Genomic DNA, 56256 nt, shown 5'->3' with positions numbered 1-56256 from the left:
TGGGCGCTCTCGCTTATGGCTCCATGCTACTGTTTTCCCTGCTAGCTGCCTGGCGCTACGTGCGCAGAAAACAAGGTAGCGTGGCCCAGCTCGCGCTGGCCGATACCTGCGTCGCAGCCATGCTGCTGTTCCTGATGATGCTGGTCTATAACCGCGCGCTGATGGATGAACCCACCGCCCAGCTGCTCCTGATGATGTGCATGGGGACGATAGTCCAGTTATGCCGTTTCGGCTCGTCCCAACGCTAGGGAACTGTGTCATTTCTGAGCGACATTGTTACAAAACTTTTGTCTCTCAGAAACGAATTTGTGAAATGCGTGATGTAGACTTTCCTTGTTGTAGCGGATCATATCGCGGTTAACTTATTGATTCGCAAACGAAATTGTTTGGAGAGTATCACATGAAATTCGTTAAATATTCCCTGTTTCCCTATGCCGTCTTTGCGGCGCTGACCACGTTCGCGACAGCAAGTCGTGCCGACTGGGCGATTTCCCCCAACATCGAAGCGGTGCGCCCCGCGCCGGACAAAATGCAATTGCAGCCACAGAACCCGCCCGGGTTTTCCTGGTCGCGTTATCCGATTGCCACTTCGGCCACCTGGTACCTGGTGATCATCCAGCCGCCAGGCACCGCCTCGCCAAGCAAATATGTAGTGCCGCGCAATTGGCTGTTGCCGACCCACGCTTTCCCCACTGCCGGTATCTATACCTGGAAGGTCGCACCCTTTGCGCGTACCCAGGCGATGAACGATGCCGACGCTGCGGCGCGTGCCAAGGCCAAGGCCGCCGGCTCCAATCTGGCCCAGATCGAAGCGGCGGCCGAAGCGGCCGTGGTGCCGCTGGCCGAACCGGTTGCCAAGGACTGGTCGACGGTTCGCAGCTTTACCATCGACAGCAGCGCCATCAAGTTCGAGGTCTACGACAATGCGACCCTGCGCGACAATGTGCTGCGGCATGGACGTTCGCGCATGCTGTCGCCGACTTTCCTGCCTTACCTGAAGTGGCCCTCGGCAATGGTCACCGAGCGCGGCGACCAGGTGCGGCGCCTGATCGAAACCGTGCAGTCGCGCATGACGATGGCGCCGGTCAAGGATAGCGATTGGCCGCTGATCAGCAGCGGCACCATGACCACCGCCTTGAGCAACCAGAATTCGGACATCCGCAATCGCATCAACCGCACCTCGCACCAGGTGGAGGCCGCGGCCCTGCTGTACCGCTTGAAGCAAGGCGAAGCAATCGCGACCGCTTACCTCAACGAAGCCATCAAGCGTGGCGATGAACTGGCCGCCCTGAGCCCGACCGGGCCGACCAGCTATGCCAACCAGGATCAGGCCACCCGCACCATTGCACTGTCGCTGTCGAAGGCGCTGGACATGCTGTGGAATAATCTCGACGCCACGCGCAAGGCAACCTGGCAGTCCAATATTGCGCGCCGTACCACGGACATCTACAATGACCTGGCCGGCAGCAATGGCCGCATGGACCAGTACCCGTATGATGCGCACGGCGGCAATACGCTGGGCTTCCTGGCGCTGATCGCGGCGCTGAACCTGGGTGACGTGCCGGCGGCCCAGACCTGGTTCGACTTTGCGGTGCGCACCTATGTGCACCAGGTTTACACCTGGAGCGGCCCGGAAGGCGGCTATGCCAACGGCACCGCATACGGCCAAGCCGCAGCCGACTTTTCGGTGCAGATCTGGGACCCGCTGAGCCAGGCGCTGGGCGTGTCGATTTACCGCAAGCCCTGGTCGGATGGCTTCCTGCGCTTCATGGCGCACTTCGTTCCGCCTGGCACACCGAACCATGTGTTCGGCGACGGCCATGAGGACGTGCCCAACACTTACCTGCTGAAGGCGTTTGCCTCGCGTTTCAATACGCCGGCCGCTAAGTGGTACTACAACAGCATGAGCGGGGTGGAAGATCCGCTGACCCTGCTGCAGGCGCCGTCGCCGCTGCCTGTCACTACCGTCGCGAGCGCGGTGCCGCCGCCCAACGGCGCGTTCTATCCGAGCGTGGGCTGGGCCGCCATGCATAGCTCGCTGGCGGACACGAAACGCACTTCCTTGTATTTCAAGGCCAGTCCCTATGGTTCGTACAACCACAGCCATGGCGACCAGAACTCGATTGTGCTCAACAGCGGCGGCAAGCGCTTGCTGATCGAGGCCGGTTATTACGATTGGTACGGCTCGCCATTGTGGAGCAGCTGGTACCGTGCGACCAAATCGCATAACGCGGTCACCTACGACAATGGCATTGGGCAGCGGATCGATGGCAATACCGTGAACCTGGGCCGCAACGGCAAGATCACCGGCTTCTCGACCACCTCCGCCATGGATTATGTGGAGGGCGATGCCACCCCGGCGTTCGAAGGTGCGCTGTCGCTGAACCGGCGCAAGGTGTGGTACTTCCGCAGCCAGGATGCGGCCGTGGTGATGGATACGCTGACCGCGCCCGTGGCCCATACCTGGGACTGGAATTTCCATGCAGCGGTGGCGATCACGGCCAATACGGACGGCACCGCAACCATCGTCAATGGCGACCGTTCGCTGTGCGTGCGATCGATCACGCCGGGAGCGAGCCTGGTCAAGCGCGACGGACCGGCGCCGCGCACCGGCATCGAGGACCATGCAGCATTCACGCGTCCCGCCGCACTCAAGGGCGAGTTTGTGGTGCTGCTGGATGTGGGCTGCAAAAAGCCGGTGGTCAAGCTGACCACGGGCACCACCAGCCGCGTGCTGACGGTGGGCAGCCAGACCATCACACTGCCGCTGCCTTGAGCCGCCAGGGGGACTGAGCCATGCTATGACAGCACCATACTCGGGTTCCCAAACGCGGCGTAATATCGCCGCCTTCCTGGTCGGCAAAGTGCCGACCGCCGTGCTGACAGCCAGCGTGCTCGGGCTGTCGGCACGCGTCTTGCCGGCTGCCGAATTCGGTCACTATGTGGTTGGCATGGCGCTGGTGGAACTCGTCCTCGGATTATCGAGTTTCGGCCTCGACTGGGTCCTGTTGCGCTTCCTTCCCGAATATCGCTTGCGCGGCAGCCGCCATGCGCTGGCGCGCCTGGTGGTTGGCGTCGCAGCTTGCCGCTTGCTGCTGCTGGTGCTGGTGGCGGGCGGCTTATTGTCGGCGCGCGGCCTGGGCTGGCTGCCTGCCAGCTTCCCGCCCGAACTGGCAGGTGTGGTGGCTGTCCTGCTGGTGGTGGAGGGCGTGATGCGTATCCTGCGCGACAACACGCTGGAAGCCCTGGCCCTGCAAACGCGCATGCAAATCGTCACGGTGCTGCGCGGCACCGTGATTGCCTGCGCCTTGCTGGCAATGGACGGCGGCACGGCACGCGCATTGCTGCTGGCGGAGCTCTTGGCCAGCGGGGCAGCGCTGCTGCTGGCGGCCGGATTTTTCGCTGATGCGGTGCGTAAGCTACCGGCAGCGGCGCAGGCGGGATGGCAGCAGCCGAGCCGCGCACAGATGCGTGCGGTGGCCCTGCACAACTATGCCAGCGGCATCGTGGAATACCTGTATTCGCCATCCTGCCTGATCCTGCTGCTTGCGCGCAGCCAGGCGCCGGAAGCCATGGCGGGTCTGGGGTTTGTCCTGCGCTTGACCGACATCATCCGCAACTACATGCCCGGCATGGTCATTTTCTCGGTAGTGCGCTCGCGCATGATCGGCGCCTACGCGGGCAATCGCGACTACGGCGAATTGCAGCGCTGGGCGCATTTCGTCTTCAAGATCAGCGCACTGAGCCTGTTGCCGGTGCTGGCGGTGGCGGCTGTGTACGGCGACCTGGTGCTGCAACTGGCCAGCGGCGGGCGCTTCGGTGAGTACCGCTTACTGTTTGCGGTGCTGTGCGGCTGGTTGGCGTTGCGCCTGCATCGGCTGATCCTCAATGTGGTGTGCAATGCGGTTGGCTTGATGGGCATGTGGGCACTGGCTTCCTTGTGTTCCTTGCTGGTGCTGCCTTTGCTGGCCTGGCTCGGCGCCGCGGCGCTGGGCCTGTGGCTGGTGCCGGCAGCCTTGCTTGGCAACGAGTTGATCGTGAACGGATTGGTAGTGGCCGGCATGCGGCGGCGTGGCTTCGCGTGGCCGCTGGGAGTGCGCTGGTGGGCACGCGCGCTGTTGGCGATCGGCGCGGCGGCCGTTGTGGCGTGGCTGTTGCCCGGGCAAGGCGTGCTTGCCGCCGCTATCGGAACTCTGCTGCTGTGCGCCGTTTTTGCTGTAGCGCTGTTATTGTCGGGTGCGATTGATGAGAAAGATCGACAGCTTATCAACCGAGTGCTGGGACGCCAACTACTGCGCGAGGTTTCATGAAAGTGCTTGCCATCTATCCCGGATTGAATCCCACCTTCGACGAGGTGGCGTACGTGCTGCCGCCGCTGGTGGCGAAAGGCGTGGCGGTGGAGGTGGTGACATCGCGCGTGTCCGCGCTCAAGAGTTCGGAACCGGGCCAGGCATACGAGAATTTCCAGGGCGTGCGGATCCACCGCATCTTTCCCAGCCTGCGTGCGCTGTCGCACGAAGCGGAACGTTACCTGCCGCAAGTGCGTGAAATCGCGGACGCCTTCAAGCCCGATGTATTGCTGGTGAATTCCTTCCACAGCTTGCCGCTGCTGGAGATGCTGCGGCCACTGTATCCGGTGCCGGTGCTGCTGCGCGTGGAGTCGGCCGATCCGGTGCAGCTGCTGCGGCGGCGCTATTACGGCGGCGTGCCGGCCATCGGCCGCGTGGCCGGGCGCATGCGCTGGTGGCAGGTGTGCGGGCAGGTGGATGCGCTGATGAGCAACGATCCGGCCGACTTGCCGCAGTTGGCGACGCTTGGCCTGCGCGGGCGGCGCGCCTATTACGCCGCGCATTGCGCGCAGCGGCCGGCGGAGTGGCGGCCGGCGCGCGAACGGCGGCGTGGTGAGATGATTTATGTCGGCTCGCTGATCCGCCACAAGAATTGCGAGCGCTGGCTGGAGACCGTGCCGGCCATCCTCGAACACACGCCGGTGGAACGCTTCGTGATCATCGGGCGCGGGCCGTATGCCCACATTGTGAAGAAATTGCAGGCGCGCCTTGGCGACCGCGTTGAACATGTGGAAGGGGTGACCCGGATCGAGGCGCTGCAACGCCTGTCGTCGGCCTGGTTCGCTTACACGGAAAGCAATTCCGGCTGGGGCTTCCTGTGCGATGCGTGGTCGACGCGCACGCCGGTGCTCTGCCCGCAATCGACGTTCAGCATCGTGCCCGGCTGGACCGGCATGATGCCGCAGGACGTGCCGGCCATGCTGGCCAGCATCAATCGCCTGTACGACGATGCGGAGTACTACAGCACCCTGCAGGACGGCGGCGCCTTGCGCTATGCGTCGGAGCACACGGCCGACGTGGTGAGCCGCCAGTACCTGCAGATCCTGCGCGAAGTGGTGGCGGAGGGGAGGCGGCCATGATCCATGTGCTGCTTCCGCAAGCCAGCAGTTACCGCGACATCACCGAGTACCTGCGCGAGCGCGGTGCACGGGTCACGGTGATTGGGGCGGGTAGCCCGGGAATGAGTGGAAAATTCGCCATCGTGCTGTCCATGTTTTCCCCAAAGCTGTTGCGCTGCGTCGGCCTGTGGACGGAAAAAGACCGCTTGCTGGTCGTCGGCTGGCAGGCTTTGCCGGTGCTGGCGCTGATCAAGGTGCATCTGCTGCCGCGGCCGGAGCGCCTGCTGGTAATGAGCTGCTTCGTTCACGGCAAGCGGGCGCGCCGCCTGGCCGACCGCGTGCTGCGTGCACTGCGGGTGCCGGGCCTGGGTTTCATCGCCTTCTCGCCCGGCGAGGCGCGCAACCTTGTGCAGAATGTCGGCATGGCGGCGCAGGATGTGCATTGTCATCTATGGCGGCAGGAGCTCGACGGCCGCGCCTCGCAACAGGACGATGATGGCAGCATTTTCGCCGGCGGCTTTTCCAATCGCGATTACGACCTGCTGCTGGAGGCGGCGGAACCGCTGCCGGCGCCACTGGTCATCGTGGCGTCCCAGCGCAACCAGATCCGCCAGCCGGCGCGTGACAGCACGCGCATCCTGCGCGATCTGCCGGAGGCTGAATTCGAAGGCCTGCTGGCCCGCAGCAGCGTAGTGGCGATGCCGCTGCGCGGACTCGGCGAAGCGTGCGGGCAAAGCGTTCTGCTGCGTGTGCTGCGGCATGGAAAGCCGCTGGTGGCGACCCGCCACGAAGCGATCGAAGCCTATCTCGGCGAAGACTATCCAGGCTTCGTGCCGCACAATGATGTAGCGGCGATGCGCCAGGCGCTGGCGCGTGCGCTTGAACAGCCGGCGCGCCGCGAGGAGCTGGCACAGCGCGTGCGGCTGGCGGCGGGAAGGCTGGAAGGGCGCGGCGAACCGGGCGCTGAAATCGAGCAGTTCTTGCTAGGATGAAGCATGGTTCGCCAAGTACGCATCTTGCAGTTGGTGCCGGAACCGTTGCCGACTTTTCGTGCCGACGTGGCGACCCTGTTTGGAAAATACCTGCCGCGCCATGGCGTGCAATGCCACCTGGTTGGCAAAGGCAGCGCGGCGCCGGCCGATAACCAAGGCTTCGCCTCTTCACGGCGGGCACGAGCCGGTGCGCGCTGGAAAGCGGAGCTGTCTTTCCTCTGGCTGTGCCTGCGCGCCTTGCTCGGCGCCAACCGCCGCACCTACGATGCTGTGCAGGTGCGCGACATGGTCAGCATTGGCTTGCTGGCATGGCTGGTGGCGCGCATGAAGGGATTGCCGATGATGTACTGGCTGTCATACCTGATGAGCGAAGGACGCATCGAGCGCGCGCAAGACGAACTGGCGCGGCTGCCGCGGAAGCACGGCTGGCGCAGGCTGAGGGCGCGCCTGGTCCTGGCAAAAGGGCGCACCGAACGCTGGCTGCTGTACCGCGTGCTGTTGCCGCGTGCCGACCATGTGTTCGTGCAAAGCGAAGCGATGGCAAGCCTGGTGGCGCGGCATGGCGTGCCGGCTGGGCGCATCAGCGCGGTGCCGATGGGGGTCGACATGGAGGCGGTGACACGGTCGGAAGGGCGGCCGCCGGCACGGCCCTGGAACGGTTGGGAACAGCGGCCGGTGGTGGCCTACCTTGGCACGCTGGACCGGGCACGCGGCCTGGAGCGCGTGCTCGATGCGCTGCAGCTGGTGCGGCGTGAACTGCCGGATGCCAGCCTGCTCCTGATCGGCAGCTCGCCGCAGCCGGGCGACGTGCCGCGATTGCTCGCCGCGGCGCGCGAGCGGGGACTGGAGAATGCGGTACAGGTCACCGGTTGGCTGGCGCCGGCGCAAGCCTGGGAATACCTGCTGGGGGCGCAAGCGGCCATCTCGTACGTGCCGCGCGGCGCGCTGTACGACGTCAGCTCGCCGACCAAGTTGCTGGAGTACCTGGCGCTGGGCATGCCCTGTGTCGGCAACGACATTCCGGACCAGGCAGCGGTGCTGGCGGCAAGCGACGCCGGCTGGCTGGCGGCGAGCACGCCGCAGGCCATGGCCGAAGGCTTGCTGGCCATCTTGCGCGATCCGCAGGCGGCGCGCGTGCGTGCGGCGGCGGGCCCGGCCTACATCGAAGCAGCGCGCAGCTACCGTGTGCTGGGAGAAGCGGTGGCGCAGCGCTATCAGAACCTGGTGGGAGGCGATCATGCTGGCCGAATTGCGTAAAGAGTTCCTGTACGGCGGCCGCGCCCTGGTGCGCGACAATGCGTTGAGCCAGCGCCTGGTGCAGCGCCTGCGGCGGCACGAGTTGATGGACGATTACGCGCTGAAGGTGCTGGGCGACCGGCTGCTGCACCGCAGCCTGCAGGCCGCCATCGACAAGCTGCCGTACTACGCGCATATGACCACCGATTTCTCGCCAGTCGAGGCGCGCCACGTCTTGCGCGAGCTGTTCCCGATTGTCGACAAGACGACCTTGCTGGAGCATCCACTGGCGCTGTATCCGAATGGTGGCTCCAAGCGCCCGTGGCAGGCGATGGGGAAGACCAGCGGGACCACGGGTACGCCGCTGGTGATCATCCGCAGCCTGCAGTCGGTGCAGATGGAGCAGGCCTTCATCAAGCGCCACTGGACCTGGGCCGGCTATGTCGACGGCATGCCGCGCGCCACGCTGCGCGGCGACATGGTGGCGGGACTGGACCAGCAGCGCCCGCCGTTCTGGTTCGAGAACCGCTACAACCGGCAGCTGTTGCTCTCTTCCCGCCACCTGACCGATCAATGCGTCGATCCGATCATCCAGAAGCTGCGCGATTTTGCGCCGGTCATGATGCAGGCATATCCGTCCACCGCCTATACGCTGGCGCAGCACCTGGAACGGCGCGGCATGAGCTTGGCTATCCCGCACCTGTTCACGGCCTCCGAGCCGCTGTACCCGCACCAGCAGGAGCTGATTCGCGAGCGCCTGGCGGGAAAGATCATGGACATGTACGGCATGGCGGAGCGGGTGGCCTTTGCGACGCAATGCGAGTACGGCTCGATGCACATCAATCCTGATTATTCGCACGTCGAGATCCTCGACGAGCATGGCGAGCCAACCGACGGCTATGGCCATGTGGTTGGCACCACCCTGCATAACCTGGCGATGCCGCTGGTGCGCTACCGCTTGAGCGACCGCACGCGCTGGAAGCATGGGCACTGCCTGTGCGGCCGGCCGTTTCCGATGATCGAGCCGGTCACGGGCAAGCTGGAAGACCGCATCACCGGAGGCGATGGTTCCGAAATCAGTCCTTCCGTGCTGACCTTTGCATTCAAGGGCGTCGAGCACGTGCGCAAGTCGCAGGTGGCGCAGGTGGGGCCCGGCGCGTGGGAATTGCGCCTGGTGCCGGATGTCCGGTTCTCGCAGGCCGACCAGGACAAGCTGCTGCACAACATTCGCCACCTGGTCGATGCGACGGTGCAGGTGAAGATCGTGCTGTGCGACGACCTGCCGAATACGGCGGCGGGCAAGTTCCGCTGGGTGGTCAATGAATGGAAGGATGGACGCCGCTCATGAAAACCATTGTGATGCTCGGGACCGGGATGGACACCATGGGTGGCATCGCGTCCGTGGTCAGGGTCTATCAGCAAGCCGGCATGCTGCGGCGCTTCGGTGTGCGCTACCTGGCCACGCATTGCGATGGCAGTACTTGGCGCAAGCTGCGCGTGATGCTGGCTGCCTACGCGGCATTCGCCGCGATGCTGATGCGCGGGCAGGTCGGGCTGGTGCATGTGCACCTGGCTTCCCGAGCAAGCTTCTGGCGCAAGTCCGGCTTTTTCCTGCTGGCGTTCGCGGCGCGCGTGCCGGCGATCCTGCACTTGCATGGCGCGGAGTTTGCGGTGTTCTATGGCGAGGAGTGCGGCCCCTGGCGCCAGCGCTTCGTGCGCTTCATTTTCGACCGCAGCACGAGGGTGGTGGTGCTGTCCGAGGCCTGGCGATGCTGGGTGGAGGGCATGTCGCGCAATCCGCATGTCGAGGCGATATACAACCCGGTGCTGCTGCCGGCCGCCAGTTCGTGGGAGCAGCGGCGGCGCGGTGCCGTGCTGTCCCTGGGGCGGCTGGGGCGGCGCAAGGGCAGTTACGACCTGCTGCAGGCTGTAGCACGGGTGGCGCCGCAGGTGGCGGCGCTGGAATTACGGCTGGGCGGTGATGGCGAACTCGATGCGGTACGCGAGTGTGCGGCGCAACTGGGCATTGCCGGCCACATCAATTTGCTTGGCTGGGTCGGCGCGGAAAGCCGCCAGCAGCAACTGGCGCTGGCGTCATTGTATGCGCTGCCCTCGTACAACGAGGGCTTGCCAATGAGCGTGCTGGAAGCGATGGCGGCCGGCTTGCCGGTGCTGGCCACGCCGGTCGGCGGCATTCCGGAGGCGGTGGCCGATGGTGTGGAGGGCTTCCTGGTTGAACCGGGCGATGTCGATGCGCTGGCTGCGCGGCTGGTGCAGTTGCTGGAAGACGATGCGCTGGCGAGGCGCATGGGGGAGGCGGCGCGGCGCAAGGTGGAATCCACCTTCAGCAGCGACGCCGTGTTGCCGCGGGTTGAGCGGCTGTATCGCGAATTGGGATTCTTGCCGCAATGACTGCACTGGCCTGGAAAATCAACCGCCTCAAACTGATGGGGCCTGCCGAAGTGCTGTGGCGCGTGCGCCAGCTGGCGCGCCGCAAAGCTGCCGCGATGGGACTCGGGCTGGCGAGCTATCCGCCGGTGCCGGCGCTGGACCGCTTTGGCGCCGCCTTTGTCGCCACGCCAGAAGAGGTCGACGCCGCTGCGCTGTGCATGGAGGCGGATGCGCTGCTGGCGGGGCGCTGGAATGTGTTTGCGCTGCAAGGCGCGCCGTTGGGCTTTCCGCCGCAATGGAACCGTGATCCGCGCCGCGGGACCACGGCACCGATGGCGCCTGGCCCGTCAATCGATTACCGCGACGCTTCGCTGGTGGGCGATATCAAGTACCTGTGGGAGCCGAGCCGGCACCTGGAACTGGTGACGCTGGCGCAGGCCTGGCGCTGTTCCGGTGAGCGCAAATACCGGGACGGCGCGCGCACGCTGCTCATTTCCTGGCTCGATCAATGTCCCTATCCACAAGGCGTGCACTGGGCCAGTTCACTGGAACTTGGCGTGCGCCTGTTGAACTGGTCGGCCGCCTGGCAGCTGCTGGCCGGCAGCCTTGACGACGATTGGCGCCATCGCTGGCTCAACGCGGTCTACAAGCATTGCCACTTCATCAGCCACCATCTGTCGCGTCACTCGTCGGCCAATAATCATCTGCTCGGCGAGTATATGGGCTTGTACCTCGCCAGCCTGCAATGGCCTTGCTGGCCGGAGAGCGCGCGCTGGCGCGCCACGGCTGAACGTGGCCTGGTCGAGCAGGGCTTGCAGCAGAACTGGGAAGATGGCGTCAACAAGGAGCAAGCGATTTACTATCACCACGAGGTGATGGACATGATGCTGCTATGCCAGCTTGCGGCTCGGGCCAACGGCGCCAGCTTCCCGGCCGAATGGCTGGCGCGCCTGGAGCGTATGGCGGAATTTCTTGCGGCCGTGATGGACGTGGGCGGCAATGTGCCGATGACCGGCGATGCCGACGATGCCCGCATGCTGCGCCTCGATGCATCGGCTGCGCCCCCGTACCGGTCCCTGCTGGCCAGCGCCGCGCTGCTGTTCGAGCGCGCCGACTTCAAGGCCAAGGCCGGCGCGCTGGATGATCGCAACCGCTGGCTGTTCGCGCAGGCCGATACGCGCTGGGCGGCGTTGCCGCCGCCGGCGGCCGGCGAACGGGAGACGCCGCGCACCGCTTTTCCGCAGGGTGGCTACTACCTGCTCGGAAGAGACTTCGGCACGCCGCAGGAAGTGCGCATCGTGGTCGATTGCGGCCCGCTAGGCTATCTCTCGCTGGCGGCGCACGGACATGCCGATGCGCTGGCATTCACGCTCTCGATGGGTGGCCAGGAAATGCTGGTCGATCCGGGCACCTATGCCTATCACACGCATCGCCAGTGGCGCGATTACTTCCGCAGCACCGCCGCGCACAACACGGTGCAGCTTGATGGCTTGGATCAGTCGGAAATTGGCGGCAACTTCATGTGGCTGCGCAAGGCCACTGCTGTCGCGTTGTCGCATGAATCGACTCATTTCTTTGAGGGAAAACAAGACGGTTATATGCGCTTGCGCGATCCTGTCATGCATCGCCGCATCATTCGTTTCGATTCCAAACGGAACGCGGTGATTGTTGAAGATATCCTAGAATGTTCTGGTGAGCACGAGGTAGCCCTGCACTGGCATTTTGCAGAAGGCTGCCATGCCGAAAAGGTTGGGCAAGCTTTGCATATCGCCAAGCGCGATAAGGGTTTGCACATGTCATGCCATTTCGGGAATGGGTCGCAACTCCATTGCGCCAGCACGGCGCCAATCGCGGGATGGATCTCGCGCAGCTTTGACAGCAAAGCTGGCATCACGACAGCAGCGTGGCGCGGAACGATACGCGGCAGCAGCACCATCGTGACCGAAATTACCTTACTGGAAGGAGCGTCATCGTGAAGATCAGTATCTTTGGCATGGGCTACGTAGGTGCAGTTTCGGCAGGCTGCCTGGCGGCAGAAGGCCATACGGTGATCGGGGTCGATCCGAACCGCACCAAGGTTGGGCTGATCAACGAGGGACGTACGCCGATCATTGAAAAGGATATCGGCGAGATGATTGCAGGCGCGGTTCGCGAGCAGCGCTTGCGCGCCACCGACAGCGTGCGCGATGCGGTGATGTCGAGCGAAATTTCGCTGGTATGCGTCGGCACGCCATCGCAAATGAACGGCAACCTTGACCTGAGCGCGGTGCGCAAGGTGTGCGAACAGATCGGCCATGCGCTGCGCGAGAAGGAGTCTTTCCACGTGGTGGTGGCGCGCAGCACCATGCTGCCGGGCTCCATGCGCTCGCTGGTGATTCCAACGCTGGAGGAGGCGTCTGGGAAGCGCGCGGGCATCGATTTCGGCGTGTGCAGCAATCCTGAATTCCTGCGTGAAGGCACGGCGGTGCATGACTACCACCATCCGCCGAAGACGGTGATCGGCGAGACCGACGAACGCTCCGGCGATCTGCTGCTGCAACTGTATGCCGACATGGATGCGCCGGTGGTTCGCACCGACGTCGAAACGGCGGAAATGGTGAAGTACACCGACAATACCTGGCACGCGCTGAAGGTCGATTTCGCCAACGAGATCGGGAATATCTGCAAGGCGGTCGGCATCGACGGCCACGAGGTGATGGAGATCTTCTGCAAGGACACCAAGCTCAATCTCTCGCCTTACTATATGAAGCCGGGCTTTGCCTTCGGCGGCTCCTGCCTGCCGAAGGACGTGCGCGCGCTGATCTACAAGGCGCGCCAGCTCGACCTGGAACTGCCGCTGCTGAATGCCATCCTGCCGTCCAACCACAAGCAGGTGGAAAAGGGCTTGAAGATGGTGATGGATAAGCCGGGCAAGAAAGTCGGCATCCTCGGTTTCTCTTTCAAGGCCGGTACCGACGACCTGCGCGAATCGCCGCTGGTGGACGTGATCGAGCACCTGATCGGCAAAGGCTATGACCTGCGCCTGTACGACAAGAATGTGAAGCTGGCGGCACTGACAGGGGCCAACCAGGACTACATCATGAATATCATTCCCCACATCTCGCGCCTGATGGTCGACTCGATGGATGCGGTGCTGGCCTTTGCGGATACGGTGGTGATCGGCAACGGTGCACCGGAATTCCATGCTGTGCCGGACAGGCTGCGGCCCGGGCAGCACCTGGTGGACCTGGTGCGTGTCTCAGGAAAGCAGAGCGAAGGGGCATACGATGGCATCTGCTGGTAATCGCGCGGAGCAGCGCAGTGTCCTGATCATCGTCGAAAACCTGCCATCGCCGTTTGACCGGCGCGTATGGCAGGAGGCGACCACCTTGCATGCCAACGGCTACCAGGTGGCGATCATCTGCCCGACCGGCAAGGGCTATGAGGCGCGCTACGAGGAACTGGATGGCATCCACATCTATCGCTACAAGCTGCCGATGGAGGCCGAGGGCGCATTGGGCTATGCCATCGAATATTCGGCGGCGCTGTTCCATAGTTCGCGGTTGGCGTGGAAGGTGCTGTTGCGCCATGGTTTCGACGTGATTCATGCCTGCAATCCGCCCGACCTGCTGTTCCTGGTGGGCGGTTTCTTCAAGTTCGTGCTGGGCAAGCGCTTCCTGTTCGACCACCACGACATCAACCCTGAACTGTATGAAGCCAAATTCGGCCGGCGCGACTTTTTCTACAAACTGATGGTATGGCTGGAGCGGCTGTCGTTCCGCACCGCCGACGTGTCGATCGCCACCAACGATTCGTACAAGCGGATAGCCATCGGACGCGGTGGCATGGATCCGGACAAGGTGTATGTGGTGCGCAGCGGGCCAAAGTTGGACCGGCTGCGCGTGCTGCCGCCGGTGGCGGCGCTGAAGCAGGGCAGGCGTTTCCTGGTTGGCTATGTCGGCGTGATGGGGGCGCAGGAAGGCATCGACCTGCTGCTGCAAAGCGTGCGCGTGCTGGTGCACGAGATGGGGCGGCGCGACGTGCATTTCGGCCTGGTGGGCGGCGGCACTTCGCTCGAGGAGATGAAGGCGCTGGCGCGCGACCTGGGCGTGGCGGACTACGTAACGTTCACCGGGCGCGTGCCCGACCAGCAGTTGCTGGAAATGCTGAACACAGCCGACGTGTGCGTGAATCCGGACGTTGCGAACGAGATGAACGACAAGTCCACCATGAACAAGATCATGGAATACATGGCCCTGGGCAAACCGATCGTGCAGTTCGACCTGACCGAGGGCCGGGTATCGGCGCAGGAAGCTTCGCTGTACGCGGCAAAGAACGACCCGGTCGACATGGCAGTGAAGATTGTGGAGTTGCTGGACGATCCGGAGCGGCGCGCCCGCATGGGTACCTATGGGCGCAACCGCGTGGTCAACGAGCTCGAATGGGAGTATGAGGCGCCCAAGCTGCTGGCGGCTTATGAGCGCCTGTACTCGGCCCCCGAGCTGATTCTAGAAAAGGACAACCCATGAAAGCGATGATTCTGGCGGCCGGCAAGGGCACGCGGGTGCGCCCTTTGACCTATGAACTGCCCAAGCCGATGATCCCGATTCTTGGCAAGCCTGTGATGGCCTACCTGGTTGAACACCTGCAGCGGCATGGTGTCAGCGAAATCATGGTCAATGTCAGCTACCTGCACGAAAAGATTGAAGAGTATTTCGGTGAAGGCCACCAGTTTGGCGTGCAGATCGGCTATTCCTTTGAAGGCTACACCAACGACCAGGGCGAGGTGGTGCCGCAGCCGATCGGTTCCGCCGGCGGCATCAAGAAGATCCAGGAGTTCGGCGGTTTCTTCGACGAGACCGTGGCGGTGCTGTGCGGCGATGCGCTGATCGACCTGGATTTGAAATCGGCGCTGTACGAGCATCGGCGCAAGGGCGCGCTGGCAACTGTCATTACGCGCGAAGTGCCGTGGGATAAGGTGAGCAGCTACGGCGTGGTGGTCAGCGACCAGGAAGGCCGGGTGCTCGAGTTCCAGGAAAAGCCCTCGCGCGCGCAGGCCAAATCGAATTGCGCAAGCACCGGCATCTATTTGTTCGAGCCGGAGGTGATTGAGCTGATTCCATCCGGCCAGGAGTTCGATATCGGCTCCGAATTGTTCCCCCTGCTGGCGCAGCGCGGCCTGCCGTTCTACTGCCAGACGCGCAAATTCGACTGGATCGATATCGGCAGCGTCAAGGATTACTGGGAAGTGCTGCAAGGGGTGCTGACCGGCGGCGTGGCGCACATGTCGGTGCCCGGCGTGCAGGTGGAGGAGGGGGTGTGGGTCGGCCTCAACACCAGCATCGACTGGAATGGCACCCGCATCGTCGGGCCGGTATATATCGGCTCCGGCTGCCGCATCGAGGCCGGCGCCACCATCATCGGGCCGACCTGGATTGGGCACGGCAGCCACATCAGCAGTGGCGCAAGGGTAGTGCGCAGCGTATTGTTCGAATATACTCGAGTCTTACCAGACGTTACGCTCGACGAATTGATCGTGTTCAAAGAGTATAGTGTCGACCGCGCTGGCGAAATGCAGCATATTTCGCAAGCAGAAGGCGGCGGTTGGGCGAATGCGCGCGATCGCCGTGTGACCCGGCGTGCCGCGTATAATGTTGCAAAAGAGACAACTATACTATGAAAATTTATCCCGTCATCCTGTCCGGCGGCGCCGGTACCCGGCTGTGGCCCTTGTCGCGTGCGGCACTGCCGAAGCAGTTGCTGCCGCTGGTTTCGGACCGGACGATGTTGCAGGAAACCGTGCTGCGCCTGGGAGGCCGCAACGGCATGATGGCGCCGCTGGTGGTATGCGGCAATGAGCACCGCTTCCTGGTGGCTGAACAGATGCGCGAAATCGGCGTTAGCCCGCTCGGCATCCTGCTGGAACCGGTAGGCCGCAATACCGCACCGGCGGTGGCGGCCGCCGCGCATTACCTGAAGGCGATCGATCCGCAGGCGGTCATGCTGGTGCTACCGGCCGACCATGTGATCAAGGACGTGGACGCTTTTTATGCCGCGATCCAACGCGCTGCCGGCCAAGTGGAGGACGGGGCCCTGGCCACCTTCGGCATCGTGCCGACTGCGCCGGAAACCGGCTACGGCTATATCCAGAGCGGCGAGCCATTGCCGGCCGAGGGCTGCTTCAAGGTCGCCAAGTTCGTCGAGAAACCGAACCGCGAGACGGCACAGGGATTTATCGAGGCCGGAAACTTCTTCTGGAACAGCGGCATGTTCCTGTTCCGCGCCGACGCCTTCCTGACAGAGCTGGCGCAATTCCAGCCCGACATGGCCAGGTTGAGCGAAGAGGCGGTCAGCAAAGGCTATCGCGACCTGGATTTCTGCCGCCTCGATGAAGCAGCCTTCACGGCCTGCCCATCCGACTCCATCGACTATGCGGTGATGGAACATACCAAACAGGCTGTCGTGGCGCCGGCATCGATCGGCTGGAACGATGTCGGTTCCTGGTCGGCGCTGGTCGACGTGCTGCAGTCCGACGCCAATGGCAATGTGACGCGCGGCGACGTGTACACCGATAACGCGAATAACTGCCTGGTACGCGCCGAGGGCCGCATCGTGGCGGCGATCGGGGTGCAGGACCTGGTGATCGTGGAAACCTCCGATGCAGTGCTGGTGGCGCACAAGGACCACGTACAGCGCGTGAAGCAGGTGGTGGACCACCTGAAGGCCAACGGCCGCACCGAGCACCTGCACCATACCAAGGTGTACCGCCCTTGGGGCTCTTACGAGGGCATCGACATGGGCGACCGTTTCCAGGTCAAGCGCATTATCGTCAACCCGGGCGGCAAGTTGTCGCTGCAGATGCACCATCATCGCGCCGAGCACTGGGTGGTGGTGTCGGGCACGGCGCGCGTGACCTGCGGCGACAAGGTGACCCTGCTGACCGAGAACGAATCGACCTATATCCCGATCGGCATGAGCCATCGCCTGGAGAATCCAGGCAAGCTGCCGCTGCACCTGATCGAAGTGCAGTCGGGCAGCTACCTCGGCGAGGACGATATCGTTCGCTTCGAGGACGTCTACCATCGCGGCTAAACGCTGCGCCTTTGCCGCGCTCCTGCTGTTTGCAGCCGGGGCGCGCGCCCAGCTCCAGCCGGCCCAGCTTGGGCTGGTCGTCAACGATGCCGATCCCGCCAGCGTGGCGCTGGGCGCTTACTACGCGCAATTGCGCGGCATCGCGCCGGCGCATATCGCCCACGTCAGCATTCCCGGCAAGCCGCATCGCCTCGATGCCGATGCGTTCGCGCGCTTGAAAAACCAGATTGACAGCCAGCTTCCCACGGACACGCGCGCTGTGCTGTTTGCCTGGACGGCGCCTTATGCGGTCGAATGCAATAGCCTGACTTCGGCCTATACGCTGGGCTTCGATGCCGCGCAATGCGAACGCAGTTGCGCGCCAGGGCGCAAGAATCCCTACTTCAATGGCCAGGCACTGCCGGCCGGCATGCGCTTGTCGATGCTGTTGCCGGCCGAGCCGCTGGACGTGGCGCGCGCCGTGGCGGAACGCGGCAAGGCGGCCGGCTTCAGCGTGCCGCAGGCCGGCGCCTATTTTCTGCAGACCAGCGAAGCCGCGCGCAATACCAGGGCGCGCTTCTTTCCGCCCAGCGGCACGGTCCCGGCGCGCAAGCTGACCGTTCATACGTTGCGGCAGGATGTGCTGGAAGGGGCGCAGGACATCATGATTTACCAGACCGGCCTGGCACGTGTCGGCAAGCTCGAGACGCTGCGCTTCCTGCCCGGCGCACTGACCGACCACCTGACGTCCTACGGCGGCGACTTGCTGGGCAGCGGGCAAATGAGCAGCCTGCGCTGGCTGGAGGCAGGCGCGACCGCCAGTTACGGCACGGTCAGCGAGCCCTGCAATCATTGGCAGAAGTTCCCCCATCCGCAAATCCTGTTGCAGCATTACCTCAGCGGCGCCACCGCCATCGAAGCCTATTGGCGCAGCGTCGCCTGGCCCGCGCAAGGCCTGTTCATAGGAGAACCGCTGGCGCGGCCATACCCCCGTTAGTCCGTTCGGACTAGTCCAGTGTCACCAATTAGTCATATCAAACAGTTAATATGCAAAAGGACAATAAAAAATTCCTTTTGCTAGATACTCTGGGGGTACACATTTTCATGGAAAAACGCATTTCTTTGCGCGCTACCGCGCTGGCCGCCCTGTTGGCCTGCCAGCCGGTGTTCGCGGCCGACGTGGTGATCAGCCAGATGTACGGCGCGGGCGGCAACAACGGCGCTACCCTGCGCTACGATTACGTTGAACTGTTTAACCGCAGCAGCAGCGCGGTGGCCGTGGGCGGCTGGACCATCCAGTATGCGTCGGCCAGCGGCACCAGCTGGGGCAGGGCGGAACTGCCGGCCGGCACCAGCATCGACGCGGGTAAATACTTCCTGGTCAAGCTGGCCAGCAGCAATACCGCAGTGGGCACCGACATCGCTGCCGACTTTTTCAACGGCGGCGTGAACATGAGCGGCGCCTCGGGCAAGGTGGCGCTGGTCAACAACAATACGGCGCTTAGCGGCGCCCAGCCAAGCAGCGCTTCGATCCAGGACCTGGTCGGCTATGGTTCGGCCAATTTCTCCGAGACCGCGACTGCGCCGGGGATGAGTGCAACTACCAGCCTGCTGCGCGCCAATAACGGCTGTACCGACACCAACAACAACGCCGGCGACTTCACTGCTGTCGTGCCGCAATTCCGCACTGCCGCTTCGCCGGCCAATATGTGCGACAACGGCCCGGCGCCGCAGCCCATCGTTCCAATCTGCCCGGCCGGCGCCACGCTGGCCTTCGGCGCCGGCGGCAGTATCGCGCTGTCGGCTTCGGACGCTGACGGCATCGTCAACGGCGCGCTGATCACGTCCGCTGCCGTGCCGGGCCTGAGCCTGGGCAGCCTGACGCCGGCGGCCGGCATCGGCGCCAATGCCAGCGTGTCGCTGGTGGCATCGCCATCGACTGCAATCGGCCTCTATCCGGTGGCCGTCAAGTTCACCAATGACCAGGGCCAGGATGCCAGCTGCACCGTCAGCGTTACCGTTGAAATGGGTGCGGGTTCCGTGGTGCCGGTGCACCAGGTGCAGGGCTCGGGTGCAACCAGCCCTTACAGCGGCGCAAAACTGAGCACCGAAGGCGTGGTGACCGCCAAGGTCGGCAGCGGCTTCTTCATCCAGGACCTGGCCGGCGACGGCGATCCCAATACCTCGGACGGTATGTTCGTCTACATGGGGGCGGCGCCGGTGACGGCTTCCGTGGGCGACCTGGTGCGCGTGGCAGGCACCGTGACCGAGTACAAGCCAAGCGGGGCGACCCGTTCCTATACCGAGCTGTCGAACGTGACCAGCGTCGTCACGCAGAGCGGCGGCCACAGCATCACGCCGACCAATATCGACCTGCTCGGCACCAGCCTGGCCAATGTGGAAGGCATGCTGGTACGCTTCCCGGGCAAGCTGACGGTCAATGGCACCGAATCGCTGGGCAGCCGCGGCGAGCTGGCGCTGGCCGATGGCCGCCGCGAAGTGCCGACCAACCGTTACCCGGCACGCAGTCCGGAAGCAATTGCCATGGCAGCCGCCAATGCAGCCAATATGATCACGCTGGATGACGGCCTGTTCGTCACGCCGAACAGCGTGCCGTATATCGGCCAGGACGGTACTGTGCGCAGCGGCGACACGGTCAGCGGCCTGACCGGCGTGGTCGATTTCGGCGCGCTCGGCAGCGGTGGCGCGGGCTTCAAGCTGCAGCCGACCGAAACCCCGGTGTTCTCGCGCGAGAACCCGCGCAGCATCGCCCCCGAACTGGCGGCGGGCAACGTCAAGGTGGCCAGCGCCAATGTGCTGAACTTCTTCACCACCTTCGTCGACGGCACCGACGTGCTGGGCCAAACCGGCCAGGGCTGCACCCTGGGTTCCGGCACCAGCAAGAGCAACTGCCGCGGCGCCGACAATATGACCGAGTTCGTGCGCCAGCGTAACAAGATCGTGGCAGAGCTGAAGGCGATCGACGCCGACGTGGTAGGCTTGATGGAGATCCAGAATAACGGCGACTATGCGGCCAGCTACCTGGTCGACAGCCTGAATGCAGCCTACGGCAAGGTGGAATATGCCTACGTGCCGAAGCCGGCAGCGACCGGCACCGATGCGGTCCGCGTGGCGATGATTTACAAGCCTGCCAAGCTGGTACTGGTAGGCGGCGCGCTGTCCGATGCCAACGCCATTTACGAGCGTCCTCCGATGGCGCAGGCCTTCAAGGCTGCCAACGGCGCGAAATTCAGCCTGGTGGTCAACCACCTGCGCGCCAAGCGCTGCAGCAACCCGACCGGCGGCAACGTCGACCAGGGCGACGGCCAGGGCTGCTACAACCAGTTGCGCCTGGAGCAGGCGCAGCAGTTGGCTGACAGCTTCGTGCCGCAAGTGGTGGCGGCGGCCGGCGACGACGACGTACTGCTGATCGGCGACTTCAATGCCCACGGCATGGAAGACCCGATCCTGTTCCTGGGCTCGGAAGAGCGCCAGGTCCGCTTCGAAAACCAGCTGGAGCGCTTCGTGCGTCCGAATGGAATCCCGCATTCCTATGTGTTCGGTGCGGAAAGCGGTTACCTGGACCAGGCCCTGGCCAGCGCTTCGCTGAGCCAGCAAGTGGCGGGCGCCGTGCTGTGGAATATCAATGCCGACGAGCCGGAAGTGCTGGACTACAACCTGGATGGCAGGAACGCTGCGGCCCAGGCCCTGTACAACGCGCTGCCTTACCGCGCTTCCGACCATGATCCGGTGGTGATCAGCCTGAACCTACCGGCCTCGTATACGGACGTCACTGGCGGCGTGCAGGTCCAGCGCTCCGGCCTGGTGCAGGGCCGCTTCAGCAGCATCGGCACCGCCACCGCCTGGCTGACCAACACCAGCGGCGCCGACCTGGCTGCGCCAGTGCACTATGTGCTGCAAGGCCTGCCGGCGAACGTGACCCTGGCCAATGCCACCGGCTATGTCAACGGCATGCCTTACATCACCGCGGCGCCTTCGCTGGCTGCCGGTGCCCAGGCTACCGTCCAACTGCAATTCAATAATCCGAGCCGTGTGGCGGTCAACTACACGCCAAAAGTCTACAACGGCAGCTTCTAAGGACAGCAACCATGCATAACAAACTGATTACCCGTTTCCTGCGCATCCTGGCGCTGTTGCTGGCATTTGGCGCCAGCAGCCACGCCATGGCCGATGTGATGCGCCTGGTGACCCTGGACACGGCGGTCTACGGCGCCGGCCGCCCAGGCTACCTGGACTTCACCTTCAACGGCGTGGATGGCGCGCCAGCTGCGACCGCGACCATGTCGCAACTGCACGGCTTCGACCTCGATCCGGTCAATTTCCTGCTGGGAGGCGATGCTGCCGCAGTGCCTGGCGGCTTTGCGATGCTGAATTCGAGCAACCTGAATGACGTCGCTTACCAGGGCGTGTTTGGCGGCGTGTTCAGTTTCCTGCTGACGATTTCGGGCGACTCTTCGGCGCTGCTGAACTCGAATTTCGGCGTGCTGGCGTATGACATCGACGGCAACCAGATCAAGGGCAAGATCCTGGACCTGATGTTTGTCTCGGCAGCGGACGGCAGCGCCGACCTGCAAATCCTCAGCGTCAATGATGCGGTGGCCAGTGTCACCGCTCCGGCCGCAGTGCCGGAGCCGGCGTCGCTGGCGCTGGCGGCACTTGGCTTGCTGATGTTGGCCTTCGCGCGCCGGCGCCGCGTCTAAGCACTGCGGTTGCACAAACGCCACAGGCACCTTGGGAGTTTAGGCTCCCAAGGTGCCTTTTCATTTGGATGGCACAGAGTGAACGGGGGGATTTATTTCGGCAGAATATTAATACTTAATTAAAATTGTATTAGCGTGCAGGACTTGGCATGATTCATAGTTTTCCGTATAACGACCTGCGTTTTTTGCCATGTCCTTCAACATTCTCGTCATCGACAGCGACCCTGCTGTGCAGCAACTGCTGGCCCACAACCTGGGCCAGGCGGGCTACGCCGTGCAATGCCACGGCGACGCGATGACCGCGCAGGCAGCGCTGCAGGGAACACTGCCGGAAGCCGTGCTGCTGGAGTGGGACTTGCCGGGCCAGTCCGGCCTGTCGCTGATCCGCCAATTGCATGCGGCACCGCGTACCAGCGAGTTGCCGATCCTGATGCTGAGCGCGCGCTGCGCCGAGCAGGACAAGGTGCTGGCGCTGGAAAGCGGCGCCGACGATTTCATCTGCAAGCCGTTCGGCCCGCGTGAAACCATCGCGCGCCTGCATGCGGTCCTGCGGCGCCGGCGCCCGGCCGGCATGCCGGGCGCACTGCAACTGGCCGGCTTGCGCCTCGATCCGCATACCCTGAGCGTGACGGCAGGCGAGCGCCAGCTGAACCTGGGGCGGGTGGAATTCCGTTTGCTGAACTACCTGATGCACCACCCGGGCCGGGTCCACAGCCGCGCGCAATTGCTGGACCAGGTGTGGGGCAGCCATGTCTACCTTGATGAGCGCACGGTCGATGCCCATGTGGGCCGGCTGCGCCATGCCCTGCAGCCAAGTGGGCTGCACGATGCGATCCAGACCGTGCGTGGCAGCGGCTACCGCTTTCTCGCGGAAGCGACCGCCCAATGCTGAGCCCTGACGCCCGCGAGCAGGAATACCTGTTGCATGCCATCGAGGGCGCGCACGGCATCGGCACGCAGCGCGAATTGTTCCTGTGGAGCCAGGGGGCATTGCAGGCGCTGTTGCCGCACGGCGTGCTGCTCAGCATCCAGCTTGACGAACAGGGCAGGGCGCGCCAGGTGGAATGCCTGCACAGTACCGTGCTGGCGCCGTCCGCGCGCGCCTTGCTATGCGATCCGGCGCAGGGCCCAGCGCCAGCCTGGCTGCGCCAATGGCAGCAGGGCGGCAGGCAGCCGCTGGCGCTGCAAGCGGGCGCGATGGGCCATGGCCTGATGCATGGCAGCGGCGCGCTGGCGATGGGCGGCAGCGCCTTCGTGCTGCTGGGCTTGCCCGGCGAGCCTGGCGTGCGCGAAAGCTGGCTGTTGCAGCTGCTGCTGCCTTACCTGCACCTGGCGCAGCAACGCGTCGCCAGCGCGGCGCAGGCGCCGGCCCTGGCGCCAGCCGTTTCACCGCGCCAGGCCGAAATCCTCGAGTGGCTGCGGGAAGGCAAGAGCAACCAGGAAATCGGCCGCCAGCTCGGCATCAGCGCACTGACCGTCAAGAACCACCTGCAGCGCCTGTACCGCCAGCTCGGCGTCAACAATCGCGCGCACGCCGTGGCGCGCAGTGCGGTCCAGCCGCACGGTTGACCTGCCGGCGCGGGAGCGCGATGATGGCGCCATTCCCTCCTGGAGCATGATCATGAACCGAATTGCCCTCCTGCTGGCCTGCCTGGCCGCCAGCGCCTGCAGCCATGCCACGCCTGGCGCATCCAAGACCCTGGCCGAATTGCGCGCGCTGGGGCAGGCTGCGGCGTGCACCTCCGACCAGCAATGCAAGACCGTGCCATTGGGCGCCAAGTCGTGCGGCGGGCCGGAATCGTATATGGCGTATTCGACCGCCCGGGTCGGCCCCGAGAAGGCGGGCGCGCTGGCGGAGCGCTACCGCAAGGAGCGCGAAGCAGAGAACCAGGCGAGCGGCCTGGTCAGCGATTGCCGCTTCCTGATGGATCCCGGCGCGCAATGCCGCGCCGGCACCTGCCAGCTGGGCGGCAAGAACGGCGCGCTGGCGGAATAAAAAAAACGCCGCGACCAGCGCGGCGTTTCAAGGAGCAGTGGGCGCTTAGTTGCGCACCACTTCAGCATTACGTTGCTGGGTTTTCTCAGGCACCGGTACGGTGGTGTCGACTTCCAGCAGGGTGGTCGAAACATTGCCGCCCGGTGCGGTGAACACCACTGCGCCCAGGTGCTTGGCGTTGGCCAGGCCGGACCAGGAGGCGCTGATGGTCGAGGTGGCGCCGGTGAATACCATGGATGGCAGGCCCAGTTTCAGGTTGCCGCCCATTTCATCCTTGGCCACGGTCCACGAGGACAGCGTGTAGTTCGCGCTGCCGCCCATCGGCGCGTAGCCGATCACGCACACCTTGTAATTGCCGGCTGCCGGCTGGTTCAGCGTCACCACCTCGTTCGAGGTTGCGCCGCCGCTGGTGCCAACCTGGGTGCCGGCACCGTTCAATACCAGCAGGTCCAGGTCGTCGTGGTCGCCAGCCTGGTGGCCGGAGGTATCCACATCGAACAGCGAGAAGCGCGCCACCAGTGCGTTGGCAGGCACGGTCACGCTGTGCACATTGACGCCAGCGCTGCCGCCGGCCCGGCAAGCCGCCACGCCACCGTCGGCGGAAGCGTCGGTGCCGATGGTTGCTGCGCTGCGGGTCGCCGCTTTCAGGCCGCCCTTCATTGCAGCCAATGGGCCGGTGAAGCCGGCGCCGATGGTGAACGAAGAGCTGCCGTTGGCTGCCTCGTTATACAGCTTGGATGGCACCGAGATCATGGCTGGGCGGGCGGAGAGCGGGCTGCGCACTACATGGCCTGCGCCATCGTTCCAGGTCAGGCTGCCGTAGGCCCAGGTGTTGGCCGGCGCGCTGACATTGGTCAGGTTGACGGTGAACGTGGCTTTGGCGCCTGGCGCCAGCGTCAGGCTGGCCGGGCTGACCGCCACGGTGAAGCCTGGCAGGGTGGCGTTGGCGGTGTAGGTTGCTTCCTGGCTGCCGACGTTGGTCACGGTACGGGTCATGGTCAGCTTGCCCAGCACGGCGGAGGCGGTCAGCGATGCCAGGTTCAGGTTGTACGGCTGGATGCTGCCGTACGGCGCGCAGAAGCTGGCCGACAGGGTGCCCGGGATGCCGCACATGAAGCGGACCCAGTCGACCGGGCCGGAGTCATACACCAGGCCTGGATCGACCGCCTTGTTCGGACGCACATGGCCCGCGCCCTGGCCCCATGGCAGGGTACCGGCCGCCATGCCCGGCTGGCCGTCGGCGAAGGTGTCGTAGGCGGTGGTCATCAGCGCCGACTTGATGGCCGCCGGCGACCAGTCCGGGTGGGCCTGGCGCATCAGCGCGCCGAGGCCGGCCACGTGCGGGCTCGACATCGAGGTGCCCTGGTAGCTGGCCCAGTTGGCGTACGGCGTCAGGGTGCCGTTGGCGATGGCGTCGCGCTCGGCCGGGGTGTTGTAGTCGGCGGTCACGCCGGCCAGGATGTCCACGCCGGGCGCGGTCAGGTCAGGCTTGAGGATGTTGGCGTTGTGCTTGTTCGGGCCGCGCGAGGAGAAGCTGGCCATTTGCGGTGCCGGCACGGCGCTGGTGGTCAGCACCGACTTGCCCATATTGCTGGCGCCGTCCGGATGCGCTGCGATCCAGGTGCGGGCGGCGGAACCGTCGGCAAAGTTCAGGTGCACGGTCGGAATGCTGTGCGGGTCGGCTGCCGGCGCCTGTGCGGCGGAGGCGTCCATCAGGATCATGCCGACGCCGCCGGCTTCCTTGACGGCACGCGACTTGTCGACACGGGCGCTGTTGCCGCGTTCGCACAGCAGGACCTTGCCGTTGGCCTTGGCCGGGTCGAGCGCTGCGTCCGCGCCGCCGCCGTAGGTGGCGCGGTCGGTTTCGGTGTAGCACAGGCGGGCGGCGGCCTTGTCGGCGGTGCTCAGCTGGGCGTACGGCTTGAGGGCGGCATCGCGCGCCAGGATGGTTGGGGTATCCGGCAGCACCGACTGGTTGTAGGAAGCGCCGCTGTAGCTGGCGCCGCCCACCAGGTTGACGGTGGCGACGCTGGCCCGGTTGTGGGTCGAAGCAGCGACGGTGGTCAGCCAAGGCGACAGGTGGGCCACGGCATTGGTCGGGCCGGAGTTGCCGGCCGAAGCGGCGACGAACACGCCGGCGGCGGCCGCGTTGAAGAAGGCCATTTCGACCGGGTCGGTGACGCTGGTCTGCGAGCCGCTGATCGAGTAGTTCAGCACGTGCACGCCGTCGGCCACAGCCTGGTCGATCGCCGCCACGCTGTCGGAATTGAAGCAGGAATTACGGGTGCCGGTGCCGTCGGTGGCGGTGGCATCAGGATAGGTCCAGCACACCTTGTAGGCGGCGATGCGGGCACGCGGCGCCATGCCGGACATGCTGCCGATCGGGATGCCGGACAGGGTGCCGATCGCGCCGGAGTTGCCGCCGGCGGTGGTCGCGGTGTGGTCGCCGTGGCCGCCATGGCCGGTGGCGCCGGCCAGCGAGTCGCGCGGCGAGACGAAGTCGGTCCAGTGCAGCGGACGGCCGCTGGCCAGGAAGCCGGCGTTGAAGTAGCGCGCGCCGACCAGCTTGTTGTTGCAATGGTTGGCGGTGAAGCCTTCGCCGGTGGTGCAGGCGCCGTTCCAGTTGGACGGGGTGTCATACACCAGGGTGCCGCCGACGTCGAAAGTAGGCTTGCCCTGGTTGTCGACGCGGTCGGCGTAGGAAGTGTGCTCAGGCCAGATGCCGCCGTCGACAATGCCGATCACCACGTTCTCGCCGGCCTTGTCGGTGCCGCCCAGCTTGGCCCACAGGCCGTCGCCCGGGGTGTCCAGGCCGAGGAATTTCGGGGTGTAGTTGGTGTCCAGGCTGCGGGCTTCGTCGGCGCTGATATTGGCCACGGCGCTGGATTTCTTCAGGGCGCGCACTTCGGCGTCGGTCAGGCGGGCGGCGAAGCCGTTCAGCACCAGCTTGTACTTATGGACGATCTGCGCGTCCGGCACGATGGCGGTGGCGCTGCTTTGCTGCTGGTCGAGGTAGGCGATGTAGTCCTGCACGTTCTGTGCGCTGACGTCGAGGCGGTTGCCGGCTGCCGGCTTGGTGGCAGCCAGGCCGCTGACGCCGCCGGTATAGTTGGCGACCGGCGCGTCGGCCAGTTGCACGATGTAGGAGTGGCGCGCTTCTTCAGCGCCGGCTTGCACGGCAAGGCCGGACAGCATGGCCAGCACGGCCAGGGTCAGTGGTCGCAGTTTCATGTAGTTATCCTTGTAATCCGATTATTGGGCGCGACGACGGCGCATGGCGGCCAGACCGGCCAGGCCAGCCAGCAGCAGCGGGGCGGAGCCTGGCAGCGGCAGTGCGACGTCGAGGTCGTCGATGGCGAACTGGGCGGCGTACGGCGCCCAGTCGGCCATGTTCTGGCAGCCGCCGTTGCCGTCGAACAGGCAGGCGCTGATGTTCAGGTTGGTCAGGTGCAGGGCAGCGAATTCGGCGTCCAGCTTCCAGGTCGAGAACATGAAGTGGCCGTTGCCATCCTGGCCGGCGAAGTCGGCGCTGCGGGTGACGCTGCTGCCGTCCGCGGTGGTGGCCTTCAGCACCAGTTGGCCATAGCTGCCGTCCGGCTGGCCGCCGACCGGGGCAAAGAAGGAAAAGCGCAGGGAATTCAGGGAATAGAAGCCACCGCCGCGCTGGACGTCGACCGAGCCGTCATTCCAGCCGGCGTAATACTTGCTGGTGTTGCCGGCGGGGCAGTCGATAATCGCGCCGCAGCTATTCGGATTGCTGCCGTCAAGAATGGTGCCGCCCAGGCCGTCGGTGATGCCGAGCGACTGGACATAAGCCGAGATCTGGGCGGTAAAGTTGAGGCCACCATCGAGGAATTTTTCGCCATGATTATAGACCATGGGCGCTTGCGAATCCAGGTTGGCGACGCCCGCGTGGGCCGGTGCGGCCAGCATGGCAGCAACGCCGACCAGCGCACAGCCGGCCAGTTGTTTAATGCGAGTGAAATGTACATTCATGATGCGTTCCCTTGCTTTTTAGTGATCCGAAAACGGCGAAACCTGTGTTGCACAGGTTGCAATGAAATATAACAATGACACGATTGGAAGTGGATAAAATTTCAATGATGTTAATTTAATTTTCTTACGGAAAAAGCAAATAAAGTTTGGCGAGTCCTATGGAGAAATTGACGTGCCGGTAGGAATTATCTTGTGAAAATTTTGCGACACTTTTAATAACATTTCCGGGCAAAATGTCTCAGCTGAGACAAGGGCGCTGCACACCGCAGAAAAAATTGTCGAAACCTAAACCCGCGTGGTAGCCTTCGCTGTTCCATTCAAGGCGGAGGTAGTACGGATGTTTGCAGCACGGATCCATGGCAAGACCAGCAAAGGCTTCACCCTGCTCGAGCTGCTGGTCGTGATTGTCATCATCGGCCTGCTGGCCGCGTACGTCGGCCCGAAATACTTCTCGCAGCTGGGTAAATCCGAAGTCACGATCGCCAAGGCGCAGATCGAGGCTTTCGACAAAGCGCTCGACACCTACCGGCTGGACGTCGGCCGCTATCCGAGCACCGAAGAAGGCCTGGCCTCCTTGCTGGCTGCGCCGGCCACCGCGGGCGCCAAGTGGAACGGTCCTTACCTGAAAAAAGGCGTGCCGCCAGATCCGTGGGGCCGTCCATACCAGTACAAGGCGCCCGGCGCCAAGGCTGAATACGACATCATCTCCCTCGGCAAGGATGGCCAGCCGGGCGGCGAAGGCGAGAACGCCGATATCGGCGCCCAATAAGCACAGCGCGGCCTGAGCGATGCAGTTCGATGTACGCACCTTGTCGCCGGACATGGCGATCGGCCAGTTGGTGATCGATGGCCGCGACGAAGCCGACGCACGGCGCCAGGTGGAAGCCCGCGGCCTGTTCGTCAGCGCCATCACGCCGCGCAGCGCCGGCCTGCGTGCCGGCAAGGCCAAGGCCTTGTCGCTGGTCCTGTTCAGCCAGGAGCTGCTGGCGCTGCTGAACGCCGGCCTGGGCGTGGTGGAAGCGCTGGAAGCATTGCTGGAAAAGGAAGCGGCACCGGCCACGCGCGGCGTGCTCGAGCGCATGCTGGCCGGCTTGCGCGAGGGCCAGCGTTTTTCGACGGTGCTGGCCGACCAGCCGCAGTTGTTCCCGCCGCTGTACGTGGGCATCGTCAAGGCGGCCGAAGGCACCAGCGACCTGCCGCGCTCCCTCGAACGTTTCATCGACTACCAGCAGCGGGTCGACCTGGTGCGCGCCAAGCTGGTGAGCGCGGCCATCTACCCCTGCATCCTGTTGCTGGTGGGCGGCGGCGTGTCGCTGTTCCTGATTGCTTATGTGGTGCCGCGCTTTGCGGAGGTGTACCAGGGCGCGGGGCGCAACCTGCCGTGGATGTCGCAAGTCATGCTGAGCTGGGGCCAGTTCGCAGCCGCGCATACCTTGCCGCTGGTGGCCGGGCTTGCCGCTGCGATCGGCGGCGCCGTGTTCGGCGTACGCCACCTGGTGCGCAGCGGCAGCATGGCGCGCCTGCTGGTACGCTTGCCGGGCGTGGGCGAGCGTGTGAAGATCTATGAGCTGTCGCGCCTGTACCTGACGCTGGGCATGCTGAGCGAGGGCGGCATCACCATCCTGAATGCGGTGGACACCGTGCAGGCCATGGTGTCGGCCAATGTAAAGGAAGGCCTGCAGGGCGCGCGCGCCATGATCGAGGCGGGCTTGCCGTTGTCGTCGTCCTTCGAAGCCAACGGACTGACCACGCCCATTTCGCTGCGCATGCTGCGCGTGGGCGAGCGCACTGGCGAAATGGGGGCGATGCTGACCCAGTCGGCGGCTTTCTACGATGGCGAGATCGGGCGCTGGATCGACCGCTTCACCCGCACGTTCGAACCGCTGCTGATGGCCTGTATCGGCCTGGTGGTGGGCGCTATCGTGGTGCTTCTGTATATGCCGATTTTTGACCTGGCTGGAGAAATGGCATGACGCTGCCGGTGCTTGACGCTAACCTGCTGGCGAAGGCGCGTGCGCAGTGCGCGCTGTCCAAGCGCAGCCTGGTGGAGGAGCTGGAGGACTTGTCCGGCATCGAACCGCGCATGGCGGTGCGGGCGCTGGCCCAGCCTTTCGGCCTGGCCGTGCTGGAAACGGCCGACATGCTGGCTTTCGCGCCGGCCTTCGACCTGCTGCCGCTGTCGCAGGCGATGGCGCGCCATTGCGTGCTGCTGCGCTCCCACGATGGGGCGGCAGTGGGCGTGATCGCCGACCCGTTCGACCTTGATTTGCAGACCTGGCTGGCGACCCAGGCGCGCTGCTCGGCATCGGCGCCGCTGCAATTGCGGCTGGCGCTGCAGGCCGATATCCAGGCCTACCTGTCGAAGCAGGAGGAATCGGCGCGCGCGGTCGATACCCTGGTGTCGGGCGGGGAGGGCACGCGGCGCGACGGCAAGACGGCGGCGGTGCTGTCGTTTGCCTCGGTGTCGGAGGGCGCCAGCCCGGCCGTGAGGCTGGTCAATTCGACCCTGTACGATGCCTTGAAGGCCGGCGCCTCCGATATCCACCTGGAGTCGACCGCCGGCGGCCTGGCCGTCAAATACCGGGTGGACGGGGTGCTGGACCACGCCACCGCCGTCAACGGCATCGACGTGGCGGAGCAGATCATTTCGCGCCTGAAGGTGCTGGCCGAGCTGGACATCGCGGAACGCCGCGTGCCGCAGGACGGCAGCTTCCGCGTCGAGTCGATGGGGCGAGAGATCGACTTGCGGGTATCGATCATGCCTTCCATTCACGGCGAAGACGCGGTGATCCGTATCCTGGACAAGCGCGCCATGATCGAGTCCTATGGCGCGCTGACGCTGGAGGCGCTGGGCTTCGACGATTCTTCCCTGTCGACCTTGCGCTCGCTGGCGCAGGAGGCATACGGCATGCTGCTGGTGACCGGGCCGACCGGCTCCGGCAAGACCACCACGCTGTATGCTGCGCTGACCGAAATCCACAACGGCCGCGAGAAGATCATCACCATTGAAGATCCGGTGGAATACCAGTTGCCTGGCATCCTGCAGATCCCGGTCAACGAGAAAAAGGGCCTGACCTTTGCCAAGGGCCTGCGCTCGATCCTGCGCCATGACCCGGACAAGATCATGGTGGGTGAAATCCGCGACCGCGAGACGGCGGAAATCGCGGTGCAGTCGGCACTGACGGGCCACCTGGTGCTGACCACCGTCCACGCCAACAACGTGTTCGACGTGTTCGGGCGCTTTACCCACATGGGGATCGACCCGTATGCCTTCGTGTCGGCGCTGAACGGCATCTGGGCGCAGCGCCTGGTGCGCATCAACTGCCCGCATTGCGCGGTGGAGGTGACGCCGTCCGACGAGGAGCTGGCCAGCGTGGGCCTGTCGCGCAGCGACGTCTACGAATACAACTTCAAGGAAGGCAAGGGCTGCGGCGATTGCCGCGGCACCGGCTACAAGGGGCGCCGCTCGATTGCCGAGATCCTGACCCTGAACGACGAAATCCGTGAACTGATCGTGGAAAAGCGGCCGATCCGCCAGGTCAAGGCCGCCGCCTATGCCAACGGCACGCGCAGCCTGCGCCACGCCGCGCTGGACGTGGTGCGGCGCGGCGATACCACATTGGCAGAAATCAAGCGGGTGACCTTGCATGCTTAAGAATTTCACGCAATCGCTGCGCATTGAAGTCACGCCGCAAGCCTTGCGCCTGCTGCGCGTGCGGCGCTGGGGTTCGGCCGCGCCGGAACTCCTGGCGCAGCAGTCCCTGGCGGCAGCGACCGCGGGTGCGGCCGGCGTTGCCGCTGCCTTGCCGGGCGCCCTGGCCGCGCTGCTCGCAGGCCAGGATGCCGGCGGCGTGGCAGCCAATTTTGTGCTGTCCGACGGGCTGGTGCGCCTGTGGCAAGTGACGCCACCGGTGCAGGCGGCCCGCCTGGCCGACCTGGAAGGCGCCGCAGCGCTGCGTTTCTACACGCTGTTTGGCGAAACGCCGGCCGCCTGGCACGTCAGCGCGGACTGGAGTGCCGCCGCACCGTTTATGGCCGCTGCGGTTCCGCGCCTGCTGAAGGCTGCAATTGAGACCGCCGCGGTCCAGCATGGGTTGACCGTCACCGCCATCGTGCCCCATTTCGTGGCGGCCTGGAACCGCCATGCCGGCGCATTGAAGAACGACGCCTGGTTCGGCGTCGCGCAAGACGGGGTGCTGGCGCTTGCCGCCTGCGAAGGCGGCAAGCTGCGCGCCGTGCGCCACGTCGCCATTCCGCACGGCGCCGACCATTACTGGCTGACGCAGGCCGCACAACGCGAGGCGCTGCTGCTTGGCCTGCGGCCGCCGGCCCTGATTCAGTTGAGCGGCGAAGTGCCGGCAGCACTGGCCAAGCCGGCCAGTAGCGACAAGCATATCGCTACTGCGGCACTGGGAGCCGCAGCATGAGGCCGATGCAGATCGATTTTGCCACTGCGGGCTGGCGCGCTACGCTGTATCGCGTGCATCCGGCCATCCTGCTGGCGGGCGTGCTAGGCGTGGCTTTGCTGGCGGCCGGCGCGAGCTTTGGCGTGCAAGCGGCAAAGCAGCAAGCGGCGCGCGAAGAAAGCCTGCGCGCCCAGCAGCGCAAGCAAGCCTTCGCAGTGCGGGCGCCGGAGCGCAAGCCGGAAACGGTGATTCCGGAAGCGCAGGCGGTGGCCGTCAATGCAGCCATCCTGCAACTGAATTTGCCCTGGCGCGACCTTCAGGATGCCGTCGCCGCGGCCAATACGCCTGCCGTGGCGCTGCTGGCGCTGGACCCGGACCCGCGCAAGCACACGCTGAAGATCACGGCCGAAGCCAAGAACAGCGACGATATGGTTGGCTACATCGAACAGTTGAAACAGCAGGAATTCTTCGCCGGCGCCGCCCTGCTGCGCCACGAGATCAACGACCAGGACCCGAATCGCCCGCTGCGCTTCCAGGTGGAAGTGCAATGGAGGGCGCGATGAACCTTGCCGCCCTGATGCTGCGCGTGCGCCTGGCTGCGATGCGCCTTGGCGTTGCCGGCTGCGCCGCGCTGGCGCTGCTGCTTGCCGGTGCCGTGGCGCTGGCATGGTCGCTCAAGGCGCGCCAACTGGCATATGAGCCTTTGCCGCCCGCGCCGCCGCAACTGGTGCAGGCCGCGCCGCCCCCGACTGCCAATGAGAACCTGGCCCATTTCTATGCCTCGCTGGGAGAAAAACGCCAGGCCGAGCAGCAGATCAAGCAGCTGTTCGACATCGCTGCCAAGACCGGGCTGGCGCTGGACCAGGGCGACTACAAGTTCAGCCTGGACAAGGCCAGCGGCGTGGCCGCCTACCAGGTGACGTTGCCGGTGAAGGGCGCTTACCAGAATATCTGGCAGTTCAGCATGCAGGCGTTGTCGGCGATCCCGTTCGCGGCGCTGGACGATATCGCGTTCCGCCGCGAAACCATTACCGAGCCGGTGGTCGAAGCGCGGATGCGCTTTACGCTATACCTGAAGGAAAAGCCATGAAGCCGCGCCATTTGTTGATGGGCGCTGCACTGGCGGGCGCCGCTGCGCTGGTGCTGTTTGGCGACAAGGCTCCCAACGAGGCGGTGGCGGAAGCGGTCGAACGCAAGCCGGCGCGCACACCGGCCGCCAGTGCGCCGCCCGCAGCGAAAGCGGCGAATTCGGCGCCGGGGGAGGCAGCGATCCTGCGCCTGGTGCCGCGCGACGAATTGATCGGTGAAGTGGGCGAAGGCTCGTTCAAGAGCAAGGATGGGGTATTCGGCGGCCAGAACTGGAATCCGCCAGCGCCGCCGCCAACGGCAGCGGAGCTGAATCCGGCACCGCCGCCACCTCCCACTGCGCCGCCGCTGCCGTTCCAGTTCCTGGGCAAGGCGGCTGCCGATGGGCAGTGGGAAGTCTATCTTGGCCGCGGCGAGCAGACCTTTGTTGTGAAAAAAGGCATGCAGATCGACGGCATGTACCGGGTGGATGCCATCGCGCCGCCAAACCTGACGATTACCTACCTGCCGATGAACCAGGTGCAGCAGTTAAATATTGGAGTAATTGAGTGAAGCCAAGTCTGAGAACGCTGTCGCTGTCCGTGCTGGTGCTGGCGCTGTCCGGCTGCGCGGCCGAAATGGCCTACCGCGATGGCCGTAACCTGGTGGAAAAGGACCAGGTGGAAGCAGGGCTGCTGAAATACCAGGAAGCAGTCGACCGCGATCCTGGCAACGCTGTCTACCGGTCCGCCTACATTAATGCGCGCGACCGCACCACCGCCCGGCTGCTGGCGCAGGCCGAGCAACTGACCGGCGAAGGCAAGTACGCGCTGGCGGCGCAGGATTACCAGCGCGTGCTGGCGTTCAATCCACAGAATGAGCGCGCACGCGGCGGCTTGCGGGCGCTGGAGATGGCCGATCGCCACGACAAGCTGCTGGCGCAAGCGCGTGCATCGCTGGAGCAGAAGGAGTTCGAAGCGGCCAAGAACCGCGTCGGCACCGTGCTGACGGAAAAACCGGACCATGCGGCCGGGCGCGCCATGATGCGCGAGATCAACGAGCAGGCGCCGCAGCCGCCGGCCGAATCGGGCCTGTCCAAGGCCTACAAGACCCCGATCACGATCGAGTTCCGCGAGGCGCCGCTGAAGCAGGTATTCGACATCATTTCGCGCCGTTCGGGCCTGAACTTCATCTTTGACAAGGACGTCAAGAGCGACGCCCGCACCACCATCATGCTGAAGAACAGCACGGTGGAATCGGCGATCTACTTCCTGCTGATGACGAACCAGCTGGAGCAGCAGGTGATGGATAGCAACACAATCCTGATCTACCCGAACACGGCGGCCAAGCTGAAGGAGTACCAGGAAACGGTGGTGCGCACTTTCTACCTGTCCAATGCCGAAGCGAAGACCGTCGCCAACACGCTGAAAACCATCCTGAAGACGCGCGACGTGGTGGCTGATGAAAAGCTCAACCTGGTGATCCTGCGCGACAGCGCCGACGCGGTGAAGCTGGCCGAAAAGATCATTGCCACGCAAGACCAGGCCGAGCCGGAAGTGATGCTGGACGTGGAGATCCTGGAGATCAAGCGCAGCAGCCTGATGAAGCTGGGCGTGGATTGGCCGAACACGGTGGGCCTGTCGGTGCTGAATGGTGCGGGCGACGGAACAAAGCTGAAGTTGCGCGACCTCGATTTCATCAATCGCGACACCATCGGTGTGTCGGCGCTTGCTACGACCATCAATGTCAAGAAGACCGACGGCGACACCAACCTGCTGGCCAGCCCGCGCATCCGCGTGCGCAACAAGGAAAAGGCCAAGGTCGTGATCGGCGAGAAGGTACCGGTGATTACCACCACCATTTCGCCGGGCTCGGGCGGCTTTGCGTCGGAGTCGGTGAGCTATGTCGACGTCGGCCTGACACTGAATGCGGAGCCAACCATCTACCTGAACAACGAAGTGGGCATCCGCATTGCGCTGGAAGTGTCGAACCTGATCGACCGGGTGACCACCGCCAGCGGTACTACCGCCTACCAGATCGGCACGCGCCAGGCCTCCACCTTCCTGCAGCTGAAGGACGGCGAGAACCAGGTGCTGGCGGGCCTGATCAACAGTGAAGAGCGCAGCACGGGCAACCGCGTGCCGGGCCTGGGCGACATGCCGATCCTGGGCCGCCTGTTCGGCAGCCAGACCGACGACAAGCAGAAAACCGAGATCGTGCTGTCGATTACTCCGCACCTGGTGCGCAACCTGCAGCGCCCTGAAATCACGGCGGCCGAATTCTCGGCCGGCACCGAAGCCAACTTCCGCCGCAAACCGGATGTGACGCCGCGCCAGAATGTCGTGCTGCCGGGCGCCCGTCCTGCCGGCACCCCGGATGCCGCAACCGCCGCAACTGCCGTTACCGCCGCCGTGCCGACGCCCGGCGCCGCGCCGGCACCTTCCGGCGAAACGTCCGCACCGCAGAAACTGCCGCTGTCGGGTACCCAGCCCGGCCCTGCATCAAGCGTGACTAAGCCGCTGCCTGCGCCAGCACCCGCGCCGGCCAACACTGTACAACCGCCTGCCAGCACGGAGCGTAAAGAGTAAGCATGCGCGCGCGCGGATTCACCCTGATCGAACTGCTGGTGACGCTGGCCATCCTTGGCCTGCTCGCCGCGCTGGCGATCCCGGTCGGCCAGACCGTGGTCCAGCGCCGCAACGAGCAGGAGCTGCGCAGCGCGCTGCACGTGGTGCGCAAGGCACTGGACGACTACAAGACCGCCTACGATGAAGGGCGCATCGCCAAGTCCATTACCGGCAACGGTTACCCGCGCACGCTGGAGGTGTTGGTGGAAGGCGTGGTCGACCTGCGCAGTCCGAAGCGGGCCAAGATCTACTTCCTGCGCCGCATCCCGCGCGACCCGTTCAACTCGGATTCCAATGCCAGCAATGGCCAGAGCTGGGGCAAGCGCAGCTACGCCAGCGAGGCCGACGATCCACGCGAAGGCGAGGATGTTTTTGACGTGTATTCGACTTCGGAGCAGGTAGGCCTGAACGGCGTGCCTTACAAGAAATGGTGAACAAGAAGGGTTTCACGCTGATCGAGCTGCTGGTGGTGCTGGGCATTATCGCCTTGCTGCTGACGCTCGCCGTGCCGCGTTATTTCCCGAGCGTGGACAAGACCAAGGAAACCATACTGGCCGACAACCTGCGCAGCACGCGCGCCATCATCGACCAGTATTACGGCGATACCGGGCGCTTCCCGGATAGCCTGGAGCAGCTGGTGGAGAAGAAGTACCTGCGCGCGTTGCCGATCGACCCGATCACGGAAAAAAACGATGGCTGGACCATCGTGCCGCCGGACGACGTGGGCAAAGGCGGGGTGGCAGACATCAAGAGCGGAGCGCCAGGCAATGACCGCAGCGGCAAGCCATATTCGGAGTGGTAGGCAGCACGGGTTCACCTACGTCAGCGTAGTGATCCTGGTGGCGATTATCGGCCTGGTAGGCGCCACGTCGCTGCGCCTTGGCACCACCATGCAACGCGCGGCCGCTGAGCAAGCCCTGCTCGATATCGGCATGGAGTACAGCAATGCCCTGGCCAGCTATGCCGCCGCCACGCCCGAGGGGCAGCCCAATTATCCGAAGTCTTTTGCCGAACTGCTGAAGGATCCGCGCTTCCCGCAATTGCGCCGCCACTTGCGCCGCGTGTATGTCGACCCGATGACGGGCAAGGCCGAGTGGGGACTGGTGAAGGCCAATGAGAACGGCGGCATCCTGGCTATTTACAGCCTGTCGAAAGCGACGCCGATCAAGATCGGCAATTTCCCGCCGCGCTTCGTGGCCTTTGAGGGGAAGACCAGCCTGGCCGACTGGAAGTTCAGCGGCGAGGGCGTGCAGATTGCGGGAGCCAAGGGATCCGATGGCCAGCAGCCAGGCCAGCAGCCGGGCCAGCCGGCCAAGCCGGGTTCGGGCATGCAGCCGGGGAGCCCGATGACGGGCGTGACGGGCACCGAGCCTGGTGGTTTGAATGGCACGCAACCGGGCAGCAAGCCGGGCACGCCGCAAGAGCCGCCGCAGCCGGTTGAACCGCCGGAACCGCCGCAAGAGCCGCCGCCCGAGCCCCAGGATCCGCAGGAGCCGCCAGCCGAGCCGCCGGAGCAGTCCGGCGACCAGTCGCGCGAAGAGCCGCCACCGCCGCCGCCGCGGCGTTGAGGCCGGACCGTCTTATTTTGCGCGGCGTTTGAAGTCGCGCAGGCGGAAGCCGAGCGCGAACAAAGTGCCGAAGTAGACCAGTACGCAGCTGCCGACCACCAGGAACAATGCACCAGCGCGCAGGATCGAATGCTGGCGCATGCCAAGCCAGTCGAACTGCTGCGCGCCGAACCAGCCCGCAATACCCATCAGGGCTACCGCCACCACCAGCTTGGCGAAGAACGCCGACCATCCCGCCTGCGGTACATAGATGCCTTTCTGGCGCAGGCCGCGGAACAGCAGTGCGGCGTTGAGCAGGGCTGCCACGCTGATCGACAGCGCCAGGCCGGCCACGTTGAACGCCGGCACGAAGGCCAGGTTCATGAGCTGGGTGGCTACCAGCACGAACAGGCCGATGCGCACCGGCGTGCGCACGTCCTGGCGGGCATAGAAAGCCGGCGTCAGCGACTTGACGAGAATGATGCCGATCAGGCCGACCGCGTAGGCGAGCAGCGGCCGCGCCGACATGATGGCCGCTTTGTCCGAGAATTCGCCGTGATGGAACAAGGTCGCGATCAGCGGCAGCGAGAGTACTGCGATGCCGACGGCAGCCGGCAGGGCGAGCAGGAAGGTCAGGCGCAAGCCCCAGTCCAGCAGGGAAGAGTACTCGGCATGGTCCTGCTCCTGGCTGGCCTTGGACAGGCTTGGCAGCAGGATGGTGCCGAGGGCCACGCCCAGCAAGGCGTTGGGGAATTCCATCAGGCGGTCGGCGAAAGTCAGCCAGGAGACGCTGCCTTCTTCCAGCCAGGACGCATAGGTGGTGTTGATCATCAGGCTGATTTGCGCCACGGAGACCGCAAACACGGCGGGCCCCATATTCTTCAGCACGCGGCGTACGCCCGGATCGGCCAGGCCGGCGCGCGGGTTCCAGGACAGGCGCGGCAGCATGCCGATCTTCACCAGTGAAGGCACCTGGATCACGACCTGCAGGATGCCGCCCACCATGACGGCAATCGCCATGGCGTAGACCGGCTGCTTCAGGTGCGGCGCCAGGAACAGGGCCGCGGCAATGAAGGAGATATTCAGCAGGACCGGGGTGAAGGCAGGGATCTTGAAGTGGCGCCAGGTATTCAGCACGCCGCTGGAGAGCGCGACAAAGGACATGCACGCGATGTAGGGGAACATCAGGCGCGTCATCCAGACCGCCGCGTCGAAGGATTCAGGATCCTTGCTCAAGCCCGAACCAATCAGGTAGACGAACAGGGGAGCGCCTATAATGCCGACTGCGCTGGTGAACAGGGTAGCCCAGACCAGCACGGTCGCCACATGGTCGACCAGGGTGCGGGTGGCTTCCTCGCCTTGCTTGCCTTTGTATTCTGCCAACATTGGCACAAATGCCTGCGAAAATGCGCCTTCGGCGAATAGCCTGCGCAGCAGGTTGGGGATGCGGAAGGCAATGTAGAAGGCGTCGGTCAATCCACCGGCGCCGAAGGCGCGGGCAAACAGGATGTCGCGCAGGAGTCCCGTGATGCGGGACAGCATTGTCATGCTGGAAATGGCAGCGAGGGTTTTGAGCAGGTTCATGGAGGGCGATTATATTTTGAATTGCCCTGGCAGCAAAACCCCGTTATAATTTAAGGCTGTACAGAATTCAGTATGGCAGGCAGCGACGTTCAGCCGGCTCTGAAAACACCGCACCGGTTTGGCAAACGCTATTGTTTGCAAACGAACTTTGACAACGAATTAGGATTCTCAAATGGCAAATACCGCACAAGCGCGCAAACGCGCTCGTCAAGCAGTTAAGCAAAACGCTCACAACTCCGCTCAGCGTTCGACCCTGCGTACCGCTATCAAAGCAGTTCGCAAGGCTATCCAGGCTGGCGACAAAGCTGCTGCTACCACCATCTTCCAGGCTTCCGTGTCGACCATCGACTCGATCGCTGACAAGAAAATCATCCACAAGAACAAGGCAGCTCGTCACAAGAGCCGTCTGGCAGCTGCCCTGAAGGCACTGTCCGCCTAAGTTCGTGTGCTGGCGGCATTAGCCGCCAAACAGGTGTACCGGAATAACCCGCTTGGCATTGCGCCATAGCGGGTTTTTCGCTTTGTGCTTACTTCATCGAAGCAGCCATGGAAGCGGCGGAGGCTGCCGATGCGGCAGCGGAGGCGGCGGCAGAAGCGGCTTTTTTGGCTTTCTTGGCTGACTTCTTGGCGGATGCTGCGTCCGAAGCAGCGGCGGAGGCGGCCGATGCGGCGGAAGCCATTGGCGCGGCAGAGGCCATCGATGCCGCCGACGCCGCGGCGGAAGCCGATGCCGAGCCTTTCATATGATGATCGGCAGCGAAAGCGGAGAGGGACAGCAGGGAGGCAAGCAGCGCGACAGTAGTCTTAGACATGACGAACTCCTTTTATAGTGGATGAAGGTTCTGGTGAACCTGATTCATCAACGCTGCCGCGACTTGCCCGGTTGACTTGTTTAGCGCGTATCCACGTCGTCCGGCGAGACCTCCATCCACTCGCCCGGCATCAGCGGATGGCTGGCCAGGGAGATGCCGCCGATCGCCGAGCGCACCAGGCGCAGGGTGGGGTGGCCGATGGCCGCCGTCATACGGCGCACCTGGCGGTTTTTGCCCTCTTGCAGGGTAAGCGCCAGCCAGCAGGTGGGCTGGTCGGCGCGCTGGCGGATCGGCGGATTGCGCGGCCAGATCCACTCGGGATCGGCGATGCGCACCGCCTTGCAGGGCTGGGTGGTGAAGTCGCCCAGGTCGAGCGGCGCTTGCAGGCGCGCCATGGCCGCAGCATCCGGCACGCCTTCCACCTGTACCAGGTAGGTCTTGGCTTCCTTGCGGTCGGGGTGGGCGATCTTGTGCTGCAGCTTGCCGTCGTCGGTCATCAGCATCAAGCCCTCGCTGTCGTAGTCGAGGCGGCCGGCGGGGTAGACGTTCGGGGTCTTGATGTAATCGGCCAGGGTTTCTTTATCTCCCGAGGGGGAAAACTGGCACAATACCTGGAAAGGTTTATTAAAAAGTATCAGAGGCATAGGTTGGTAGTATAGCGCCCAGTAAAATACTGGTGCATAATGTGGAACGCCAGTGTCTTATGTCTTATAGAAGACTGCCAAAACCCTTCTTCGGAGAACACGATGTACCAACATATCAAAGTACCAGCCGACGGCCAGAAAATCACCGTTAACGCCGATTATTCCCTGACCGTGCCTGACACCCCGATCATTCCATACCTGGAAGGCGACGGCACCGGCGTCGACATCACCCCGGTGATGATCAAGGTGGTCGACGCAGCTGTCGCCAAGTCCTACGGCGGCAAGCGCAAGATCAGCTGGATGGAAATCTTCGCCGGCGAGAAGTCGACCAAGGTCTACGGCCCGGACGTGTGGCTGCCGGAAGAAACCCTGAAGGTACTGAAGGATTATGTGGTGTCGATCAAGGGCCCGCTGACCACCCCGGTCGGCGGCGGCATCCGTTCCCTGAACGTGGCCCTGCGCCAGGAGCTGGACCTGTACGTCTGCCTGCGTCCGGTGCGCTACTTCAAAGGCGTGCCTTCGCCAGTACGCGAGCCTGAGAAGACCGATATGGTGATCTTCCGCGAAAACTCGGAAGACATTTACGCCGGCATCGAGTACCAGCAAGGCACCGAAGCTGCCAAGAAGATCATCGATTTCCTGACCAAGGAAATGGGCGTGAAAAAGATCCGCTTCCCTGAAACTTCGGGCATCGGCATTAAACCGGTGTCGATCGAAGGCACCGAGCGCCTGGTGCGCAAAGCGATCCAGTACGCGATCGACAACGACAAGCCGTCCGTGACCATCGTCCACAAAGGCAACATCATGAAGTACACCGAAGGTGGCTTCCGTGACTGGGCCTACGCGCTGGCGCAGAAAGAATTCGGTGCTGAGCTGATCGACGGCGGCCCATGGTGCAAGTTCAAGAATCCAAAGACCGGCCGCGAGATCACCGTCAAGGATTCGATCGCCGACGCGTTCCTGCAGCAGATCCTGCTGCGCCCAGCGGAATACTCTGTGATCGCCACGCTGAACCTGAACGGCGACTACATTTCCGACGCGCTGGCAGCGCAAGTGGGCGGCATCGGTATCGCTCCAGGCGCCAACCTGTCGGACTCCGTGGCCATGTTCGAAGCGACCCACGGCACCGCGCCTAAGTACGCAGGCAAGGATTATGTGAACCCAGGTTCCCTGATCCTGTCGGCTGAAATGATGCTGCGCCACATGGGCTGGACCGAGGCGGCCGACCTGATCATCTCGTCGATGGAGAAGGCGATCACCTCCAAGAAAGTCACCTACGACTTCGCCCGCCTGATGGAGGGCGCGACCCAGGTGTCGTGCTCCGGCTTCGGCGACGTGATGATCGAGCAAATGTAAGGCGAGTTCGCTCCTGCAGAAACCCCGCTATCCGCAAGGAGGCGGGGTTTTATTTTGCCGAGCTGAGTTCCCGGACAAGTTCTTTCGCAGCGCCGGCATTCGGATAGTTCGGATTGAGCTGCAGCGCTTGCCGGTAGGCCAAGAGGGCTCTGTCCCTGGCGCCGATGCGTGCGTAAAACTCACCCAGCGTGTCGCGCAGGTTGGCGTCGCCCGGATGAAGCTCGACAGCTGCCACGAGCAAGGGGATGGCGTCGCCACCCTGGGCGGCGACTGCGTAAGCCAAGCTGTTCAAGGCTGCCGGGCTGGCGCCACCTGAAGGGGTGCTCGACAAGGCCGCCTGCAATGCGCGTCTGCCCGGATCTGCCCTGCCACCGAGGATCGCGACCGCTCCATACAAGCTCAGTGCCGCATCGGTATCGCCGTAATAATCCAGAGCCAGCTGCGCCGCCTGCATTGCCGTTCCGTTCTCGTCCCTTCCAAGCAGGCGCAGCGCGATCTCGCGCAACTGCACGGTGTAATCGGGATACGCTTGCGTGCCACGGAACGCTTGCATCTGCCTGCCCAGCTTGGCGATTGCAGGGGCGCCTTCAAGCCACGGCCGGGCGGTGCGACTTGCGCGGGACCAGTCGGCATGCAGCGCGCTGACTGCCTGTTCGAACGTTGGCGAGAAGCGTTGCCCTTGCGGGATCGCTGGATTGCGGCGATACAGTTCGATGTAGTCCTTGCAGAAGCCGATGGCGCCGATGTTGGAATAGCGCTCCAGGTTCTTGCCACTGTCGGCCAATGCTTGCGCCATCACGCTGCCGGCAAGACGCAGCTGCGAAACACTGGGGGCGGGGGCCGCGAACGCGGAGTCGATTTCGGCAGTATCGTCGACCAGCGGCGGCCTGCCGGCTTCGACGTGGCTGCGTCCCTCGTTGTAAAGGCCTTGCATCGTCTGGTAAAGGGGACGCAAGCTTGGTTGGCGAATATAGGGGGCAAGCTGCCAAGCCTCTCCCGTCACGTTTTCAAACAGCCGGCTGGCAAAGTCAGTGAGCTCGACGCGCTGCAGGTTGGCCGCTACCGCAATGCTCAGGCGGCGCGAAGGAAATACGAACAGGTGGGTCGATGTTTCAGGCTGTATGCCGTCGTGCGAAATGACGTACTTGCCATCCAGTGGGCGGGTCTCCCAGCCCATGCCATAGCCGGTCAAGTTGCCGGCCTTGGTGACCATCGAGGTGCCCATCAGTGTCAGGCTGGCGGCGGACAGCAGGCGCCCCTGGGTGATGCCCTGGCCAAAACGCAGCATGTCGCTCACGCTTGAGCGCGTGCCGCCAGCCGAAAACCGGCTGCTGATGTCGACGAATTCCGAGTGCGCGAGCCGGCGGCCCTCCAGCTGGTAGCCGCGTACGCGCCTTGGAATCAGGGCGAGCGGGTCGTCGAGCCGGGTGGCCGACATTCCCAACGGCCCCCAAATCGCTCCCTGCATATATTCACTGTAGGTCTGGCCGGATGCTCCTTCGATAACGGCGCCAAGCAAGTTATAGCCGTAGCTGGTGTAGCGGTAGCGGGTGCCGGGTTCGGCCACCAGGTCGAAGTCCTGGAATACTGCCAGCGACTGCCGCGTATCTTTGTGCTCTTTGAAATGCTGCTCTAGCCGCGGGTTGACATAGGCGTTGATACCGCCAAGGTGGCCCAATAGCTGGCGTACCGTGACCGGATAGGGCTTGCGCGGAAAGTAGGGCACATAAGTTTGCACTTCAGCGTCAAGGTCGACCTTACCTTGTTCAACCAGGCGCAGGATGCCAACGGCGGTCATCGGCTTGGTCACTGAAGCCAGGCGGTAGCTTGAGTCGGCGTGCGCGCGAACGTTGTTCTCCAGGTCAGCGAAGCCGTAGCCCTTGGCCCAGGTAATACCGTCCTGCGCATAGCCGATCGACAGGCCTGGGATTTTGCGCGCGGCCATCTCTGCGCGCACGAAACGTTCGAAAGCCCGGCTTGGCTGATGTGCGACGGGCGCGGCTTGTGCAGGCAGGAGCAGGGCGGCAAGCAGGAAAAACGGGCAGGATTGGCGCATATGCGAGATTGCGAGTTGTCAGGGCTGGCGAATTTTAGGCGGCGAGCTGGCCGCCAGCAGGTGAAAATGCACGAACTGCACTGGCGGGCCGCCAATCGCACTAGCATGGGAGTGTTGTTCGCTACAATGCCCGCATGACGCGACTTCTCACGCTGTGCTTCCTGCTGCTCTTGGTCCCTTGGCGGGCTATGGCCTCCGTGCCATTGGACGGCCTGTCGTTCCACGAAGTCGTCGGTCAATTTTCCGAGTGCGGCCGCGCGCCGGGCGCTGCGTCGGCAGGCTTTTCATTCGATGCCCTGCGCGCGCGCCAGTTTCATTGTCTCCAGGCGCAATTCACCACTACCCGCCAACCGGATCGCCCGCAGTATTTGCGGCTGTCCATGCTTGCGTCGAGTGAAATCTACCTGGATGGCATCCGTGTCGGAATGAACGGCGTGCCGGCGGATACGGCGCCAGGTGAGCGGCAGGGGCGGATTGATTACGTTATGGTGCTGTCGCCGGATCAACTGGCCGTTGGACAGCATAGCCTGGTTTTGAAGCTGTCGACCTGGCATGGCAGCGACAGCATCCAGGAGCAGTTCTATGACATCTCGATAGACGACACGGTGCCGGGCGCTAGCGGCAAACTGCTGCCGATCGTGCTGGCAGGAGCGCTTGGCCTGGTGGCGGGCTTGTTCCTGGTATTGCTGCTGGCGTATCAGTGGCGCGCCTCATGGTTGGTCTTTTTCGCGTTGTGCGCAACCGCCAGCCTGCTGCTCGTGGTCGAGGCCTGGCGCGGCGTAGCCGGGTACGAGTATGGATTTCACCTGGCCAGGCTCGTGGCAGTCCAGGTGCTGACCGGCGTGTTTGCGCTACTGCTGCCTGTTTATTTCCTGGTCGCCTACGGCCTGCGATACAAGCGCTTGGTGGCGGGAGCGGTGGCACTGGCAGTCGCCGCCATCGGGGCGACCGGACTCCATTTTGATGCGAAGGCAGCCTTGATGTTCAGCGCGGCGCTGGTTGCGAGCGTTGGCATCAACTTGCTGGCGATGAGGCGGGGTATTCCCGGCAGCCGTACCGGCCTGGCGGTGGCGTTTCTGTCGCTGGCTCTGTGGCTGGTTCCTGGTACCGGCTTCTTTTCCGAAACCGGATTTGCGCTGGTGGTGGTGCTGCTGTTGCTCACCATTCTCGGGCAGCTGCTGCGCCAGTTCATTCGCGACCGCGAGAAAGCGATGCTGGCGACGCGCCTTGAGAATCAACTGCTTCGAAAAAGCATGCAGCCGCATTTCCTCATGAATTCATTAAGCCTGATTAGCGAGCTGGTACATCAGTCACCCGTGCAGGCGGAACAGTTTATCGAGGCCTTGGGGCGCGAATTCCGCATGCTGGGCGACTATGCAAACCAGGCGACGATTCCGTTGGCCCGGGAACTGGAGTTGTGCCATAACTATCTGGCCATCATGGCGGTAAGGCTGCAAAGACCATGCGCGCTGACAGTCAGCGGTGAGCCGGGTGCCCTTTGCCTGCCGCCGGCGGTGTTGCTGACTTGTCTGGAGAATGCGTTCTCACACAACCGCTACCGGGATGACCTGGTTTTCGAAATGGCTATCGCACGCGGCGGCGATGGCGCTTCCTTATCCTTGACGATGCCCTTGGCGGAAAAGCGCAAGCATCACGGACGAGGGACCGGCTCGGCGTATATCCTCAATAGTTTGCGCGAGGCTTTTGCCGACAAGGCCAGCTACCAAGCCGTACGCCAGGATGGCCGTTGGCTTGCGACGATCAGGATTCCCGCATGAATATTCTGATTGTGGAAGACGAACCCCTGATCGCCCAACGGCTGGAGCGGGAGGTACGTGGCTTTTTTGGGGCGCGACTGGGTAAGCTTGCACTGGGCGAGGATGTCGACGAGGTACTGGCCGTGCTGCGTGCCGGGGAGGTCGACCTGCTGCTACTCGACCTGAACCTGCATGGGGACGATGGTTTCCGTCTGCTGGAATTGGTCAACAAAGGAAGGTTCAGTACCATCATCGTCTCGGCCTACCCCGAGCGGGCGGTACATGGCTTTGACTTCGGTGTCCTTGACTTTGTCGCCAAACCATTCAGCCAGGCCCGCCTGCACCGGGCGTTTCAGCGCTATGCCGATCGCGCTGCGCATGGGGAGGCGCGCTCGCTGATCATCAAGAAGATGGGATGCATTGAATTGTTGTCGTTCGACGAAATCAGCCATATCCGCGCCGATGGGCACTATACGCGGGTCCATATGTGTGATGGCAGTGGACACTTCCATGACAGTCCGCTGGATAAGCTGATGGCGGCGCTGCCTGCAAACTTTTTGCGCGTGCATCGTTCTTATGCCGTGAATATGCGCCATTTTGTCCGCCTGCATATAGAAGCTGGCGGCAAGTACCTGATCGACACGCTTGTCGAGCAGGGCATACCGGTCTCGCGCAGCTTGTATCCCGCAGTCAGGAGCGCGTTGGCAAAACTCTGAGATAGCGCAAAGTGCCTGCACGCGGCGGAATGGAGAATGGAGCGTTCCCACCCCGACAGGAGGCCGTTCATGTCGCAGAGCTTGCTTGACGATGAAGCGTGTCCGTCCGAAGATGATAAGGACGCGCGCATTCACCAGCTGGAGAAAAAGGTGGAAACCCTCAATTGCGAACTGGCTTTGTTACGTCAGCACATGGACAGTGGATTTGCCCTGGTGCGTTCCGACATGGCTGCCCGCTTTGCCGAAGCCGACCTGAGGATCGCCGAGCGCTTTACCGAGTCTGAACAAAGGACTGCCAAGCGTTTTGCCGAGTCCGAACAAAGGACTGCTGAACGGTTTGCCGAGTCCGAACAAAGGACTGCCGAACGGTTTGCCGAGTCCGAACAGAGGACTGCCGATCGATTTGCCGAGGCTGCTCAGCGGCAGGATGACAACATGAAGACGTTGACGTGCCAGCTGCAAGCGCAAATGGTCGAATCGGAAAGGCGGCAGGAGGCTCGACTGTTGGAATTGTCGCGGCGACAGGATGCTTTCAGCCGCTGGATGGTCGGCATGGCCGTCGGCATTGTGGTATTGGTCGCTAACATGGCCAGCCGGCTTTTTTAGTGATGCCGGTAATGAAGGCAAGCTAGCTGCCGCTCCGCGACAAGGGCGACGATAGGCGAGGGGCCGGCCAGGATGAATCCGGCCCGCTCCAGCACACGGGCGGAGGCAGCATTGGCGATGGTGACGTGGGCGTCAAGGCCGGCCAGCTCCCACCGTCCATACGCCAGTTCCATCAAATGCGACAGCGCGGCGCCAGCCAGGCCGCGGCCGATGGCCGAGGCAGCAATGCGATAGCCGACTTCGGCCCGCCCGCCGATGCGGTCGATATCTTTCAGGTTGCAGCGGCCAATAATGTCCCCATCTTCGAGCAGCAGGCAAGGATGCATGCTGCCGGCTGAATAGCGGGCCAGGTAGTCCTCTATATGTCCGGCCACGCCGGTCAGATTGTAAAAGTCTGGCGTTCGCGCATCGACCTGCGATTCGAACCAATTGCGGTTGGCGAGTTCGAAAGCGAGCAGGGCGGGCGCATCAGCTAAGCTGAGGGTGCGAATTTGCATGACGAAATCGGCATAGTTTTTCAGCGGCAATGGCGAAAAAAAAACCCCGCGGGGCGGGGCTTTTGCTTATCCGAAGCCAGGTTTAGCTGGATTGGATGTTGGAAGCTTGCTTGCCTTTAGGGCCTTGCGTGACTTCGAACTGCACTTTTTGACCTTCTTTCAGGGTCTTGAAGCCGTTCATGTTAATAGCGGAAAAGTGTGCGAACAAATCCTCGCCGCCATCATCAGGAGTGATGAAGCCAAAACCTTTGGAGTCATTGAACCACTTAACGGTACCAGTTGCCATATTAAAAAAACCTTCATTAAAAACGAATCACACGAGCCATAAAAGCAAGAAGCTTCCTGCCCCCTCCTCGACAACTCACTTCTTACCAACGAATGTACAGATCTGCACAAGGTCGATATGGCATTGTTGGCGGAACAATTTTTAATGTCAAGCGCTTTCACTAGCACATGGTGAGCTTTTTGCAACAGCTTTTTTTTCGGCCCCTTGATTTTGGCCAAGCTGACCGCCATCTGCGGCAATCGGCGAAAACGCGTAAGATGAGTACTGGTGGAAATGGCCCTCTTAAATGGGCGTTGCAACTAGTCTGAAAGCATTAGAATATAAGCGTATGGCAACCAAGCATGACACCGAAACCGTCCTGGAACGGCAGGCAATAAAGCCGCCACCTATGTACCAGGTGGCGCTCTTAAACGACGACTACACTCCGATGGAGTTTGTCGTCGCCATCATCCAGGAGTATTTCAATAAGGACCGGGAAACGGCCACACAAATTATGCTGAGTGTCCATCGCTACGGCAAAGGCGTGTGCGGCGTTTTCTCTAAAGATATAGCTTCAACCAAAGTGGAGTTTGTTTTAACGCATGCACGCAAGGCGGGGCATCCCCTGCAATGTGTGATGGAGGAAGTATGATTGCGCAGGAATTGGAAGTAAGTTTGCATATGGCGTTTGTCGAAGCGCGGCAAGCACGGCACGAGTTCATTACCGTGGAGCACTTGCTGCTGGCGCTGCTTGACAATCCATCGGCAGCCGAGGTGCTGCGCGCCTGCGCAGTGAATATTGAGGACTTGCGCAAAACGCTGACCAACTTCATCGGCGATAACACGCCGACCGTGCCCGGCACCGGCGAAGTGGATACCCAGCCAACCCTGGGTTTCCAGCGCGTGATCCAGCGCGCGATCATGCACGTGCAGTCGGCTTCCAACGGCAAGAAGGAAGTGACCGGCGCCAACGTGCTGGTGGCCATCTTCGGTGAAAAGGACTCGCACGCGGTTTACTACCTGCACCAGCAGGGCGTCACCCGCCTGGACGTGGTCAACTTCATCTCGCACGGCGTGCGCAAGGACCAGCAAATGGATTCCGGCAAGGCATCGGAGGGCGTGGAAGAGGGCACCGTGCCCGAAGGCCAGGCCAAGGAGTCGCCGCTGGACCAGTTCACCCAGAACCTGAACAAGTCTGCCGCCGAGGGCAAGATCGACCCGCTGATCGGCCGCGAAGACGAAGTGGATCGCGTGATCCAGGTACTGTGCCGCCGCCGCAAGAACAACCCGCTGCTGGTGGGCGAAGCCGGCGTGGGCAAGACCGCTATCGCGGAAGGCCTGGCTTACCGCATCACACAAGGCGACGTGCCGGAAATACTGTCCGGCGCCGTAGTCTACTCGCTCGACATGGGCGCGCTGCTGGCCGGCACCAAGTACCGTGGTGACTTCGAGCAGCGCCTGAAGGCAGTGCTCAAACAGCTGAAAGACAACCCGAACGGCATCCTGTTCATCGACGAGATCCACACCATCATCGGCGCCGGCTCGGCGTCGGGCGGCACGCTGGATGCGTCCAACCTGCTGAAACCGGCGCTGGCGAACGGTCAGCTGAAGTGCATCGGCGCGACCACCTTCACGGAATTCCGTGGCGTGTTCGAGAAAGACCATGCGCTGAGCCGCCGCTTCCAGAAGGTGGACGTGAACGAGCCGACCGTGGAGCAGACCGTGCAGATCCTGCGTGGCCTGAAGTCCCGTTTCGAGGAACACCATGGCGTGAAGTATTCGTCGTCGGCGCTGACCACCGCTGCCGAATTGGCGGCGCGCTTCATCAACGACCGCCACCTGCCGGACAAGGCCATCGACGTGATCGACGAGGCGGGCGCCGCCCAGCGCATCCTGCCGAAGTCCAAGCAGAAGAAAACCATTGGCAAGACCGAGATCGAGGAAATCATCTCCAAGATCGCGCGCATCCCGCCGCAGACCGTCAACCAGGACGACCGCAGCAAACTGGCCACCATCGACCGCGACCTGCGCAATGTGGTGTTCGGCCAGGACCCAGCGATCGATGCACTGGCTTCGGCGATCAAGATGTCGCGCGCCGGCCTGGGCAAGCAGGACAAGCCTATCGGTTCCTTCCTGTTCTCCGGTCCGACCGGCGTCGGCAAGACCGAGGTGGCCAAGCAGCTCGCCTTCATTCTGGGCATTGAGCTGATCCGCTTCGACATGTCGGAATATATGGAGCGCCATGCGGTGAGCCGCCTGATCGGTGCGCCTCCCGGCTATGTGGGTTACGACCAGGGCGGCCTGCTGACCGAGGCGATCACCAAGAAGCCGCACGCCGTGCTGCTGCTGGACGAGATCGAGAAGGCGCATCCGGATATCTTCAATATCCTGCTGCAGGTGATGGACCACGGCACGCTGACCGACAACAATGGCCGCAAAGCGGACTTCCGCAACGTGATCATCATCATGACCACCAACGCGGGTGCCGAAAGCCTGCAGAAACGTTCGATCGGCTTCACCGACAGCAAGGAAGCGGGCGACGAGATGGCGGACATCAAGCGCATGTTCACGCCGGAGTTCCGCAACCGCCTGGATGCGACCATCAGCTTCCGTGCGCTGGACGAGGAAATCATCCTGCGCGTGGTCGACAAAGTTCCTGATGCAGCTGGAGGAGCAACTGCACGAGAAGAAAGGTGGAAGCCATCTTCAGCGAGAAACTGCGCAAGTTCCTGGTGAAGAAGGGCTTCGATCCTTTGATGGGTGCGCGCCCGATGTCGCGCCTGATCCAGGATATGATCCGCAAGGCGCTGGCCGACGAACTGCTGTTCGGCCGGCTGGTGTCAGGCGGCCGGGTGATCGTCGACCCTGGACGAGGCCGAAGGCATCAAGCTGGAGTTCCCGGAGCCGGATGGCGGCGCCAAACGCCACCGCCGGAAACCGTGGAAGTCGAATAAGCGGCTTAGCCGCTTCAGAAAACCCGCTCAAGGACTGAGCGGGTTTTTTTTTATGTGATCAGAACTCCTGCAATTGCTTGAGGGCTGCCACGCGGCGGCGCGATACTTCCACCGTCATGTCGTCGATGCGCAAGGCCATGGTGCCACCTTCGCCGTTGTCGATGCCCGTTACTGCGGTCCAGGGTTGACGATGTGGCGGCGGCTGGCGCGGAAGAATTGCTGCGGGTCGAGTCGCTGTTTCCAGTTTGCAGCAGGGAGCGCGCCAGAAGCGGGTGCCGCGCCGTCGAAGTAGAGACGGGTGTAATTTCCCTCGGATTCGAACAGGCGAATATTTTCCAGCCGCAGCGAACCAGCAGCGCTCTCCGTCGCGGATGAACAATTTGCGTGGAGCCCGCGCTGGGTGTCGGCGCGAGGACCGAGCCGCGCGGCCGCGCGCTCCAATGCCGCAGCCAGCCGCTGCGGTTCGATCGGCTTCATCAGGTAGTCAAGCGCACTCGCTTCGAAGGCCTGCCAGGGGCGTACTGGTCGAACGCAGTGGTGAAAATTACTCTTCCGGCGCATCGTCCAGCGTGGCCAGCAGGTCGAAGCCGCTGCCACCCGGCATTTGCACGTCCAGCAGCAGCAAGTCTGGTTGCAAGGCGGCGATTTGCAACGCAGCTTCCGCAGCATTGGCGGCTTCACCGACGATGGTGACGCCCGAGTGTGGTAGGCCAGCATGCGCCGCAATTCGGCGCGCGCCCAGGCGTTCGTCGTCGACAATCAGGACGCGCATTATGTTGTTCTGCTCTCTGGATGAACTGGTCGCTGGCGAGCATACATCGATTTTGGGATTGCCAGCACACGACTTCCACCGCCATGCCTGCCACGCTCAATGCGAGCGAGCCGCCGGCTGTTTGTACGATGCGGTCGACGTCGGCCAGGTTGACCAGATGGCGGCTGCTGGCGCGGAAGAATTGCTGCGGATCGAGCAATTTCCTCCAGCAGCGACAGTGGGCGGGCAATCAAAGGCGAACCGCCGTCGAAATAGATTCGCGTGTGCCGGCCATCCGCTTCGAACAGGCGGATATCGGTCAGGCGCACGAACCAGCAGCGTTCACCATCGCGGATGAACAGCCTGCGCGGCTTCTTGCCCATGCCGGTACGGACAGCGGCACGTTCCAGGGCGGCAGCGAGGCGTTGCGGATGGATCGGCTTGAGCAGGTAGTCGGCCTGGCAAGGGCCATGGCCTGTGGTGAGAATGACTTCCGGCACGTCGTCCAGCGCATCGAGCAGGTCGAAGCCGCTGCCGTCCGGCATTTGCACATTGAGCAGGATCAGGTCCGGCGCCAAAGCGGCGGCTTTCGCAATGCCGTCGGCAACGCCGGCCGCTTCCCCGACGATTCCTCCAGGTGCAGGTGGCCGGCCAGCAGGCGGCGCAGTTCCTTGCGGGCCAGCCGTTCATCGTCGACGACCAGCACGCGCATCATCATGACAAGGGGAAGGTCAGGCTAGCGCGCACCCAGCCATCGCGTTCGACCAGGTCCAGGCTGGCGCTACCGCCCTTGGCATGCAGCAGTCTTTTGCGGGCGTTGGCCAGGCCGACCCGCGTTGAATTGCCAAGCTTGGCCAGTGCGCCGCGGTTGGCTACCTCAATCAAGGCACGGCCATTGGCATGGCTGGCGCTGATGCGGATCTCCGTTCCGACACTGCTTTGCTCGACACCGTATTTGACCGCGTTCTCGACCAGCGTCTGCACCGCCATCGGCGGGATTGCGACGCTATCCATGCCGCCGGCGATGTCAATCGCTACGCACAGGCGTTCCTCAAAGCGTATCTTTTCTATGGCGAGGTAGGACTGCACCGGCCTCCATCTCCTCTTTCAGCGGCACGGTGTCGGCGTAGCTGGAAGCCAGCGTGTAGCGCATCAGTGTCGCCAACTGGTCGATCATTTGCGCGGCCGATTGCTGGTTCTCGAAAAATCAGCGCGCGCACACTGTTCAGGCTATTGAAGAAGAAATGGGGATTGACCTGCGCTTGCAGGGCTTTCAATTCGGCTTCCTTGGCCAGCACATCCAGGCGCAACGCTTCCGCTTCGAAGCGGTTGGCGCGGCGCAAGGCCGTGGCAGCCATATACGATACTTGCCATGCAAGCATGATGCCGGACCAGAACAGGAACAGCATCGGCAACCAGCTGCCGCCGTCGGCGGCGCCGACCAGCGTGCGCGCGATGACCGTGACACTCGCCAGTTTGCAATGGGCCGAGAATGAAAATGGCCCACGGCGAGCTGGCGCCAGTCCGCCCGGCGCGAGTTCCAGTCGCGCAGCTTCATGTAGCGGTGCCATAAGTCCGTCAGCAGCATTCCGCTGACTCCGTCCAGGATGCAGGTCAGGACTGCGCCTGGTTTTTTCCAGGAACGGTCCGTTGACCAGCAGGACGAAGGCGGTGACAGCACCCCAGCCGAGTCCTTGCAGCATCCAGTACCAGTTGATCCTGGGCCCAGCAGCGGTTTTTGCGATGGTTCCATGTTTGTGTATGTCAGGCGGTGAGCGGAAAGCGCAAGGTTGCCCTGTATCCAGCCATCATCTTCGCTGAGGTCCAGGCTGGACTGCTCGCCTTTGGCGAGTTGCAGCCGTTTGCGCGCATTGCCCATGCCAACACGGGTCCGAGCCGGTATTGGCGAGCAGCGTGCCCTGGTTCGTGACTTGGATCACCGCATGCTGGCCAGACTGGCGCGCAATGATGCGGATCTCGCTGCCATCGGTACTACTAGCGCTCGACGCCGTACTTGACCGCATTTTCAACCAGGGGTCTGCAAAGTCATCGGCGGGATCGTGACGTGCGCCATGCCGGCGTCGATTTCAAAGTGTGCGCGCAGGCGTTCCTCGAAGCGCAGCTTCTCGATGTCCAGGTAGGCGCGCACGGCATCCCAGTTCCTGCTGCAGCGGCACGCAATCGCTAAAGGTCGACATGAGCGTGTAGCGCATCAGGGTCGCAAGCTGGTCGACCATGTGGGCGGCATTGTCGATGTTTTCGTACATCAGGGCACGGACGCTGTTCAGGCTATTGAAGAAAAAGTGTGGGTTGACCTGGGATTGCAGGGCGCGCAGATTCTGCGTCCTTTGCCAGCACTTCCAGCCGCAGCGCTTCCGCTTCGAGCCGCGAGGCGCGACGCAGGGCGACAGCCGCCATGTAGCAGATGGTCCAGCCCAGCATGACCGCACACCAGAAGGCCAGGTCCATTGGAATGCGTTCCGAACGGCCTGCTGCGGCCATCTCCGGTGAGTAGATGTAGGTGGCCAGCTCAGAGATAGCTGTCTGCAACGGCGCCAAGACCAGCGCAGCCACCACTGGCAGGCGCCAGTCGTTGCCATGGCGGTTCCAGCGCCACGACTTGAAGAGACGGTGCCACGCGTTGGTCAACATCCAGCCGCAGCCAAACACCAGGATGAATGCGGTCAGCAATTTGGCGTCCGTATAGCGGCCATTGCCAAGGATGAGCAGCAGGAACAGTGTTCCCCAGCCTACGGTTTGCAGTGTAGCGAACCAGCCAAGGCGGGAGATCAGGGAGCGTTGACGGTCCATGTCGTCGTTTCCTTTATGCTGCGATAGGGAAGCGCAGGGTGGCTCGCACCCCAGCCATCGTTTTCAGCCAGGTCCAGGGTGGCATGTTCGCCTTTGGACAGCACCAGGCGCTTGCGGGCATTGCTGACCCCAACGCCGGTCGAATGACGGTTTGGCTGGAGGCTGCCCCGGTTGGCGACCTCGATGATGGCGGCGCTCCTCCGGCGCGCTGCGCACGAATCTTGATTGCGCTGCCGCTGGAGGATTGTTCAACGCCATATTTCACCGCGTTCTCCCACCAGCGTTTGCAGCGCCATCGGCGGTACTGTGATGGTTTCCATGTCCGCTTCCACGTCGATGCCGAACTGCAGCCGTTCTTCGAAGCGGATTTTTTCGATCGCCAGGTAGGCTCTGACTGCGCCCAGTTCTTCTTGCAGGGGAACGCAATCGTTGTAGCTGGAGACCAGGGTGTAGCGCATTAGGGTGGCCAACTGATCGATCATATTGGCTGCGGAGCCGATATCCTGGTAGAGCAGTGCGCGTACGCTGTTCAGGCTATTGAAGAAGAAGTGCGGGTTGACCTGGGCCTGAAGTGCGCGCAATTCCGCATCCTTGGCCAGGACTTCGAGGCGCAAGGTTTCTGACTCCAGCAGTAGCGCTTCCGCCTCCAGGCGTTGGTTGCGGCGAAGGGACAAGGCTGCCATGTAGCAGACATTCCAGGCCAGCATGACGCCAATCCAGAACGACAGCAGCATCATGAACCACACGGGGCTGCCGACGTACCAGTTTTGCACCGGAAACGTGATAATCGATGGCGGTGTTACTGACAGTTTGCAGCAGGCCCATGGCGGCTGCAGAAAGGCCTGCGGCTTGCCAGCTAAGCTGCTTGCCGCGCTTAAGCCGGAAGTTGCAGAGGTGCCGCCACAGCGCGGTCAAGGCCAGGCCGCCCAGCCCGCACCAGGCGGCAAGCGGAAAGTAAGTGACGTGCAGCTTATTGACGACGGCTACGAACAGGGCGACACACCGGCTCCACCCCGAGCGCCTGCAGCAGCCAATAATAATGTTCTCTTTTCATGGGTTGGGAGCATACCGTATCCAGTCCGCCGCAGTTGCAAGCGACATGACGAGTGGTCGAAATGGATGACGGGCGGTTGCTCAGCGACGGTGCCGGCGCGCATGCAGGGGAAAGACGAACCAGGTGCAGATCAACAGCAGGAAGGCGGCCAGGCCCCCGGCGGCGCTGCCCACATCGCTGCCGGTCACCATGTAGAGCACCACCGCAATGTCCAGCGCCAAGCCGGCGGCGAGTGGCGCCAGGGCGTAGCAGATGGCGCGCGAGGAGATCTTGATCGCGTGCATGGAAACCTGGCCCGGTTCCGCCAGGCGGTGGTAGGCGGCAGGCAGCATGACCAGCGCAATGGCTACCACCACCAGTGCCAGGGCGGCGGCGTGACAGTCCTGGGCGTAGACCGGCAGCTTTTCGAAGCGCTCGTTGAAGACGGCAATGGCCTGGAAACCGAACAGGGTCTGGATACCAGGCAATATCATGCGCGCCTCTTCAATGATGCGCCCCATCTGTTCTTTCAGTGACTCTCTTTCGGTGTGCTGGTCCATGCCGCCGATTCTAGTGGGCAGCCGGTTTCGCAGTGCGCGCGGCTGCCCCGCCACGACGCCTGTGTGCCACCAGTCCCGCACCGTAGGTGGACATGTGGTCGTCGTCGAAATACAGGGCCTTGGCGTCCTTGACGGCGTAGCAGCGCGCGGCATCGCAGAACAGCGATTCGGGCCGCAGGATGCGCACGCCGGCAGGCAGTTCACCCAAGCGCTGCTCGACATAGGCGCTTCGGCGATGCCACCAGTCCATGCTGACGCCGTCCACGGTGCGCGGGTCGTCGGCCTGGCGTATCAGCTTATCCACCTGGCGCGGCAGTTCAGGGCGCTTGCAGTACCACGGTCACGTGTTTGCCTGCGCTGATAAAGCGGTTCAATATCGTCTTGTAGGAAGCCCAGATGGCGGCCCGTTTGGTATCGGTG

General features: G+C 63.3%; 54 protein-coding genes and 3 pseudogenes (1 of these 57 only partly in view). 37 read left to right on the top strand and 20 right to left on the bottom strand.

What is annotated here, in order from left to right:
- The 19 genes from ACQ4MM_RS08295 to ACQ4MM_RS08205 form a co-directional block, all read left to right on the top strand.
- On the top strand, positions 1-248 hold the 3' end of the coding sequence (locus ACQ4MM_RS08295) for a hypothetical protein (protein WP_431476927.1). It extends 1285 nt beyond the left edge of the window; 248 of the gene's 1533 nt are visible here — the last part of the coding sequence; its start codon lies off the left edge, out of view; the stop codon is at positions 246-248.
- A 152-nt stretch (positions 249-400) separates the two neighbouring features.
- Positions 401-2776, top strand: a complete 2376-nt coding sequence (locus ACQ4MM_RS08290; protein WP_431476926.1) for a heparinase II/III domain-containing protein — start codon at positions 401-403, stop codon at positions 2774-2776.
- Positions 2777-2801: 25 nt separating this feature from the next.
- A complete protein-coding gene (locus tag ACQ4MM_RS08285) occupies positions 2802-4310 on the top strand; it encodes a hypothetical protein (protein WP_431476925.1) in 1509 nt (502 codons plus the stop codon).
- Positions 4307-5428, top strand: a complete 1122-nt coding sequence (locus ACQ4MM_RS08280) for a glycosyltransferase (RefSeq protein WP_431476924.1) — start codon at positions 4307-4309, stop codon at positions 5426-5428. Before ACQ4MM_RS08285 ends, ACQ4MM_RS08280 begins: the two co-directional genes overlap by 4 nt.
- Positions 5425-6399, top strand: a complete 975-nt coding sequence (locus ACQ4MM_RS08275; protein ID WP_431476923.1) for a glycosyltransferase — start codon at positions 5425-5427, stop codon at positions 6397-6399. Before ACQ4MM_RS08280 ends, ACQ4MM_RS08275 begins: the two co-directional genes overlap by 4 nt.
- A 3-nt stretch (positions 6400-6402) precedes the next feature.
- Entirely contained in the window at positions 6403-7656 is a 1254-nt protein-coding gene (locus ACQ4MM_RS08270) for a glycosyltransferase family 4 protein (protein ID WP_431476922.1), read from the top strand.
- The gene (locus tag ACQ4MM_RS08265) at positions 7637-8983 is read left to right on the top strand and encodes a phenylacetate--CoA ligase family protein (protein WP_431476921.1); all 1347 of its coding nucleotides are present in this window, start codon (positions 7637-7639) and stop codon (positions 8981-8983) included. Before ACQ4MM_RS08270 ends, ACQ4MM_RS08265 begins: the two co-directional genes overlap by 20 nt.
- Positions 8980-10047: a glycosyltransferase family 4 protein gene (locus ACQ4MM_RS08260; RefSeq protein ID WP_431476920.1), complete on the top strand. Its 1068-nt coding sequence runs from the start codon at positions 8980-8982 to the stop codon at positions 10045-10047. Before ACQ4MM_RS08265 ends, ACQ4MM_RS08260 begins: the two co-directional genes overlap by 4 nt.
- On the top strand, positions 10044-12002 hold the full coding sequence (locus ACQ4MM_RS08255) for a heparinase II/III domain-containing protein (protein ID WP_431476919.1): 1959 nt from the start codon (positions 10044-10046) through the stop codon (positions 12000-12002). Before ACQ4MM_RS08260 ends, ACQ4MM_RS08255 begins: the two co-directional genes overlap by 4 nt.
- Positions 11999-13309: a nucleotide sugar dehydrogenase gene (locus ACQ4MM_RS08250; protein WP_431476918.1), complete on the top strand. Its 1311-nt coding sequence runs from the start codon at positions 11999-12001 to the stop codon at positions 13307-13309. Before ACQ4MM_RS08255 ends, ACQ4MM_RS08250 begins: the two co-directional genes overlap by 4 nt.
- Positions 13293-14534, top strand: a complete 1242-nt coding sequence (locus ACQ4MM_RS08245) for a glycosyltransferase family 4 protein (protein ID WP_431476917.1) — start codon at positions 13293-13295, stop codon at positions 14532-14534. The genes ACQ4MM_RS08250 and ACQ4MM_RS08245 overlap by 17 nt, the downstream gene beginning before the upstream one ends.
- Positions 14531-15685, top strand: a complete 1155-nt coding sequence (locus tag ACQ4MM_RS08240; RefSeq protein WP_431476916.1) for a sugar phosphate nucleotidyltransferase — start codon at positions 14531-14533, stop codon at positions 15683-15685. Before ACQ4MM_RS08245 ends, ACQ4MM_RS08240 begins: the two co-directional genes overlap by 4 nt.
- Entirely contained in the window at positions 15682-17097 is a 1416-nt protein-coding gene (locus ACQ4MM_RS08235; protein ID WP_431476915.1) for a mannose-1-phosphate guanylyltransferase/mannose-6-phosphate isomerase, read from the top strand. The genes ACQ4MM_RS08240 and ACQ4MM_RS08235 overlap by 4 nt, the downstream gene beginning before the upstream one ends.
- On the top strand, positions 17060-18073 hold the full coding sequence (locus tag ACQ4MM_RS08230; protein ID WP_431477005.1) for a TIGR03790 family protein: 1014 nt from the start codon (positions 17060-17062) through the stop codon (positions 18071-18073). The genes ACQ4MM_RS08235 and ACQ4MM_RS08230 overlap by 38 nt, the downstream gene beginning before the upstream one ends.
- A gap of 107 nt (positions 18074-18180) precedes the next feature.
- Positions 18181-21174 (top strand): ExeM/NucH family extracellular endonuclease, encoded by a 2994-nt coding sequence (locus ACQ4MM_RS08225; protein WP_431476914.1) that lies wholly within the window; start codon positions 18181-18183, stop codon positions 21172-21174.
- Positions 21175-21185: 11 nt separating this feature from the next.
- Entirely contained in the window at positions 21186-21797 is a 612-nt protein-coding gene (locus ACQ4MM_RS08220; RefSeq protein WP_431476913.1) for an NF038129 family PEP-CTERM protein, read from the top strand.
- A 190-nt stretch (positions 21798-21987) separates the two neighbouring features.
- Positions 21988-22689, top strand: a complete 702-nt coding sequence (locus ACQ4MM_RS08215) for a winged helix-turn-helix domain-containing protein (protein WP_431476912.1) — start codon at positions 21988-21990, stop codon at positions 22687-22689.
- Positions 22683-23366, top strand: a complete 684-nt coding sequence (locus ACQ4MM_RS08210; protein WP_431476911.1) for a LuxR C-terminal-related transcriptional regulator — start codon at positions 22683-22685, stop codon at positions 23364-23366. The genes ACQ4MM_RS08215 and ACQ4MM_RS08210 overlap by 7 nt, the downstream gene beginning before the upstream one ends.
- Before the next feature lie 52 nt (positions 23367-23418).
- Entirely contained in the window at positions 23419-23793 is a 375-nt protein-coding gene (locus ACQ4MM_RS08205) for a hypothetical protein (RefSeq protein WP_431476910.1), read from the top strand.
- A gap of 45 nt (positions 23794-23838) precedes the next feature.
- Here the strand turns inward: ACQ4MM_RS08205 and ACQ4MM_RS08200 are convergent, their stop codons facing one another.
- Together ACQ4MM_RS08200 and ACQ4MM_RS08195 are read right to left on the bottom strand one after the other, a co-directional pair.
- On the bottom strand, positions 23839-27024 hold the full coding sequence (locus ACQ4MM_RS08200) for a S8 family serine peptidase (RefSeq protein WP_431476909.1): 3186 nt from the start codon (positions 27022-27024) through the stop codon (positions 23839-23841).
- A 21-nt stretch (positions 27025-27045) separates the two neighbouring features.
- On the bottom strand, positions 27046-27789 hold the full coding sequence (locus ACQ4MM_RS08195; protein WP_431476908.1) for an NF038120 family PEP-CTERM protein: 744 nt from the start codon (positions 27787-27789) through the stop codon (positions 27046-27048).
- A 337-nt stretch (positions 27790-28126) separates the two neighbouring features.
- Between ACQ4MM_RS08195 and gspG the strand changes: the two genes are divergently transcribed.
- Genes gspG through ACQ4MM_RS08140 form a run of 11 tightly spaced genes read left to right on the top strand, consistent with a single transcriptional unit; the run spans position 28127 to position 37455 of the window.
- The gene (gene gspG / locus ACQ4MM_RS08190; RefSeq protein WP_431476907.1) at positions 28127-28558 is read left to right on the top strand and encodes a type II secretion system major pseudopilin GspG; all 432 of its coding nucleotides are present in this window, start codon (positions 28127-28129) and stop codon (positions 28556-28558) included.
- Between the two features lie 19 nt (positions 28559-28577).
- A complete protein-coding gene (locus tag ACQ4MM_RS08185; RefSeq protein ID WP_431476906.1) occupies positions 28578-29762 on the top strand; it encodes a type II secretion system F family protein in 1185 nt (394 codons plus the stop codon).
- Positions 29759-31444: a GspE/PulE family protein gene (locus tag ACQ4MM_RS08180; RefSeq protein ID WP_431476905.1), complete on the top strand. Its 1686-nt coding sequence runs from the start codon at positions 29759-29761 to the stop codon at positions 31442-31444. Before ACQ4MM_RS08185 ends, ACQ4MM_RS08180 begins: the two co-directional genes overlap by 4 nt.
- On the top strand, positions 31437-32216 hold the full coding sequence (locus tag ACQ4MM_RS08175; RefSeq protein WP_431476904.1) for a hypothetical protein: 780 nt from the start codon (positions 31437-31439) through the stop codon (positions 32214-32216). Before ACQ4MM_RS08180 ends, ACQ4MM_RS08175 begins: the two co-directional genes overlap by 8 nt.
- The gene (locus tag ACQ4MM_RS08170; RefSeq protein ID WP_431476903.1) at positions 32213-32758 is read left to right on the top strand and encodes a hypothetical protein; all 546 of its coding nucleotides are present in this window, start codon (positions 32213-32215) and stop codon (positions 32756-32758) included. Before ACQ4MM_RS08175 ends, ACQ4MM_RS08170 begins: the two co-directional genes overlap by 4 nt.
- Positions 32755-33285 carry a hypothetical protein gene (locus ACQ4MM_RS08165; protein ID WP_431476902.1) on the top strand — a complete coding sequence of 177 codons (531 nt, stop codon included), beginning with the start codon at positions 32755-32757 and terminating at the stop codon, positions 33283-33285. Before ACQ4MM_RS08170 ends, ACQ4MM_RS08165 begins: the two co-directional genes overlap by 4 nt.
- Positions 33282-33833, top strand: coding sequence for a hypothetical protein (locus ACQ4MM_RS08160; RefSeq protein ID WP_431476901.1), 552 nt, complete (start codon positions 33282-33284; stop codon positions 33831-33833). The genes ACQ4MM_RS08165 and ACQ4MM_RS08160 overlap by 4 nt, the downstream gene beginning before the upstream one ends.
- Entirely contained in the window at positions 33830-35848 is a 2019-nt protein-coding gene (locus ACQ4MM_RS08155; RefSeq protein WP_431476900.1) for a secretin N-terminal domain-containing protein, read from the top strand. Before ACQ4MM_RS08160 ends, ACQ4MM_RS08155 begins: the two co-directional genes overlap by 4 nt.
- 2 nt (positions 35849-35850) lie before the next feature.
- Complete coding sequence (locus ACQ4MM_RS08150) at positions 35851-36321, top strand: prepilin-type N-terminal cleavage/methylation domain-containing protein (RefSeq protein ID WP_431476899.1); 471 nt, start codon at positions 35851-35853, stop codon at positions 36319-36321.
- Entirely contained in the window at positions 36315-36689 is a 375-nt protein-coding gene (locus ACQ4MM_RS08145; protein ID WP_431476898.1) for a type II secretion system protein, read from the top strand. The genes ACQ4MM_RS08150 and ACQ4MM_RS08145 overlap by 7 nt, the downstream gene beginning before the upstream one ends.
- On the top strand, positions 36655-37455 hold the full coding sequence (locus ACQ4MM_RS08140) for a type II secretion system protein (protein WP_431476897.1): 801 nt from the start codon (positions 36655-36657) through the stop codon (positions 37453-37455). Before ACQ4MM_RS08145 ends, ACQ4MM_RS08140 begins: the two co-directional genes overlap by 35 nt.
- 12 nt (positions 37456-37467) lie before the next feature.
- On the opposite strand, the gene murJ is transcribed toward ACQ4MM_RS08140, so the two are convergent.
- On the bottom strand, positions 37468-39018 hold the full coding sequence (gene murJ / locus ACQ4MM_RS08135; RefSeq protein WP_431476896.1) for a murein biosynthesis integral membrane protein MurJ: 1551 nt from the start codon (positions 39016-39018) through the stop codon (positions 37468-37470).
- Positions 39019-39190: 172 nt separating this feature from the next.
- Between murJ and rpsT the strand changes: the two genes are divergently transcribed.
- Positions 39191-39457 carry a 30S ribosomal protein S20 gene (gene rpsT / locus ACQ4MM_RS08130; protein ID WP_055937377.1) on the top strand — a complete coding sequence of 89 codons (267 nt, stop codon included), beginning with the start codon at positions 39191-39193 and terminating at the stop codon, positions 39455-39457.
- Between the two features lie 88 nt (positions 39458-39545).
- Here the strand turns inward: rpsT and ACQ4MM_RS08125 are convergent, their stop codons facing one another.
- Entirely contained in the window at positions 39546-39830 is a 285-nt protein-coding gene (locus tag ACQ4MM_RS08125; protein ID WP_431476895.1) for a hypothetical protein, read from the bottom strand.
- Positions 39831-39910: 80 nt separating this feature from the next.
- A complete protein-coding gene (locus ACQ4MM_RS08120; RefSeq protein WP_431476894.1) occupies positions 39911-40474 on the bottom strand; it encodes a pseudouridine synthase in 564 nt (187 codons plus the stop codon).
- A 102-nt stretch (positions 40475-40576) separates the two neighbouring features.
- On the opposite strand from ACQ4MM_RS08120, the gene icd reads away from it, so the two are divergent.
- Positions 40577-41830, top strand: coding sequence for an NADP-dependent isocitrate dehydrogenase (gene icd / locus ACQ4MM_RS08115; protein WP_431476893.1), 1254 nt, complete (start codon positions 40577-40579; stop codon positions 41828-41830).
- Between the two features lie 49 nt (positions 41831-41879).
- Here the strand turns inward: icd and ACQ4MM_RS08110 are convergent, their stop codons facing one another.
- The gene (locus ACQ4MM_RS08110) at positions 41880-43886 is read right to left on the bottom strand and encodes a serine hydrolase (protein ID WP_431476892.1); all 2007 of its coding nucleotides are present in this window, start codon (positions 43884-43886) and stop codon (positions 41880-41882) included.
- Positions 43887-44020: 134 nt separating this feature from the next.
- On the opposite strand from ACQ4MM_RS08110, the gene ACQ4MM_RS08105 reads away from it, so the two are divergent.
- From ACQ4MM_RS08105 to ACQ4MM_RS08095, 3 genes are all read left to right on the top strand, one after another.
- Complete coding sequence (locus ACQ4MM_RS08105; RefSeq protein ID WP_431476891.1) at positions 44021-45664, top strand: histidine kinase; 1644 nt, start codon at positions 44021-44023, stop codon at positions 45662-45664.
- Complete coding sequence (locus tag ACQ4MM_RS08100) at positions 45661-46359, top strand: LytR/AlgR family response regulator transcription factor (RefSeq protein ID WP_431476890.1); 699 nt, start codon at positions 45661-45663, stop codon at positions 46357-46359. The genes ACQ4MM_RS08105 and ACQ4MM_RS08100 overlap by 4 nt, the downstream gene beginning before the upstream one ends.
- Before the next feature lie 69 nt (positions 46360-46428).
- Positions 46429-46965: a hypothetical protein gene (locus tag ACQ4MM_RS08095; protein ID WP_431476889.1), complete on the top strand. Its 537-nt coding sequence runs from the start codon at positions 46429-46431 to the stop codon at positions 46963-46965.
- Here ACQ4MM_RS08095 and ACQ4MM_RS08090 read toward each other — a convergent pair.
- Positions 46962-47492: a GNAT family N-acetyltransferase gene (locus ACQ4MM_RS08090; RefSeq protein WP_431476888.1), complete on the bottom strand. Its 531-nt coding sequence runs from the start codon at positions 47490-47492 to the stop codon at positions 46962-46964. The two genes, ACQ4MM_RS08095 and ACQ4MM_RS08090, sit on opposite strands and share 4 nt — an antisense overlap.
- A 52-nt stretch (positions 47493-47544) precedes the next feature.
- On the bottom strand, positions 47545-47748 hold the full coding sequence (gene cspE, locus ACQ4MM_RS08085) for a transcription antiterminator/RNA stability regulator CspE (protein WP_055937397.1): 204 nt from the start codon (positions 47746-47748) through the stop codon (positions 47545-47547).
- Between the two features lie 328 nt (positions 47749-48076).
- On the opposite strand from cspE, the gene clpS reads away from it, so the two are divergent.
- Positions 48077-48379 carry an ATP-dependent Clp protease adapter ClpS gene (gene clpS / locus ACQ4MM_RS08080; protein ID WP_055937573.1) on the top strand — a complete coding sequence of 101 codons (303 nt, stop codon included), beginning with the start codon at positions 48077-48079 and terminating at the stop codon, positions 48377-48379.
- A pseudogene (gene clpA, locus ACQ4MM_RS08075) lies at positions 48376-50681 on the top strand (ATP-dependent Clp protease ATP-binding subunit ClpA). The gene clpS and the pseudogene clpA overlap by 4 nt, the downstream one beginning before the upstream one ends.
- 168 nt (positions 50682-50849) lie before the next feature.
- Here the strand turns inward: clpA and ACQ4MM_RS08070 are convergent.
- From ACQ4MM_RS08070 to ACQ4MM_RS08015, 12 genes and pseudogenes are all read right to left on the bottom strand, one after another.
- A complete protein-coding gene (locus ACQ4MM_RS08070) occupies positions 50850-51158 on the bottom strand; it encodes a LytTR family DNA-binding domain-containing protein (RefSeq protein WP_431476887.1) in 309 nt (102 codons plus the stop codon).
- 67 nt (positions 51159-51225) lie between these two features.
- Positions 51226-51453, bottom strand: coding sequence for a response regulator (locus ACQ4MM_RS08065; RefSeq protein ID WP_431476886.1), 228 nt, complete (start codon positions 51451-51453; stop codon positions 51226-51228).
- Positions 51453-52010 (bottom strand): LytR/AlgR family response regulator transcription factor, encoded by a 558-nt coding sequence (locus ACQ4MM_RS08060; RefSeq protein WP_431476885.1) that lies wholly within the window; start codon positions 52008-52010, stop codon positions 51453-51455. The genes ACQ4MM_RS08065 and ACQ4MM_RS08060 overlap by 1 nt, the downstream gene beginning before the upstream one ends.
- Positions 51995-52150: a hypothetical protein gene (locus tag ACQ4MM_RS08055; RefSeq protein ID WP_431476884.1), complete on the bottom strand. Its 156-nt coding sequence runs from the start codon at positions 52148-52150 to the stop codon at positions 51995-51997. Before ACQ4MM_RS08055 ends, ACQ4MM_RS08060 begins: the two co-directional genes overlap by 16 nt.
- A complete protein-coding gene (locus ACQ4MM_RS08050; protein WP_431476719.1) occupies positions 52147-52521 on the bottom strand; it encodes a sensor histidine kinase in 375 nt (124 codons plus the stop codon). The genes ACQ4MM_RS08055 and ACQ4MM_RS08050 overlap by 4 nt, the downstream gene beginning before the upstream one ends.
- Positions 52484-52790: pseudogene (locus ACQ4MM_RS08045) on the bottom strand (histidine kinase). Before ACQ4MM_RS08045 ends, ACQ4MM_RS08050 begins: the two are co-directional and overlap by 38 nt.
- 668 nt (positions 52791-53458) lie before the next feature.
- Positions 53459-53581 carry a hypothetical protein gene (locus ACQ4MM_RS08040; RefSeq protein WP_431477008.1) on the bottom strand — a complete coding sequence of 41 codons (123 nt, stop codon included), beginning with the start codon at positions 53579-53581 and terminating at the stop codon, positions 53459-53461.
- 64 nt (positions 53582-53645) lie between these two features.
- Positions 53646-53720, bottom strand: a pseudogene (locus ACQ4MM_RS08035) (hypothetical protein); the annotation flags it as partial.
- Position 53721: 1 nt separating this feature from the next.
- Positions 53722-54243, bottom strand: coding sequence for a hypothetical protein (locus ACQ4MM_RS08030; RefSeq protein ID WP_431477007.1), 522 nt, complete (start codon positions 54241-54243; stop codon positions 53722-53724).
- 248 nt (positions 54244-54491) lie between these two features.
- Positions 54492-55016 carry a sensor histidine kinase gene (locus ACQ4MM_RS08025; protein WP_431476883.1) on the bottom strand — a complete coding sequence of 175 codons (525 nt, stop codon included), beginning with the start codon at positions 55014-55016 and terminating at the stop codon, positions 54492-54494.
- A gap of 361 nt (positions 55017-55377) precedes the next feature.
- Positions 55378-55836: a DUF6328 family protein gene (locus tag ACQ4MM_RS08020; protein WP_431476724.1), complete on the bottom strand. Its 459-nt coding sequence runs from the start codon at positions 55834-55836 to the stop codon at positions 55378-55380.
- Between the two features lie 10 nt (positions 55837-55846).
- Entirely contained in the window at positions 55847-56140 is a 294-nt protein-coding gene (locus tag ACQ4MM_RS08015; RefSeq protein WP_431476882.1) for an SGNH hydrolase domain-containing protein, read from the bottom strand.
- Positions 56141-56256 lie beyond the last annotated feature (116 nt).

The sequence above is a fragment of the Massilia eburnea genome, from assembly GCF_050709955.1.
Taxonomy (GTDB): domain Bacteria; phylum Pseudomonadota; class Gammaproteobacteria; order Burkholderiales; family Burkholderiaceae_D; genus Rugamonas; species Rugamonas eburnea_A.
This window is presented reverse-complemented; position numbering and strand designations above follow the sequence as displayed.

Excerpts from the sequence above, each read along its gene's own strand:
- ACQ4MM_RS08100 (WP_431476890.1), top strand. The coding sequence starts at position 45,661 with ATGAATATTCTGATTGTGGAAGACGAACCCCTGATCGCCCAACGGCTG.
- ACQ4MM_RS08240 (WP_431476916.1), top strand. The coding sequence starts at position 14,531 with ATGAAAGCGATGATTCTGGCGGCCGGCAAGGGCACGCGGGTGCGCCCT.
- ACQ4MM_RS08180 (WP_431476905.1), top strand. The coding sequence starts at position 29,759 with ATGACGCTGCCGGTGCTTGACGCTAACCTGCTGGCGAAGGCGCGTGCG.
- cspE (WP_055937397.1), bottom strand. The coding sequence starts at position 47,748 with ATGGCAACTGGTACCGTTAAGTGGTTCAATGACTCCAAAGGTTTTGGC.
- ACQ4MM_RS08030 (WP_431477007.1), bottom strand. The coding sequence starts at position 54,243 with ATGGACCGTCAACGCTCCCTGATCTCCCGCCTTGGCTGGTTCGCTACA.
- ACQ4MM_RS08210 (WP_431476911.1), top strand. The coding sequence starts at position 22,683 with ATGCTGAGCCCTGACGCCCGCGAGCAGGAATACCTGTTGCATGCCATC.
- ACQ4MM_RS08205 (WP_431476910.1), top strand. The coding sequence starts at position 23,419 with ATGAACCGAATTGCCCTCCTGCTGGCCTGCCTGGCCGCCAGCGCCTGC.
- ACQ4MM_RS08270 (WP_431476922.1), top strand. The coding sequence starts at position 6,403 with ATGGTTCGCCAAGTACGCATCTTGCAGTTGGTGCCGGAACCGTTGCCG.
- ACQ4MM_RS08185 (WP_431476906.1), top strand. The coding sequence starts at position 28,578 with ATGCAGTTCGATGTACGCACCTTGTCGCCGGACATGGCGATCGGCCAG.
- gspG (WP_431476907.1), top strand. The coding sequence starts at position 28,127 with ATGTTTGCAGCACGGATCCATGGCAAGACCAGCAAAGGCTTCACCCTG.
- ACQ4MM_RS08220 (WP_431476913.1), top strand. The coding sequence starts at position 21,186 with ATGCATAACAAACTGATTACCCGTTTCCTGCGCATCCTGGCGCTGTTG.
- ACQ4MM_RS08145 (WP_431476898.1), top strand. The coding sequence starts at position 36,315 with ATGGTGAACAAGAAGGGTTTCACGCTGATCGAGCTGCTGGTGGTGCTG.
- ACQ4MM_RS08055 (WP_431476884.1), bottom strand. The coding sequence starts at position 52,150 with ATGATGATGCGCGTGCTGGTCGTCGACGATGAACGGCTGGCCCGCAAG.
- ACQ4MM_RS08225 (WP_431476914.1), top strand. The coding sequence starts at position 18,181 with ATGGAAAAACGCATTTCTTTGCGCGCTACCGCGCTGGCCGCCCTGTTG.
- ACQ4MM_RS08140 (WP_431476897.1), top strand. The coding sequence starts at position 36,655 with ATGACCGCAGCGGCAAGCCATATTCGGAGTGGTAGGCAGCACGGGTTC.
- ACQ4MM_RS08150 (WP_431476899.1), top strand. The coding sequence starts at position 35,851 with ATGCGCGCGCGCGGATTCACCCTGATCGAACTGCTGGTGACGCTGGCC.
- ACQ4MM_RS08265 (WP_431476921.1), top strand. The coding sequence starts at position 7,637 with ATGCTGGCCGAATTGCGTAAAGAGTTCCTGTACGGCGGCCGCGCCCTG.
- ACQ4MM_RS08245 (WP_431476917.1), top strand. The coding sequence starts at position 13,293 with ATGGCATCTGCTGGTAATCGCGCGGAGCAGCGCAGTGTCCTGATCATC.
- ACQ4MM_RS08070 (WP_431476887.1), bottom strand. The coding sequence starts at position 51,158 with ATGAAGCCGATCGAACCGCAGCGGCTGGCTGCGGCATTGGAGCGCGCG.
- ACQ4MM_RS08120 (WP_431476894.1), bottom strand. The coding sequence starts at position 40,474 with ATGCCTCTGATACTTTTTAATAAACCTTTCCAGGTATTGTGCCAGTTT.
- ACQ4MM_RS08175 (WP_431476904.1), top strand. The coding sequence starts at position 31,437 with ATGCTTAAGAATTTCACGCAATCGCTGCGCATTGAAGTCACGCCGCAA.
- ACQ4MM_RS08125 (WP_431476895.1), bottom strand. The coding sequence starts at position 39,830 with ATGTCTAAGACTACTGTCGCGCTGCTTGCCTCCCTGCTGTCCCTCTCC.
- ACQ4MM_RS08105 (WP_431476891.1), top strand. The coding sequence starts at position 44,021 with ATGACGCGACTTCTCACGCTGTGCTTCCTGCTGCTCTTGGTCCCTTGG.
- ACQ4MM_RS08290 (WP_431476926.1), top strand. The coding sequence starts at position 401 with ATGAAATTCGTTAAATATTCCCTGTTTCCCTATGCCGTCTTTGCGGCG.
- ACQ4MM_RS08160 (WP_431476901.1), top strand. The coding sequence starts at position 33,282 with ATGAAGCCGCGCCATTTGTTGATGGGCGCTGCACTGGCGGGCGCCGCT.
- ACQ4MM_RS08275 (WP_431476923.1), top strand. The coding sequence starts at position 5,425 with ATGATCCATGTGCTGCTTCCGCAAGCCAGCAGTTACCGCGACATCACC.
- ACQ4MM_RS08260 (WP_431476920.1), top strand. The coding sequence starts at position 8,980 with ATGAAAACCATTGTGATGCTCGGGACCGGGATGGACACCATGGGTGGC.
- ACQ4MM_RS08235 (WP_431476915.1), top strand. The coding sequence starts at position 15,682 with ATGAAAATTTATCCCGTCATCCTGTCCGGCGGCGCCGGTACCCGGCTG.
- icd (WP_431476893.1), top strand. The coding sequence starts at position 40,577 with ATGTACCAACATATCAAAGTACCAGCCGACGGCCAGAAAATCACCGTT.
- ACQ4MM_RS08110 (WP_431476892.1), bottom strand. The coding sequence starts at position 43,886 with ATGCGCCAATCCTGCCCGTTTTTCCTGCTTGCCGCCCTGCTCCTGCCT.
- ACQ4MM_RS08255 (WP_431476919.1), top strand. The coding sequence starts at position 10,044 with ATGACTGCACTGGCCTGGAAAATCAACCGCCTCAAACTGATGGGGCCT.
- ACQ4MM_RS08200 (WP_431476909.1), bottom strand. The coding sequence starts at position 27,024 with ATGAAACTGCGACCACTGACCCTGGCCGTGCTGGCCATGCTGTCCGGC.
- murJ (WP_431476896.1), bottom strand. The coding sequence starts at position 39,018 with ATGAACCTGCTCAAAACCCTCGCTGCCATTTCCAGCATGACAATGCTG.
- ACQ4MM_RS08065 (WP_431476886.1), bottom strand. The coding sequence starts at position 51,453 with ATGCGCGTCCTGATTGTCGACGACGAACGCCTGGGCGCGCGCCGAATT.
- ACQ4MM_RS08165 (WP_431476902.1), top strand. The coding sequence starts at position 32,755 with ATGAACCTTGCCGCCCTGATGCTGCGCGTGCGCCTGGCTGCGATGCGC.
- ACQ4MM_RS08285 (WP_431476925.1), top strand. The coding sequence starts at position 2,802 with ATGACAGCACCATACTCGGGTTCCCAAACGCGGCGTAATATCGCCGCC.
- ACQ4MM_RS08195 (WP_431476908.1), bottom strand. The coding sequence starts at position 27,789 with ATGAATGTACATTTCACTCGCATTAAACAACTGGCCGGCTGTGCGCTG.
- ACQ4MM_RS08280 (WP_431476924.1), top strand. The coding sequence starts at position 4,307 with ATGAAAGTGCTTGCCATCTATCCCGGATTGAATCCCACCTTCGACGAG.
- clpS (WP_055937573.1), top strand. The coding sequence starts at position 48,077 with ATGGCAACCAAGCATGACACCGAAACCGTCCTGGAACGGCAGGCAATA.
- rpsT (WP_055937377.1), top strand. The coding sequence starts at position 39,191 with ATGGCAAATACCGCACAAGCGCGCAAACGCGCTCGTCAAGCAGTTAAG.
- ACQ4MM_RS08020 (WP_431476724.1), bottom strand. The coding sequence starts at position 55,836 with ATGGACCAGCACACCGAAAGAGAGTCACTGAAAGAACAGATGGGGCGC.
- ACQ4MM_RS08170 (WP_431476903.1), top strand. The coding sequence starts at position 32,213 with ATGAGGCCGATGCAGATCGATTTTGCCACTGCGGGCTGGCGCGCTACG.
- ACQ4MM_RS08095 (WP_431476889.1), top strand. The coding sequence starts at position 46,429 with ATGTCGCAGAGCTTGCTTGACGATGAAGCGTGTCCGTCCGAAGATGAT.
- ACQ4MM_RS08215 (WP_431476912.1), top strand. The coding sequence starts at position 21,988 with ATGTCCTTCAACATTCTCGTCATCGACAGCGACCCTGCTGTGCAGCAA.